Annotated in this window: 37 protein-coding genes and 1 tRNA gene; 23 read left to right on the top strand and 15 right to left on the bottom strand. The window is 67.9% G+C overall.

Translation table 11 applies throughout. The annotated features are described in order from the left end of the window. Positions 1-52: 52 nt before the first annotated feature. Positions 53-946, top strand: a complete 894-nt coding sequence (locus tag VNJ47_14000) for an alpha/beta hydrolase (protein HXG29948.1) — start codon at positions 53-55, stop codon at positions 944-946. Positions 947-1008: 62 nt separating this feature from the next. Here the strand turns inward: VNJ47_14000 and VNJ47_13995 are convergent, their stop codons facing one another. The 5 genes from VNJ47_13995 to hemA all read right to left on the bottom strand — a co-directional run bounded on the left by VNJ47_13995 (position 1009) and on the right by hemA (position 5562). Then, positions 1009-1428 (bottom strand): M67 family metallopeptidase, encoded by a 420-nt coding sequence (locus VNJ47_13995; protein ID HXG29947.1) that lies wholly within the window; start codon positions 1426-1428, stop codon positions 1009-1011. After that, on the bottom strand, positions 1425-2162 hold the full coding sequence (gene moeB, locus VNJ47_13990; protein ID HXG29946.1) for a molybdopterin-synthase adenylyltransferase MoeB: 738 nt from the start codon (positions 2160-2162) through the stop codon (positions 1425-1427). The genes VNJ47_13995 and moeB overlap by 4 nt, the downstream gene beginning before the upstream one ends. A gap of 123 nt (positions 2163-2285) precedes the next feature. Next, complete coding sequence (prmC, locus tag VNJ47_13985) at positions 2286-3116, bottom strand: peptide chain release factor N(5)-glutamine methyltransferase (GenBank protein ID HXG29945.1); 831 nt, start codon at positions 3114-3116, stop codon at positions 2286-2288. Positions 3117-3207: 91 nt separating this feature from the next. Beyond that, a complete protein-coding gene (gene prfA / locus VNJ47_13980; GenBank protein ID HXG29944.1) occupies positions 3208-4290 on the bottom strand; it encodes a peptide chain release factor 1 in 1083 nt (360 codons plus the stop codon). 9 nt (positions 4291-4299) lie between these two features. After that, positions 4300-5562, bottom strand: coding sequence for a glutamyl-tRNA reductase (gene hemA / locus VNJ47_13975; protein HXG29943.1), 1263 nt, complete (start codon positions 5560-5562; stop codon positions 4300-4302). Positions 5563-5760: 198 nt separating this feature from the next. Here hemA and VNJ47_13970 point away from each other — a divergent pair, with 198 nt between their 5' ends. The 8 genes from VNJ47_13970 to ychF all read left to right on the top strand — a co-directional run bounded on the left by VNJ47_13970 (position 5761) and on the right by ychF (position 12602). After that, positions 5761-7482, top strand: coding sequence for a tetratricopeptide repeat protein (locus VNJ47_13970; GenBank protein HXG29942.1), 1722 nt, complete (start codon positions 5761-5763; stop codon positions 7480-7482). After that, positions 7479-8075, top strand: coding sequence for a lipoprotein insertase outer membrane protein LolB (gene lolB, locus VNJ47_13965; protein ID HXG29941.1), 597 nt, complete (start codon positions 7479-7481; stop codon positions 8073-8075). Before VNJ47_13970 ends, lolB begins: the two co-directional genes overlap by 4 nt. Next, complete coding sequence (gene ispE / locus VNJ47_13960) at positions 8075-8944, top strand: 4-(cytidine 5'-diphospho)-2-C-methyl-D-erythritol kinase (GenBank protein ID HXG29940.1); 870 nt, start codon at positions 8075-8077, stop codon at positions 8942-8944. Before lolB ends, ispE begins: the two co-directional genes overlap by 1 nt. Positions 8945-8955: 11 nt before the next feature. After that, a tRNA-Gln gene (locus VNJ47_13955) sits at positions 8956-9030 on the top strand. 146 nt (positions 9031-9176) lie between these two features. Then, a complete protein-coding gene (locus tag VNJ47_13950) occupies positions 9177-10115 on the top strand; it encodes a ribose-phosphate diphosphokinase (GenBank protein ID HXG29939.1) in 939 nt (312 codons plus the stop codon). 96 nt (positions 10116-10211) lie between these two features. Continuing rightward, positions 10212-10910 carry a 50S ribosomal protein L25/general stress protein Ctc gene (locus tag VNJ47_13945; protein HXG29938.1) on the top strand — a complete coding sequence of 233 codons (699 nt, stop codon included), beginning with the start codon at positions 10212-10214 and terminating at the stop codon, positions 10908-10910. Between the two features lie 29 nt (positions 10911-10939). Further along, the gene (gene pth, locus VNJ47_13940) at positions 10940-11521 is read left to right on the top strand and encodes an aminoacyl-tRNA hydrolase (protein ID HXG29937.1); all 582 of its coding nucleotides are present in this window, start codon (positions 10940-10942) and stop codon (positions 11519-11521) included. Then, positions 11511-12602 (top strand): redox-regulated ATPase YchF, encoded by a 1092-nt coding sequence (gene ychF / locus VNJ47_13935; GenBank protein ID HXG29936.1) that lies wholly within the window; start codon positions 11511-11513, stop codon positions 12600-12602. The genes pth and ychF overlap by 11 nt, the downstream gene beginning before the upstream one ends. Positions 12603-12666: 64 nt before the next feature. Here ychF and VNJ47_13930 read toward each other — a convergent pair whose 3' ends face one another. Both VNJ47_13930 and VNJ47_13925 read right to left on the bottom strand, forming a co-directional pair. Beyond that, positions 12667-13509 (bottom strand): uroporphyrinogen-III synthase, encoded by an 843-nt coding sequence (locus VNJ47_13930; protein ID HXG29935.1) that lies wholly within the window; start codon positions 13507-13509, stop codon positions 12667-12669. Position 13510: 1 nt separating this feature from the next. Beyond that, positions 13511-14140: a YbhB/YbcL family Raf kinase inhibitor-like protein gene (locus VNJ47_13925; protein HXG29934.1), complete on the bottom strand. Its 630-nt coding sequence runs from the start codon at positions 14138-14140 to the stop codon at positions 13511-13513. Between the two features lie 123 nt (positions 14141-14263). Between VNJ47_13925 and VNJ47_13920 the strand changes: the two genes are divergently transcribed. From VNJ47_13920 to VNJ47_13910, 3 genes are read left to right on the top strand one after another with little or no spacing between them, the layout of a single operon-like run. Next, positions 14264-15508: a pyridoxal-phosphate dependent enzyme gene (locus VNJ47_13920; protein HXG29933.1), complete on the top strand. Its 1245-nt coding sequence runs from the start codon at positions 14264-14266 to the stop codon at positions 15506-15508. After that, positions 15501-16082, top strand: a complete 582-nt coding sequence (locus VNJ47_13915) for a DOMON-like domain-containing protein (GenBank protein ID HXG29932.1) — start codon at positions 15501-15503, stop codon at positions 16080-16082. The genes VNJ47_13920 and VNJ47_13915 overlap by 8 nt, the downstream gene beginning before the upstream one ends. Positions 16083-16141: 59 nt before the next feature. Continuing rightward, positions 16142-17344, top strand: coding sequence for a DUF1343 domain-containing protein (locus VNJ47_13910; protein ID HXG29931.1), 1203 nt, complete (start codon positions 16142-16144; stop codon positions 17342-17344). Here VNJ47_13910 and sohB read toward each other — a convergent pair. The 6 genes from sohB to VNJ47_13880 form a co-directional block, all read right to left on the bottom strand. Continuing rightward, positions 17341-18342 carry a protease SohB gene (gene sohB / locus VNJ47_13905; GenBank protein HXG29930.1) on the bottom strand — a complete coding sequence of 334 codons (1002 nt, stop codon included), beginning with the start codon at positions 18340-18342 and terminating at the stop codon, positions 17341-17343. The genes VNJ47_13910 and sohB overlap by 4 nt on opposite strands. Before the next feature lie 76 nt (positions 18343-18418). Further along, positions 18419-21538, bottom strand: coding sequence for an efflux RND transporter permease subunit (locus VNJ47_13900; GenBank protein ID HXG29929.1), 3120 nt, complete (start codon positions 21536-21538; stop codon positions 18419-18421). A gap of 24 nt (positions 21539-21562) precedes the next feature. Continuing rightward, positions 21563-22684: an efflux RND transporter periplasmic adaptor subunit gene (locus VNJ47_13895; GenBank protein ID HXG29928.1), complete on the bottom strand. Its 1122-nt coding sequence runs from the start codon at positions 22682-22684 to the stop codon at positions 21563-21565. A gap of 8 nt (positions 22685-22692) precedes the next feature. Then, on the bottom strand, positions 22693-23697 hold the full coding sequence (gene hemH, locus VNJ47_13890) for a ferrochelatase (protein HXG29927.1): 1005 nt from the start codon (positions 23695-23697) through the stop codon (positions 22693-22695). After that, complete coding sequence (locus tag VNJ47_13885) at positions 23694-25076, bottom strand: amino acid permease (protein ID HXG29926.1); 1383 nt, start codon at positions 25074-25076, stop codon at positions 23694-23696. Before VNJ47_13885 ends, hemH begins: the two co-directional genes overlap by 4 nt. Positions 25077-25115: 39 nt before the next feature. Further along, positions 25116-26402, bottom strand: coding sequence for an acetyl-CoA C-acetyltransferase (locus tag VNJ47_13880; protein HXG29925.1), 1287 nt, complete (start codon positions 26400-26402; stop codon positions 25116-25118). Positions 26403-26634: 232 nt separating this feature from the next. Between VNJ47_13880 and groES the strand changes: the two genes are divergently transcribed. The 9 genes from groES to VNJ47_13835 all read left to right on the top strand — a co-directional run bounded on the left by groES (position 26635) and on the right by VNJ47_13835 (position 37508). Beyond that, complete coding sequence (gene groES, locus VNJ47_13875) at positions 26635-26922, top strand: co-chaperone GroES (protein ID HXG29924.1); 288 nt, start codon at positions 26635-26637, stop codon at positions 26920-26922. A gap of 91 nt (positions 26923-27013) precedes the next feature. Beyond that, the gene (groL, locus tag VNJ47_13870; GenBank protein HXG29923.1) at positions 27014-28648 is read left to right on the top strand and encodes a chaperonin GroEL; all 1635 of its coding nucleotides are present in this window, start codon (positions 27014-27016) and stop codon (positions 28646-28648) included. Between the two features lie 70 nt (positions 28649-28718). Beyond that, a complete protein-coding gene (locus VNJ47_13865; protein ID HXG29922.1) occupies positions 28719-29882 on the top strand; it encodes a glycosyltransferase family 4 protein in 1164 nt (387 codons plus the stop codon). Further along, complete coding sequence (gene glnE, locus VNJ47_13860; GenBank protein HXG29921.1) at positions 29879-32761, top strand: bifunctional [glutamate--ammonia ligase]-adenylyl-L-tyrosine phosphorylase/[glutamate--ammonia-ligase] adenylyltransferase; 2883 nt, start codon at positions 29879-29881, stop codon at positions 32759-32761. Before VNJ47_13865 ends, glnE begins: the two co-directional genes overlap by 4 nt. Further along, positions 32761-33468 (top strand): hypothetical protein, encoded by a 708-nt coding sequence (locus VNJ47_13855; protein ID HXG29920.1) that lies wholly within the window; start codon positions 32761-32763, stop codon positions 33466-33468. Before glnE ends, VNJ47_13855 begins: the two co-directional genes overlap by 1 nt. Next, the gene (locus tag VNJ47_13850) at positions 33414-34514 is read left to right on the top strand and encodes a glycosyltransferase family 4 protein (GenBank protein ID HXG29919.1); all 1101 of its coding nucleotides are present in this window, start codon (positions 33414-33416) and stop codon (positions 34512-34514) included. The genes VNJ47_13855 and VNJ47_13850 overlap by 55 nt, the downstream gene beginning before the upstream one ends. A gap of 16 nt (positions 34515-34530) precedes the next feature. Next, complete coding sequence (gene rfaD / locus VNJ47_13845; protein HXG29918.1) at positions 34531-35481, top strand: ADP-glyceromanno-heptose 6-epimerase; 951 nt, start codon at positions 34531-34533, stop codon at positions 35479-35481. Between the two features lie 4 nt (positions 35482-35485). Continuing rightward, the gene (gene waaF, locus VNJ47_13840) at positions 35486-36490 is read left to right on the top strand and encodes a lipopolysaccharide heptosyltransferase II (protein ID HXG29917.1); all 1005 of its coding nucleotides are present in this window, start codon (positions 35486-35488) and stop codon (positions 36488-36490) included. Positions 36491-36584: 94 nt separating this feature from the next. Beyond that, the gene (locus VNJ47_13835; protein ID HXG29916.1) at positions 36585-37508 is read left to right on the top strand and encodes a branched-chain amino acid transaminase; all 924 of its coding nucleotides are present in this window, start codon (positions 36585-36587) and stop codon (positions 37506-37508) included. Here the strand turns inward: VNJ47_13835 and VNJ47_13830 are convergent. Next, on the bottom strand, positions 37505-38575 hold the full coding sequence (locus VNJ47_13830) for a glycosyltransferase family 9 protein (GenBank protein ID HXG29915.1): 1071 nt from the start codon (positions 38573-38575) through the stop codon (positions 37505-37507). The genes VNJ47_13835 and VNJ47_13830 overlap by 4 nt on opposite strands. Here VNJ47_13830 and VNJ47_13825 point away from each other — a divergent pair. Next, positions 38574-39302 (top strand): 3-deoxy-D-manno-octulosonic acid kinase, encoded by a 729-nt coding sequence (locus tag VNJ47_13825; GenBank protein ID HXG29914.1) that lies wholly within the window; start codon positions 38574-38576, stop codon positions 39300-39302. The genes VNJ47_13830 and VNJ47_13825 overlap by 2 nt on opposite strands. Here VNJ47_13825 and VNJ47_13820 read toward each other — a convergent pair. Then, a complete protein-coding gene (locus tag VNJ47_13820) occupies positions 39275-40357 on the bottom strand; it encodes a hypothetical protein (protein HXG29913.1) in 1083 nt (360 codons plus the stop codon). The genes VNJ47_13825 and VNJ47_13820 overlap by 28 nt on opposite strands. 80 nt (positions 40358-40437) lie before the next feature. Here VNJ47_13820 and hldE point away from each other — a divergent pair. Beyond that, positions 40438-41877 (top strand): bifunctional D-glycero-beta-D-manno-heptose-7-phosphate kinase/D-glycero-beta-D-manno-heptose 1-phosphate adenylyltransferase HldE (gene hldE / locus VNJ47_13815; GenBank protein ID HXG29912.1); only part of this gene is annotated, 1440 nt, incomplete at its 3' end.

Genomic DNA, 41877 nt, shown 5'->3' with positions numbered 1-41877 from the left:
AACCCGCCGTTGCGGGCTGTGGCATGGTATATGCGGAGAGTCGGGGGGTGTTATGGCGCAAACACATTTCGAAGCCTGGCATGCGATGGGGCGCCGCTGGCGGCACCGCGGCCACGAGATTTTCTACCGTGAGGAGGGCGCGGGCGATGCGATCCTGCTGATTCACGGTTTTCCCACGGCGTCCTGGGACTGGCGGCCGGTATGGGCGACGCTGGCCGCGCGTTACCGTCTGGTCGCGCCGGACATGATCGGTTTCGGCTTTTCCGCCAAGCCGAAGGACTACGACTACAGCATCCTGGACCAGGCCGACCTGTGCGAGGGCCTGCTGGCGTCGCTCGGCATCACGCAGGTGCATATACTGGCGCACGACTACGGCGACACGGTCGCGCAGGAGCTGCTGGCACGGCACAACGAGCGCGAACGCAGCGGCGCGGCGGGACTGCGGCTGCGCTCGGTCTGCTTCCTCAACGGTGGCCTGTTTCCCGAAACCCACCGTGCGCGGCTGGTGCAGAAGCTCTTGCTCACGCCGCTCGCGCCGCTGCTGGTACGCCTGATGGGCGAACGCAGCTTCGCGCGCAGCTTTTGCGCGATCTTCGGCCCGGCCACCCAGCCGAGTCCGGAGGCACTGCGGGAATTCTGGCAGCTGGTCAGCCGGGACGGCGGTCTCGAGGTGCTGCCGCGGCTGATCCGCTACATGCCCGAGCGCCGCCAGTACCGCGCGCGCTGGGTCGGCGCGCTGCAGGAAGCGAAGATTCCGCTGCGGGTGATCGACGGCGCGGTGGATCCGGTGTCCGGCCGGCACATGGTCGAGCGCTACCGCGAGCTGGTGCCGAACCCGGATACCGTGCTGCTGGAAAACATCGGCCACTATCCGCAGGTCGAGCACCCGCAAGGCGTGCTGGATGCGTATCTGCCTTTCGTTGCCGGGATCGCAGACGGCCGCTGAATCCCCGAAACGTCCTGAAGTTTTTGCCTGCAATACGCGAAAGCCCATGTGGGGAAGGCCAATCAGTCCGGGATGATTTTGACCGGCACCTCGGTCATGCCGCCGGCCACCGGCTTCCAGGCGCGCAGCTCGAGTACGCCCTTGGTGTTGAGCGAAACGATGAGGTGATAGGCCTCGGGGTAGGCGGTCAGCGCGCGGTCGCGCGCGGACGGCTCCGGCGGCGCGTACGGATGCGAGTGGTAGATGGCGAACAGCGTCTCGCCGCGCTCGCGGATCTCGCGCAGCGCGCGCACCTGGCCGGCGGCATCCATGTCGAACAGGTGCGCCGGGTCGCCGGCCACGTTGGCCACCGGGTAGCAGCGGCTCACGCTGCCGCCGATCGCACTGATCAGTCCGCAGACCTCGCTGTCCGGCGATGCCTGCGCCTGGTGGAACATCTGTTGCACCAGATTGCGCGGCAACAGGATTTTTCCGTCGTTCATGGGGTTTCCGAGCAGCCGGGACAGGCGGGGTCGCGCTTCAGTTTAAGCTCGCGGAAGCGGCTGCGCGCGGCATCGAACAGCAACAGGCGCCCGTCCAGCGTTTCCCCCAGGCCCAGCAGCAGCTTCACCGCCTCCAGCGCCTGCAGGCTGCCGATCACGCCCACCAGCGGACCCAGCACCCCGGCCTGCTCGCAGGACTCGGTCGCCTCGCCGGGCTCGTCGCGGTACAGGCACTGGTAGCAGGGCCCGCCGGGGCGGAACACCGCAACCTGGCCTTCGAGCCGGATCGCGGCGCCGGACACCAGCGGCTTGCGCGCGGCCACGCAGGCGCGGTTGAGCGCGTAGCGCGTGGGGAAGTTGTCGCTGCAGTCGAGCACGACATCGGCTTCGCTCACCAGCCGCGCCAGCAGTGCCGCGTCCAGACCGCTGTTGACGCTGGTGACGGCGACCTCCGGGTTGAGCGCGAGCAGGCTGTCACGCGCCGACTCGGCCTTGGGCCGGCCGATGTCGCCGTGCCGGTGCGCGATCTGACGCTGCAGGTTGGACAGCTCCACGCGGTCGCGGTCCACCAGCGTCAGCCGGCCCACGCCGGCGGCCGCGAGATACAGCGCGGCCGCCGAGCCGAGGCCGCCGACGCCGATCACCAGCGCATGCGAGTCGCGCAAGGCCTGCTGCCCGTGCGTATCCACCTGCGGCAGGATCATCTGCCGGGCATAGCGGCGCAGGTCGCTCATGTCGTGCACCGTTCAGTCAAGAAATGGACAGGATTCTCAGGATTCACAGGACAAATCCAATCCATGTTCAAGGCAATTGAACATCCTGTTAATCCCGTACATCCTGTCTATCCTGTCCCCTCTTCAATTCTTTCTGCCGAGGCTGACGCGCGGCAGGCCGGCGAGGTCGGGCAGGGTTTCGATGGCCGCGAAGCCGGCCGCCGCGAACAGGCCGCGCACGGCCGCGTCCTGCGCGGGACCGTGCTCGACCAGCAGCCAGCCGCCGGGCTCGAGATAGCCCGGTGCCTCGCGGATGATGAGGCGCAGCGCGTCGAGACCGTCGGGTCCGGCCGCCAGCGCCGCGCGTGGCTCGAAGCGCAGCGCCTCCAGGTGCGGGTCGTGCTCGGCGACATAGGGCGGGTTGGAGACGATCAGGTCGAAGCGCTGGCCTTCCAGCGCGGCGAACCATACGCTCTCGTGGAACACGACATTCGGGATGCCATGCAGGCGCTCGTTCTGGCGCGCCACCGCCAGGGCCGCGTCCGAGATGTCGGTGCCGACCACGTGCGCGCGCGGACGCTCGCGCGCCAGCGCCAGCGCGATGGCGCCGCTGCCGGTGCCCAGCTCGGCCACGCGTAGCGGTTTGTCGGCCGGCATGCGCGCCAGCGCGGCCTCGACCAGGGTCTCGGTTTCCGGGCGCGGGATCAGCACGTCGGGCGTGACCTTCAGTTCCAGCGACCAGAATTCCCGCACGCCGGTGAGATAGGCCACCGGCTCGCCCTGTGCACGACGCGTCACCAGCGCTTCGAAGGCCTGGCGCTGCGCCGGGCCGAGCGCGGTTTCGGGGTGGCTGAGCAGGAAGCTGCGCGGGCAGTCGAGCACGTGGCAGAGCAGGACCGAGGCATCCAGCTGCGGCGTTTCGGTGGTGCCCTGCAGGGTGCTGGCGGCGCGGGCGATGGCGTCGGACAGGTTCATGGCCGTCGGGTCCTGACTTGTAGGAGCGACTTTAGTCGCGATTTCCGGGTTTGTCGCGGCTGAGGCCGCTCCTACCCTTGACCCCTGTGGATCATTCACCGATCGCCGCCAGCTGCTCGGCCTGATGCTCGGCGATGAGCGGTCCGATGATGTCGTCCAGCGCGCCTTCCATCACGCTGTCCAGCTGGTACAGCGTCAGGTTGATGCGGTGGTCGGTGACGCGATTCTGCGGGAAATTGTAGGTGCGGATGCGCTCGGAGCGGTCGCCGGTGCCGACCTGCAGCTTGCGTGTCAGCGCCAGCTCGGCGTCCTGCTTGGCCTGCTGGCCCTCTCGGATGCGCGCCGCGAGCAGGCTCATGGCACGCGCGCGATTTTTGTGCTGTGAGCGTTCCTCCTGGCATTCGACCACGATACCGGTCGGCAGATGCGTGATGCGGATCGCCGAGTCGGTCTTGTTGACGTGCTGGCCGCCGGCACCGGAGGCGCGAAACGTATCGATCTTGAGTTCGGACGGGTTGATCTTCACGTCCTCGACCTGGTCCAGCTCGGGCAGGATCGCCACCGTACAGGTCGAGGTGTGGATGCGGCCCTGGGCCTCGGTCTTGGGTACGCGCTGCACGCGGTGCGCGCCGGATTCGAACTTGAGTCGCGAGAATGCACCCTGGCCTTGGATGCGCGCGATGATTTCCTTGTAGCCGCCGTGCTCGCCCGGGTTCTCGCTCAGGATCTCGACCTTCCAGCCGCGTGTGTCGGCGTAGCGTGCGTACATGCGGAACAGGTCGCCGGCGAAGATCGCCGCTTCGTCACCGCCGGCGGCGGCGCGGATCTCGAGGAAGATATTGGCCTCGTCGCGCGGATCGCGCGGCACCAGAAAGCCCTGCAGCTCGGCCTCCAGCCGCGCGCGTTCGGCCTTGAGCCGCGGCAGCTCTTCGGCCGCCATCGCCTGCATGGCCGGGTCCGGATCGGACTGCAGCGCCTCCGAGGCGGCGAGTTCTTCGCCGGTGCGGCGATACCGCGCGAACAACTCGGCCAGCGGCGCGAGCTGCGCGTACTCCTGCGAGAAACGCCGGAACCTGTCCTTGTCGGCGATGACTTCGGCCTCGGCCAGCTGGCGGCCCAGGTCCTCGTGACGCAGCACCAGCTCTTGCAGTTTGTCCAGCAGCGAGGGTTTCATGGCGCGGCATCAGTTGTCGTCGTCGCCCAGGTCGAACAGCCGGCGTGCGGCCTCCAGCAGCTTGCGTTGCTCTTCGGGACCCGCCTGGCGCAACCGCGCCGTGGGCGCATGTATCAGCTTGTTGGTGAGGGTGCCGGCGAGGAAGGCCAGCACCTCGTCCACCGGCCGGCCCTGGGCCAGCAGGCGCTGCGCGCGCGCCAGTACCTCGTCGCGCTCGCGCTCGGCGCGATGGCGCAGGCGGCTGATGGTGCCGGTGGCGGAACGCGAATGCATCCAGGCCATGAATTCCTCGGTGCGCTCGCTGATGATGACCTCGGCGGCTTCGGCCGCGGCCTGGCGCGAGCGCAGATTGTCCTCGATCACGCTGCGCAGGTCATCCACGGTGTACAAATAGGCGTCTTCCAGCTCGCCTGCCGCCGGATCGATGTCGCGCGGCACCGCCAGGTCCACCAGGAACATCGGCCGGCGCTTGCGCGCGCGCAGCGCCGCGCGCACCGCGTCCGCGCCCAGCACCAGCTGCTCGCTGGCGGTCGCGCTGATCACCATGTCGGCCTCGGCCAGGTGTTTGCCGATCTCCTCCAGCCGGATGGCGTAGCCGTGGTACTGGCTGGCCAGCAGCTGGGCGCGCTCTAGGCTGCGGTTGGCGAAGATCACGCGGCCCAGACCGTTGTCGTGCAGGTGGCGGGCGGCCAGCTCGATGGTGTCGCCGGCGCCGATCAGCATCGCGGTGCGCGCCCCGAAGTCGGCGAAGATCTGCTGCGCCAGCCGCACCGCGGCATAGGCCACCGATACCGGGTTCTCGCCGATGCGTGTGCTGGAGCGCACCAGCTTGGCCACCGAGAACGCGTGCTGGAACATGCGCGATAGCAAGGGCCCCGCAGTGTGCGCGTTGCGCGCCAGCCGGTAGGCGTGTTTCATCTGGCCCAGGATCTGCGGCTCGCCCAGGATCATGGAGTCCAGCCCGGCGGCCACGCGCAGGGTGTGGCGGACGCTGTCGCGGCCGCTGTGGGTGTACAGGTGTGGCAGCAGCCGCTCGGCGTCGAGCCGCCGCTGCCGGCACAGCCAGTCGCCCAGCGGCGGCGCCTGCTCGCCCTCGACCACGGCATAGATTTCGGTCCGGTTGCAGGTGGAGAGGATCGCACCTTCCTCGACCCCCGGCAGGGTGCGCAGCGCCTGCAGGCCTTGGGGCAGCTGCGGGTCGGTGAACGCCACCGCCTCGCGCAGGGCCAGCGGCGCGGTGGTGTGGTTCAGGCCGACGGTGAGCAGGCGCATGGATGCTGGGTGCTGCGGTGCGGGCGGCGGGGGCGGGGGCCGGGCTGTGCAAATTTTCAGCGATGCGCCTGCCGAACACAAGCAAGCCCACGCGGCCCAACTGGCCGCCCGGAAAAGCAATTTCGGGTTGCCATTGCTGGCTGTGGCACGGTCGGCGGAGTAAACTGCCGGACAGGTGCAGTTCCAGGTTCCGACATCGTGATTTGCCATCGGCTCAGCGTCGCGCTACTGCTGGCGCAGGCCTGCCTCGTCAGCGCTTGCGCGCAGTTTGCAGCCCCGCGTCCGGCACCGCCCGCAGCCGAATCGCCCCCAAGCGAGGTCGCGCCGCCGGCGGATCCGCAGGCCCGGCTCCAGTACCACGTGCTGGTGGCGGAACTGGCCGCGCACCGCAATCTGCCGGCGCAGGCGGCGCGCCATTACCTCGAGGCCGCGCAACTGGGGCGTGATCCGGAGCTGGCCGAGAACGCCACCCGCTACGCGCTGCTGGCGGGCGACGAGGAACAGGCCCTGCTGGGAGCACTGCGCTGGTCGAGCCTGGCGCCGGACGCGGTGCCGCCGCGCGAGCTGATCGCCCGCAACCACTTGCGCCAGGGGCGACTCGATGCGCTCTACGCCGAGTCCACCGCGATCATCGCGCGCCACCCGGCCGGCCGCGACGAGGGCTACCGCGAGGTCGCGCTGCTGCTGAGCAGCGATCCGGCCTTTGCCGACCCTGCGCTGGCGGTCATGCAGCGCCTGGTCAACGACGACCCGCAGCGCGCGGCTGCGCACTATGCCTACGGCTTGCTCGCGGTGCGGTTGGGGCGGCACGAACTAGGTATCCAGCAGGCCGATGTCGCTCTCGGGCTGGAGCGCGACTGGCCCGAAGCTTACCTGCTCAAGCTCGGTGCTCAGGTGCGTGCCGGCCTGCTGCCGGACGCACGCCGCACGCTGGAGCAGGCGCTGGCGCGGGTCTCCGACCCGGTGCTCCTGCGCCTGTCGTTTGCGCGCCTGCTGCTGGAAGCCGACCAGAACGAGGCCGCGGCCGACCAGTACCGCCAAGTGCTGCTGAGCGACGACAACAATCCCGACGCGCGTTATGCGCTGGCGCTGCTGGCCTTGCAGGGGCGCCAGCCGGACGTGGCCTATACTCACCTGCTGACGCTGTTCGAGTCAGGGCAGCGCCGCGATGATGCGGCCTGGTACCTGGGGCACATCGAAGAGCAGCGGGGCAACTGGCGCGAGGCGCACGACTGGTACGGCGCGGTGACCGGCGGCAACCGCGCGCTCGATGCGCTGCTGCGTCGTGGCTATACCCTCTACAAGTCCGAAGGCCTCGATCGGGCGATCGCCTATCTGGCCGGACTGCGCAAGCGCGGCCTCGAAATCGGGCCGCGGCTGTACGCCGCCGAAGCCGAGTTGTACTACGAGGATGGCCAGCCCGCGCGCGCCCTGCAGCGTTATTCAGAGGGTTTGCGCGAATTCCCGGCGGATTCCGACCTGCTCTACGGCACCGCCATGATGCACGCCGAGATGGGCGACATCCCCGCCGCCGAGCAGGTGCTGCGTGGTCTGCTGGCGAGCCAGCCGGACGATGCGCGCAGCCTCAATGCGCTGGGTTACCTGCTCACCAATCATTCGACGCGCTACCAGGAGGCCTTCCAGCTGATCGAGCGCGCGCTGCAGCTGACGCCGGACGACCCGGCCGTGATCGACAGCATGGGCTGGGCCTACTACCGGCTCGGCAATCTTGAAAAGGCCCTGGAACTGCTGCGCGAGGCCTTCAAGCGCGACCCCGACCCAGAGATCGCCGCGCACCTCGGTGAGGTGCTGTGGCAGCTCGGCCAGCGCGAGTCGGCCGAGGATGTGTGGCGTACCGCGCTGGCGGAGCATCCCGAGCACCGCGTGCTGCGCGAGACCGTCGACCGTCTGCGTCCATGAGGCCGCGCCCCGGCGCCGCGCTGCTGCTGGCGCTCGTCCTGCCGTTGGCCGGCTGCGCGGTCGTGCCGGCGCCGGCCACCTCCGCCTCGGCGCAGGCCTGGGCCCAGCGCCGCGACGAAATGAGCCGGCTCGAGCACTGGCTGCTGCAGGCGCGGATCGCCGCCGGGCGCATCGGCTGGAGCGGCAACCTGCACTGGCGCCAGAGCGCTGGGCACTTCGACATCCGCGTCTCCGGGCCGCTGGGCAGCGGCGCCGTGCAGGCGCGCGGCCATCTCGGCGAGGTCGAGATCCGCACCGCGCGCGAGACCGTGGTCACGCGCGAGCCGGAGGCACTGCTGCAGCAATCGCTCGGTTGGAGCCTGCCGCTGGAGCGGCTGCGTTACTGGGCACTTGGCCTGCCCTACCCGGACACGCCGGCTACCGTGATCTACGACAGCGTCGGCCGCCTGCAGGTGCTGGAGCAGGATGGCTGGCGGCTGGAATACGCCGAGTACGGCTTCTACCAGCACTACGAGCTGCCGCGGCGTTTCACGCTCGATAACGGCGACGATCACTTCCGGGTCGTCGTGGATGCCTGGAGCGAGATCGGCTGATGGCTGCGTCCCGGGTCGGCGCCTTCAGCGCGGATGCGGCCTGGCCGGCGCCGGCCAAGCTCAACCTGTTCCTGCACGTCACCGGCCGGCGCGCCGATGGCTACCATACGCTGCAGACGGTATTCCAGTTCCTCGAGCACGGTGACAGCCTCGGCTTCGAGCTGCGCAGCGATGCCCGCGTGCGCCGTGTGAGCGGGCCGGCAGCGCTGGACGCCGAGTCCGATCTCGTCGTACGCGCCGCGCGCCTGCTGCAGCAGGCCGGCGGCGTGCGGCAGGGCGCGGACATCCACTTGGACAAGCGCCTGCCGCTGGGCAGCGGCCTGGGCGGCGGCAGCTCCGATGCCGCCACTACGCTGGTCGCGCTCAATCGCCTGTGGGGGCTCGACTGGCCGCCGGCGCGGCTGGCCGAGCTGGGCCTGCAGCTGGGCGCCGACGTGCCGGTTTTCGTGCATGGGCACGCCGCCTGGGCCGAAGGGGTGGGCGAACTGCTCACCCCGGTGGAACTGCCGGCGCCGTTCTATCTGGTGATCACGCCGGCCTGCCAGGTGAGCACCGCCGAGATCTTCAATGCGCCTGAATTGAAAAGGAATTCCACCCCCATTAAAATGCCGCAGTTTCTGTCCGGAATGGCGCGCAACGATTGCTGGCCTGTGGTCCGCGAGCGGTATCCGCAAGTGGCACAGGCCTTTGATTTTCTTGCGGAACATGCGCAGGCGCGGCTGACCGGCACGGGCGCTTCGGTGTTCGCCGCCTTCGCCAGCCGCGCGGCGGCGCGTGCGGTCCAGGACCGGGTGCCGCAGGGCTGGCAGAGTTTCGTGGCGCGCGGGCTCAACCGTTCGCCGCTGCTGGCGCGGGCAGGGTGGGGCTGAGAGTGACGACTTGGGGCGTAGCCAAGTGGTAAGGCAGCGGGTTTTGATCCCGCCATTCCTAGGTTCGAATCCTAGCGCCCCAGCCAAAATTTACCGCGTAGCGGGAAATTTTGCCCCGGCGAAAGCCGGGGCCCAGCGACTTTCGCGGAGCAAAGGCACTGGATTCCGGCTTGGGCCGGAGACAGATAGAACGTGATTCGGGCTCTGGGGAGCTGAGATGGCCGACGGCAGGTTGATGATCTTCACGGGCAACGCCAATCCGGCGCTGGCCCAGGACATCGCCGCGCACCTGCGCACGCCGCTGGGCAAGGCCAGCGTCGGGCGCTTCAGCGACGGCGAGGTCATGGTGGAGATCGAGGAGAACGTCCGCGGCCGCGACGTGTTCGTGATCCAGTCCACCTGCGCGCCGACCAACGACAACGTGATGGAACTGCTGATGATGATCGACGCGTTGCGGCGCTCGTCGGCGGGACGCATCACCGCGGTCATCCCATACTTCGGCTATGGCCGCCAAGACCGTCGCACGCGCTCGGCGCGCGTGCCGATCTCGGCCAAGGTGGTAGCGAGCATGCTGCAGGCCGTGGGCACCAACCGCGTGCTGACCGTGGATCTGCACGCCGACCAGATCCAGGGTTTCTTCGACATCCCGGTGGACAACGTGTATGCCTCGCCCATTCTTCTGGGCGAGATCTGGCGGCAGAAGAGGGACCCGCTGATCGTCGTGTCGCCGGACGTGGGCGGCGTGGTCCGCGCCCGGGCGCTGGCCAAGCTGCTCGACGACGCCGAGCTGGCGATCATTGACAAGCGCCGGCCGCGCGCGAACGAGGCCAAGATCATGAACATTATCGGCGATGTGGTCGGCAAGCACTGTGTACTGATCGACGACATGGTGGATACCGCCGGCACCCTGGGCCAGGCGGCGGACGCCTTGAAGGACGAGGGCGCGCTGTCGGTGCGCGCCTATGTGACGCACCCGGTGCTGTCGGGCAAGGCGGTGGAGAACATCGGCAAGTCCAAGCTGGACGAGCTGATCGTCACCGACACCATCCCGCTGCGCGCGGACGCCAGGGGCTGCCCCAAGATCCGGCAGCTCAAGATTTCATCCATGCTGGCGGAGACCATCCGCCGCGTGAGCAACGAGGAATCCGTCAGTTCGCTGTACGTCGATTAGGCGCACGGCAGGCTGATACGAGACGCGGCGGGAGCCGCAACGCCGGAATCTGGTCGCGGAGGCCGGCGGTGATGTTGACCAACTGGAGTACACGACATGAGCAACGACTTCGTTTTGAACGCCGAAGTCCGCGCGCTGCAGGGCAAGGGTGCGAGCCGCCGCCTGCGTCGCGAGGGCAAGGTGCCGGCCATCCTCTACGGTGGCCACAAGGATCCGGTGACGCTGGCCATCGGCGCGCATGAGCTGAGCAACCGCCTCAAGAACGAGGCCTTCTACTCGCACATCCTCACGCTGAAGATCGGTGACCAGGAAGAATCCGCGGTGCTGAAGGACCTGCAGCGCCACCCGGCCAAGCCGGTCATCCTGCACATGGACCTGCAGCGCGTGGTGGCCGACGAGGAGCTGCGCATGCACGTTCCGCTGCACTTCAAGGGCGAGGACATCGCCCCGGGCGTCAAGCAGGGTGGCGGCGTGGTGCAGCACCATCTGGTGGACGTCGAGGTGCTATGCCTGCCCAGGCACCTGCCGGAGTACATCGAGGTGGACGTCTCGGCCATGCAGCTGAACGATTCCATCCACCTGTCGCATCTGAAGCTCCCGGAGGGCGTCAAGCTGGTTGCCCTGCAGCACGGCGACGACCAGGCGGTGGTGTCGGTGCAGATCCCGCGCGTCATCGAGGAGCCGGTCGCGGAGGCGCCGGCGTCCGCCGAGGTGCCGACCGTGGGCGAAGAGGCCAAGGCGGCCGCCGAGGCCGAGAAAGCGGGCGAGAAGAAGGACGAGAAGGGCGGCAAGTAAGCCGCCTTTCGCTCGCGGCCTGAACCGGCATGGCGTTGCGTGCGATCGTGGGGCTGGGCAATCCCGGCCCCGAACACGCCGCCGACCGGCACAACGCGGGCTTCTGGTTCGTGGACGCGCTCGCGCGCAGCGGGCGCGTCACTTTTCATGCTGAGCGCAAGTTCAGCGGCGAGCTGGCCCGGCTGGCGCTGGCCGGACAAGACCTGCTGCTGCTCAAGCCCGCCACCTACATGAACCGCAGCGGCCAGGCCGTGCAGGCGCTGATGGCCTTCTACAAGCTCGCGCCGGACGAACTGCTGGTGGTGCACGACGAACTTGACCTGCCGCCGGGCACGGCGCGGCTCAAGCGCGGCGGCGGGCACGGCGGGCACAACGGTCTGCGCAGCCTGCACGAGCACATCGGCCCGGACTATGCCCGCCTGCGCATCGGCATCGGCCATCCGGGACACAAGGACCGCGTGCACGACTACGTGCTCAGCCGGCCTACGTCCGAGCAGCAGCGGGCCATGGAACACGCACTGGCGCGGGCCCGGGACGCGCTGACCGTGCTGCTGAGCGACGGCTGGGACAAGGCGACACAACGACTGCACACGGAAGCCAATGGGAATTAAATGCGGCATCGTGGGCTTGCCGAACGTCGGCAAGTCCACGCTCTTCAACGCGCTCACACAGGCCGGTATCCCGGCCGAGAACTACCCCTTCTGCACCATCGATCCGAACGTCGGCGTGGTGCCCGTGCCCGACCCGCGGCTCGCCGTGCTGGCGCAGATCGTCAAGCCGGAGAAGGTCGTGCCCGCCACGGTTGAATTCGTGGACATCGCCGGCCTGGTCGCCGGCGCCTCCAGGGGCGAGGGGCTGGGCAACCAGTTCCTGTCGCATATCCGCGAGACCGACGCGATCGCTCATGTGGTGCGCTGCTTCGCCAACGACGACGTGATCCACGTCGCGGGCAGTGTGGACCCGCTGCGTGACATCGAGATCATCAACACCGAGTTGGCATTGGCCGACCTCGAGACCGTCAGCCGCGCGCTGGAGCGCGCGGTCAAGGCCGCCAAGACCGGCGACAAGGAGGCGCTGGCGCGCAAGGCCCTGCTGGAGCCCATGCAGGCGCTGCTCAACGAAGGCAAGCCGGCGCGCGCGCTGGGACTGTCCGCCGAGCAGCGCAAGGTCCTGCGCGATCTCAACCTCATCACCGTCAAGCCGACGCTGTACGTCGCCAACGTGGACGAGCGCGGTTTCGATGACAACCCTTTGCTGGAGCGTGTGCGCCAGTTCGCCGCGGTGGAAGGCTCGGAGGTGGTGGCGGTATGCGCGGCGATCGAGGGCGAGATCGCCCAGCTCGACGACGCCGACAAGGCGGCGTTCCTCGAGGACTTGGGCCTCGCCGAGCCGGGCCTCAACCGCGTGATCCGCGCCGCCTACAAGCTGCTGGGGCTGGAGACCTATTTCACCGCCGGGGTGAAGGAAGTGCGCGCCTGGACGGTCAAGGCGGGTTCCACCGCCCCGCAGGCCGCCGGCGTCATCCACAGCGACTTCGAAAAGGGTTTCATCCGGGCCGAGGTCGTCGCCTACGACGATTTCGTGAAGTACCGCGGCGAGGCGGGTGCCAAGGAGGCCGGTCGCTGGCGGCTGGAAGGCAAGGATTACGTCGTGCAGGAAGGCGATGTGATGCACTTCCGCTTCAACGTCTGACGGATGTGAACATGGAGTCGGGCAGGATTGGCAGCGCGAGGACGACCGTCAGGACCAGGGGCAGTCAAGTTCGGCCGCCCGCCGGGCCCAGCCGTGCCGCCAGTTCGTTGACCAGGGGCTTGAGGAAGTAGCTGTCGGCCGGCATCAAGTCCACGCGCACGCCAGCCTCGCGCAACTGCTGCGCCACCACTGGGCCGACCGCCGCCACCGTGGTCCCCTCGAAACCTGCTCGCAACTGCGCTTCCAGGGCGTTGGCACGGGCCACGTCGAACAACCGCCGGACCTGCGGCTGACTGGTGAAGGCGATGGCGTCCACCGCGCCGGCCGCGAGCTGCGCGATCAGGTCGCACACGCGCGCATCGTCGCTGGCGTTGGCATAAACGTAAGGCGCAACGGGAAAGACACGGGCGCCGGCGGTCTGCAGGAAATCCAGCAGCCTGCGGTTGGGATCCGTGCCGTAGAGCTGCACGCCGACACACCGTCCACGCAGGTCCAGCGGTTGCAGGTCGCGGATGATGCCCTCGGTGGTGGGTTCGCTCGCGGCGAGGTCGGGTTTCAGGCCGATGTCGCGCAGCGCCCGCGCGGGCTTGGGCCCGCGCGTGATCTTGCGCAGGCCGGTGAGCGCCTGCACGAAGGCTTCGCGCCGGCCGGCGCGCGCGGCGAAGCCGAGCAGACGGCGCAGGCCTTCGCCTGTGAGCAGGACGAGATCGTCGAATTCGCCGGCGATGCAGCGCTCGATCCAGGCCTGGACGGGCGCCGCGTCGGGTGCGTCATGGATGCCGACCAGCGGGCAGCGCAGTGTGCGTGCACCGCGGCGCTCTAGCATGTCGGCGAACAGGTCGAGCTCGCGCGTCTCGGGCAGCGCGATCAGCCGGCCGGTGAGTTTTTCCTCGAGCGTACCCGCCACATCAAAGCTTCACGGCCGGGTTCAGGGTATACAGGCCCGTGAGGCTGGCCTCGGCCAGCACATGCCCCTGGATCGCGGCCAGCACCTGCTGGGCCGTGAACTCGCCTTCCACCGGGCAGCGCGCGAGGTCGGTGGCATAGACCGTGAAGCGGTAGCGGTGCGGAATGGCGTCGTTCCAGGGCGGGCAGGGGCCATCGTAGCCGTGATAGACGCCCTCCATCGCCGCATCGCCCTTGAACCAGCCGGTGTAGTCGTTGACGCCCTGGCGGCTGCCGGACGGTCCGGGCGGATGCTTCTTGCCGTGCGCGTGCACACCGTGACTGCAGCTGCCGGCGGCGATCTCGGTCACGTTGGCGGGGATGTCCACCATGACCCAGTGGAAGAAATTGCCGCGGGGCAGGCTGGCCGGCACCGTGCGGCCTTCCCGGTTGACGTCATCGGGGCGCGTCGGCGCATCCGGGTCGACGCAAATCAGCACGAAGCTTTTCGTACCCGTCGGCGCACCGGTCCAGGCCAGGTGCGGGTTGTGGTTGTCGGCGAGCTTGACGTGACTGGCCGGGTCCGGCACGCAGAACGCATACTTGCCGGGCATGGGCTGGTTGTCCCTGAAACTGTCGCTGCGAAGCTGCATGGCGACCTCCATGTGTTGAGAACGCAAAAACTCTACCAGATCGCCTGCGTGTGCCGAAGTCTTCTCGGATCAATTCTGGCGTGCTGTTTGACCGAGCGCCGGGCCGCGCACTAGGCTCGCGGCGTGGATCCTTCCGGCATACCCGACACCCCGCCATCCGGGCTGACCCGCCGGCGTTTGCTCGCCGCCGGTGCCGGCGCGCTCGGCGGCGCGGCACTGGCTGCTGCGGCGGGGGTGGGTTACACCGTCTACCGCGTCAACCAGGTCGGCCGCTACCCATCGGATCGGCTGCTGACGCTGCATGCTGGGCGATCGAATGCGCTGTTCGAGCGCTTTCCCGCTCTCTACGGCCGCCTGCCGTGGCGGCCGCTGGCGACACTGCCAACGCCGGTCGAGGCCTGGCCGGCGCCGCCCGGCATGCGGCGCGGCACGCTGTACGTCAAGCGCGATGACCTGACCGCGCCGCTCTACGGCGGCAACAAGATCAGGAAACTGGAACACCTGCTGGCCGAGGCCGCGCTGCGCGAGGCCAGGTCGCTGGTCACGATCGGCGGCATCGGCTCCAACCAGGCGCTGGCCACGGCCTTGCACGGCCGCGCCCTGGGCTTCGCGGTGGAGCTGTCGCTGTTCGACCACCCGGTGACCGCGCAAGTCAGGGCCAACCTGCTGGGCGAGGTCGAGGCCGGTGCGCAGATCAAGCATGCACCGGGCATCGCCGGCTGCCTGCTCAATGCGCGCCGCGCCTTCGCGGCGCGGGCGCAGGCCGGCGAGCGGCCGTATTTCATCTCGGTCGGCGGCAGCACGCGCCTGGGCAACGCCGGCTTCGTGACAGCCGGGCTCGAGCTGGCGGCGCAGCTGCGGGCCGGCGCGCTGCCGGTGCCCGACGCGATCTTCATCGCCGCCGGCAGCTGCGGCACCGCCGCCGGCCTCATCGCCGGGCTGCAGCTGGCGGGGCTGCCGTCCCGCGTGTTCGCGGTGCGCACGGCCGAGCCGCTGTTCGCGAACCGGGCCGTCGTTACCGCCTATGCCGCCGACGTGCTGCGCTATCTGCGCAGCCTGGATCCCGCGGTGCCGGAGGCGAAGCTGGCGGACGATGCGTTCGAGCTGGTCGGCGATTACCTCGGCCCGGCTTATGCCGCACCGACGCCCGCGGCACGCGCGGCCGTGGACTGGGCCGCGGCGCGTCTGCCGCTGGAGACGACCTATACCGGTAAGGCGCTGGCTGCCTGCCTCGACTACTGCGCCGGCCCGGGCCGCGACCGCAATGTGCTGTTCTGGAACACCTTCAACTCGCGGCCCTTCGCCCGCGCGGCCAGCCCGGCGCGCCTGCCGGCGTCGCTGCAGGCCCTGTTCGCCGAACATGGTTGAGTCCCCAGCCGGCGGCAGCAAGACCAGTTTGGCGCTGCGCGCCCATCCGTCCACGCCCGCGCCGAGGGGGACCGCGCTGGCGTTCGAGTTGCAGCGGATGGACGACGGCGGGTTGCAGCTGCGTTATCGCCTGCGCGGCGATCTCAGCGCGCTCGTGCTGCCGGCACCGTCCGTACCGTGCCGTGCCGACGGGCTGTGGCGGCACAGCTGCTTCGAGCTGTTCGTCCGCGCCGCCGGCCAGGATGCCTATACGGAATTCAACTTCGCGCCCTCGGGCGCGTGGGCACTGTACCGCTTTCGCGCCTACCGCCAGCCGGAGATCCTGGCCGCGGACCCAGCGGCGCCTGCGATCTCGGTGCGGCGCGATGCCCAAGTGTATGAACTGAGTGCGCGCCTGGAGCTGGCCACGCTGCCGGCGGCGGCCGTCCTGCGGCTCGCCGTTTCGGCGGTGATCGAGGCGGCGGACGGCGGGCTGTCGTACTGGGCGCTGGCGCATCCCGCGGACCGGCCCGACTTTCATCACCCGGACGGTTTCACGCTGACGCTGCCGATGGACGGCGCGCCGCGAAACTGACTAGGCTAGAACACCTCTCTCAATCCCGCTCGCGCGGGCACGACGGAAACATCACTTCCATGAAGTTCGGACTCGACCGCCTGCTGGAAGACGCGGCCCTGCGCAAGCCTCTGTCCGGCCGACGTGTGGCGCTGTTGGCGCACCCGGCCTCGGTCACCCCCGATCTGACGCATGCGCTGGACGCGCTGGCTGCGGCCGGCATCAGGCTCAGCGCGGCCTTCGGCCCGCAGCACGGCCTGCGCGGCGACAAGCAGGACAACATGATTGAGTCGCCGGACTTCTACGATCCGGTGCATGGCATCCCCGTGTTCAGCTTGTACGGGGCGGTGCGGCAGCCGACCGCGGCGATGCTGGACAGCTTCGATCTGCTGCTGGTGGATTTGCAGGACCTCGGCTGCCGCATCTACACCTTTATCACCACGCTGCGCTACGTGCTGGAGGCAGCGGCGCAGCACGGCAAGGTGGTCTGGGTGCTGGATCGACCCAATCCCGTCGGCCGGCCGGTCGAGGGTCTGACGCTGCGCGCTGGCTGGGAAAGCTTCGTCGGTGCCGGTCCCATGCCCATGCGCCACGGCCTGACGCTGGGTGAATTGGGGTACTGGTTCATCCGCCAGCTCAGGCTCGACGTGGACTATCGCGTGATCGAAATGCAGGGCTGGCAGCCGGACGCCACGCCGGGCCATGGCTGGCCGCTGGGCGAGCGCAGCTGGGTCAACCCGAGCCCGAATGCGCCCAACCTGTGGATGGCGCGCTGCTACGCCGGCACGGTGATGCTGGAGGGTACGACCCTGTCCGAGGGGCGCGGCACGACGCGCCCGCTGGAGCTGTTCGGCGCACCGGACCTCGATGCACGCGCCCTGCTGAAGGAGATGCGGGCGTTGGCGCCGCACTGGCTGCGTGGCTGCAGCCTGCGCGAATGCTGGTTCGAGCCGACCTTCCACAAGCATGTCGGCAAGTTGTGCGCCGGTGTGCAAATCCATGTGGAGGACGGCCGCTACGAACACGCGGCGTTCCGGCCGTGGCGGCTGCAGGCGCTGGCCTTCAAGGCGCTCCGGCGCCTGCGTCCGGACTACCCGCTGTGGCGCGACTTCCCCTACGAGTACGAGCACGAGCGCCTGGCCATCGATCTCATCAACGGCAGTGAGCTGCTGCGCCAGTGGGTGGACGATCCCGCGGCGGCACCGGGCGATTTGGAGGCGCTCGCGTCGGCCGACGAGGCGGCCTGGCTGGAAGTACGCCAGGATCTGCTGTTGTATCGCTAGCTCGAGAGCGTCTTGATCGCTGTGCGGATGCTGTGCGCCAGGCGCTCGGGCAGCGCCTGGCGGCGCTTGAACCTCACCTCGAAGATGTCCTTGTCCTTGCTGGCGGCCAGCAGGTAGTCGTCACTGGTCTGGATCGCGTCCACCAGCCGGTACTCGAGCGCGCGGCTGCCGTACCAGTGCTCGCCGGTGGCGACCTGCGCGATGTCGAGCTGCGGGCGGTTGTCGGTGACGAAGCCCTTGAACAGCGCATGCGCCTCTTCCAGCTCCTCGCGGAACTTGGCGCGCGCGGCCTCGGTGTTCTCGCCGAACAGCGTCAGCGTGCGCTTGTATTCGCCCGCCGTGTGCAGCTCGAAGTCGACGTTGTGTTCTTTCAGGAAGCGGTTGAAGTTGGGCAGCTGCGCCACCACGCCGATCGAGCCGATCACGGCGAAGGGCGCGGCGATGATACGATCCGCGACACAGGCCATCATATAGCCGCCGCTGGCGGCGACCTTGTCCACCGCCGCGGTCAGGCGGATGCCGGCCTGGCGCAGGCGACGGAGCTGCGAGGCGGCCAGCCCGTAGCCGTGCACCATGCCGCCGCTGCTTTCCAGGCGCAGCAGCACTTCGTCCTGCGGGCGCGCCACCTGCACTACGGCGCTCACTTCCTCGCGCAGGTTGTCCACCGCCGAGGCGCGGATGTCGCCGTCGAAGTCGAGCACGAAAACCCGCGGGCGCGGCGCCTTGCCGAGCTTGGCGGCCTTGGCGCGCTGCTTGTGCTCCGCCTTGCGCTGCTTGGCGTGCGCCTTGCGCTCGGGCGGGCTCAGCAGCTCGTGGAACAGCACCTCCGCCAGGTTCTCGAAGCGGCGGTTGAGGTTCTTGACCTCGAGATGCTCGGTGGCGAACTCGCGCGCATGGCGGAAGGCGTTGACCAGCAGGCCGATGATCAGCGCGATCGCGATGACGATCGTGACGGTCTTGGCCAGGAACAGGCCGTATTGCAGGAAGTACTCGAGCACGGGATCCACTCCGGACAGTGGGGCGGCGCGGCGCGCAGCCCCCGGGCAGGGCGGGATTCTAGCATTCGTGTCCGCTTCAGGTACCCGCGGATTCGCGGTGCGGCGCCGTCGCCGCAAGCCGGCCCTCGCGCGCCTCGTACAGGCCGAGCAGCGCAGGCACCAGCACCAGCACCAGCAGGGTGGCGATGGCCAGACCGAAGCAGATCGACACCGCCAGCGGGATCAGGAACTGCGCCTGGGTCGAGGTTTCCGCCACCAGCGGGCTCAGGCCGGCGATGGTGGTGACCGAGGTGAGGATCATCGCGCGCAGTCGCAGGCAGGAAGCGTCCTCCAGCGCCTGCCGCACCGGCACGCCCTGCTCGCGCAGCTCCTTGTAGAAGGACACCAGGATGATGGAATTGTTGACCACGATACCGGCCAGGCCGAACAGCCCGAACAGCGACACCACGGTCAGGTCGATGCCCATGACCCAGTGCCCGAACACCGCGCCGGCCAGCCCCAGCGGGATGATCGCCATCACCGGCAGCGGCCAGACATAGGAGCCGAAGATCCAGGCCAGCACGACGTAGATGAGCACCAGGCCGACCCAGGCGCCCAGCTTCATGTCGCCCAGCGTTTCGGCCTGGTCCTCGGCGCGGCCCTCGTACAGCACCTCGACGTGGTACTTGTCCACCAGCCGCGGCAGCACCTCGCGATCGATCTGCGCGATCAGTTCGTTGGCGTTGCTGGTGGTCTCGTCCACGTCGCCCGACACCTTGATCGCCAGCTTGCCGTCGCGGTGGCGCAGCGTCTCGAAGCCGCGCCGCGGCTCGATCACGGCCACGCTGGACAGTGGCACCGTGGCGCCGCCGGGCAGGACGATCGGCAGCGTGTCCAGGCTGGCCAGCGTGCGTCGCTGCGCCTCGGGCAGGATCACGCGCACCTCGATCTCGTCGCCGAGGTCCTGGAAAACCTGCACCAGTTCGCCGTCATAGGCGGCGCGCAGCTGGCGCCCGACCTCGCTCACCGTCAGGCCCAGCGCCTCGCCCTGCGGGGTGAGGCGGTAGACCAGCTGCTCGCGGCCATAGGGCGTGTCGTCGGCGACGGCATGGATGCCCGGATAGCCGCGCAGCGCGGCGGCCAGCTCCTCGGCCGCGGCCTTGAGCAGGTGGATGTCGTCGCCGCGCAGGCGCAGCTCGATATCACGTCCCGGTGGGCCGCCGGTCGGCGAGTACACCTCGAAGTTCTCGACGCCGGGCGGCAGGCGGATGCGCTTCTGCCATTCGCTGATGAAGCGGGGATTGCGCACCTGGCGCGCGTCGGGCGGCAGCAGCTCCAGCCGTAGGGAGCCGTAGCGGTCGCCGTAGCGGTTGAAGGCGCCGTCGTCCACCGGGGCGCGGCCGCGTTCGGTCAGCGCCGAGACCACCAGACCGCCGCCCAGCGCCGCGTCGGTCGCGTAGAGGCTGCGTTCCAGCTCGTCCAGGAACGTGTCCACGCGCTCGACCGGCGTGCCCGCGGCGAAGGTGACGTTGGCGAAGATCACCGAATTCTCGGGCGTGGGGAAGAACTGGAACTTGACGCGGCCGGTGGACAGCAGCGTCAGCACCAGCATCACCACCGCCACGGCGATGGCGACGGTGGCGCCGCGGTTGGCAATGGCCCAGCGCACCAGGCGGCGGAAGCGCTGCTCACGAAAGCGGTCGAAGCCCTCGTCGATGACGCGGCGCAGGCCGGTCGGCGCGGCGTGGCGGATCTTCACGAAGCTGCGGTGCAGGTGCGCCGGCAGCACCAGGAAGCACTCCAGCAGCGAGGCGATGATCACGCAGATCACGACCTGCGGGATCGAGATCATGACCGTGCCGATGATGCCGCCGACCAGCGTCAGCGGCAGGAACGCGGCCATGGTGGTGAGCGAGGAGGCCAGCACCGGCCAGAACATGCGCCGCGCGCCACCCTCGGCCGCGCGCATCGGGTCCTCCCCGCCCTGGTAGTGGGCCAGCGCATCCTCGCCAACGACGATGGCGTCGTCGTCGATGATACCGAGGGTCAGGATCAGCGCGAACAGGCTGACCATGTTGATGCTGCCGCCGAACAGATACATCACCGCCAGCGTCGCCAGCAGCGCGCTGGGAATGCCCCAGGCCACCCAGAAGGCGACGCGCGCGTTGAGCGTCAGGAACAGGATGACGATGATGAAGACCAGGCCCTGCACGCCGTTGCCGAGCAGCATGTCGATGCGTTCCTTGATCAGGGTCCACTGCTCGTTGTACACGATCAGCTCGACGCCCTGCGGCAGCTGCGGCCGCGTGTCCGCCAGCCAGGCATTGAGGATGTTGGCGGCGTCCAGTGTGTTCTCGGTCTTACCGCGCCAGAGCGTAATCTCCACCGCCGGCTTGCCCTGGTAGCGCGTGATCACCTCGCCGCTGCGCGGGCGGCGCTCGATCTCGGCCAGGTCGCCGAGCCGCAGCACCTGGGTGCCGTCGCGGTTGGTGATGCGCAGGCTGGCGAAATCGCCGGGCGCACGACGCTGCTCGAGCCCGCGCAGCTGGCGGCCGACGTCGCCGCCGCCGACCTCGCCGGCCGGCAGGTCGAGGCTGCGCGCGTCGATCTGCGCGGCGATCTGGTGCAGGGGCAGGCCGAGGTCGGCCAGGGTTTCGGCCGGGATCTGGATCGCGATCTCTTCCTCGGGCAGGCCGGACAGCTCGACCTTGGTGATGCCGCGCTGCAGCAGCTCGCGCTCCATCTGCTTGGCCAGCAGGCGCAGTTCCTCGCGCGTCTTGTTGCCGGCCAGCAGCACGCGCGCGATCAGTTCCTTGTTTTCCAGCACGATGATCTCGGGATCCTCGGCCGTGGCCGGCAGTCCACGCACCCGGCCCATGACCTCGTTGACCTCGCTCAGCGCGGCGCTGAGGTCGGTGCCCTGGTGGTACTCGATGAAGATCGAGGACATGCCCTGGGCCGAGACCGAGGTGACGCGGCGCACGTCGTCGAGGTCGCGCAGCTCGGGTTCGATGACGTTGGTGATGCCCTGCTCGATGTCCTCGGCGGTGGCGCCGCGCCAGGCCACGTTGATGTTGATGTAGTCGATGCTGAAGGTGGGGAAGAACTGTGTGTTGAGCTGTGTCACGGCGGCGATACCGGACAGGATCATCAGCACCATCAGCAGATCGGCCGCGACCGGGTGGTGGGTGAAGAATCCGATCGGGTCGCGGCGCATCGGCGGTTCCAGCTCGAGGCGGGCTCAGTCCTGCGGACTGACCTTGAGGCCGTCCACCGCCAGCGGCAGCTGGGTGGTGATCAGACGCATGCCGTCCTGCAGCGCCGGGCTGCGCACCAGCACGCGCGGCCGCTCACCGGGCGCGCGGTATTCGCCGATGCGCTCAACCGTGATGCCGCGCATGCGCTCGCCCTCGGCGACATAGACGCGGTTGTTCTGGTACAGCGCCTCGAAGGGCACCGCGGCCACCGCCGGCTCGGGCGGCAGCAGCAGGGTGATCTCGAGCGTGCGGCCCGGCTCGAGTTCGGGCCGCGGCGGGTCCAGGCGGAAGAAGCCGTCCACGTTGCTGCTGCCGCGTGCTTCGCCCGACAGCCGCAGCAGCAGCGCCGGCGCCTCTTCGCCGTCCAGCATCACCCGCGCCGGCAGCCGGCCGGCGGCAGCCAGCGCCTGCCGCAGTCGCGGCAAATAGGCGGCGGGCATCGGTGCGCGCAGCTCCAGGCGCACCGGGTCGTACAGGCTGACCAGGGGCTGGCCCGGGGTCACGCGGTCGCCGACCGCCACCGCGACCCGCGTGACGCGGCCGTCGAAGGGCGCGACGACGCGTGTGCGCTCGAGCGCGAGGCGCGCGGCGGCCAGGCTCTGCTCGCGACCGGCGACCGCCAGTGCGCGCTGCTCGACGGCCTGGCGCGCGGCGTCCACGTCCGCCTGCGAGGCCAACCCGTCGCGGTACAGCTGCTCGGCGCGGGCCAGATCCTTGCGCGCCAGCGCCAGCAGCTCGCGCTCATGCCGCAGGGCGGCCTCGTCGCCGCGCACGCGGATGGCGGGCTCGTCGTCGTCCATTCGCACCAGCAGCTGGCCCTTGCGTACGCTGTCGCCCTCCAGCACGCGTACCTCCTCGACGTCGGCCGCGATGTTGCTGCCCATGTCGGCGGCGGCGGGCGATTCGACCCGGCCGTAGAGCTGCAGGCTGGGCGCGAGTTCGCGCAGCTGGATCGTTTCGGTGGAGACCGGCCAGACCTTCTCCGCCACCACGGTGGCCGGCGGCGGGCTGCGCGTGTACCAGAGCAGCAGCGCCAGCGCGAATGCGCCCAGCAGGATCAGGAGGGGAAGGCGGCGCCGGAGCGGCTCGGGAATGCGGGGCGGCACGCCCACGATCATACCCCAGCGTCGCCGCCGGCAGCATCGCACCCGTCCCGCAGGTGGCGCCGGGCCAGCGCCGCCAGGGCGCGGATGTGCGCCTCGTCGTCGTTCAGCGCGGGGATGTAGCGCAACGCGCCGCCGCCTTTGGCGCGGAACAGTTCCGCATAGCGCAGGCGGATCTCCTCCAGCGTCTCCAGGCAGTCGGCGGAGAATCCTGGTGCGATCACGTCCAGTGTCTTGATTCCAGCCTCCGCCAGATCTTCGATCTGGTGGTCGGTATAGGGCTGCAGCCAGGGCGCCCGGCCCACGCGGCTTTGGAAGCCCAGGGTCCAGTCGTCCGGTTTCAGGTCCAGTGCCCGTGCCAACAGCCGCGCGGTGATGTGACAGCGGCCATGATAGGGGTCGCCCGCGCGCGCGTACTGCTGGGGAATGCCGTGGAAGGACAACAGCAGCTTGTCGCCGCGGCCGTGGGCGGCCCAGTGGCGGCGCACGCTGTCGGCCAGCGCGGCGATGTAGCCGGGATCGTCGTGGTAGTCCATGACGAAGCGCAGCTCCGGCAGGGCGCGTTCGCGCCGCAGCGCGTCAGCCACGGCATCGAATACCGAAGCGGTGGTGGTGGCGGAGTACTGCGGATACAGCGGCAGCACCAGCACGCGCGCCGCGCCGGCGGCGCGCAGGGCGCGCAGGCCTTGCGCGATCGATGGCTGGCCGTAGCGCATACCCAGCTGCACCGGCACGCCGACGGCCGCTTCCAGCGCCGCCGCCTGGCGCCGCGAGATCGCCAGCAGCGGCGAACCCTCGGCGGTCCAGATGGCGCGGTAGGCGTGTACCAGCCGGCGCGGCCGGAACGGCAGGATGAAGAGGTACAGGATCGGGCACCACAGCCAGCGCGTCAGCTCGACCACGCGCCGGTCGTGCAGGAACTCGCGCAGGAAGGCGCGGATGGCGCCGGCGGTCGGTGCCGCCGGCGTGCCGAGATTGACCAGCAGGATGCCGGTGTCGGGCACGCGGCTGCTCACGTCGAGCTGGGCACCTTTTCGAGCAGACTGTTGCGCCGCGAATAAACGAAGTAGATGACGAGTCCGATCAGCATCCAGACCATGAAGCGCAGCCAAGTCACGACGGGCAGGCTGTACATCAAGTAGCCGCAGAACAGGATGCCGAGCATCGGGATCACCGGACCGAACGGCACTTTGAACGGGCGCGGCAGATCGGGATGGGTGTGGCGCAGGAGGATCACGCCGGCGCAGACCAGCACGAAGGCGGCCAGCGTGCCCATGTTGACCAGCTCGGCGAGGGCATGGATCGGGGTGAGTCCGGCGGTGAGCGCCATCACCACGCCGCTGACGAGGATGATGCGCACCGGTGTGTGCGTGTTGTGGTTCACCGCCGAAAACACCGACGGCAGCAGGCCGTCGCGCGACATGGCGAGAAACACGCGCGTGAGCCCGTAGTAGAGCACCAGCATCACCGTCGTCAAGCCGGCGATCGCGCCGGCAGTGACGAGCGCGAGGCCCCACTGGTAGCCGAGCGCCTTGAGCGCGTCGGCCATCGGCGAGGCCGTGTCGAGCGTCGCGTACGGCACGACGCCGGTCAGCAGCGCCGACACGATGATGTACAGCAACGTGCAGATGCCGAGACTGCCGAGGATGCCGATGGGCAGGTCACGACGCGGCTTGACGCATTCCTCGGCGGCGGTCGAAACCGCGTCGAAGCCGATGTAGGCGAAGAAGATGATGGCGGCGCCGTGCATCACACCCTCCCAGCCGAAGGGCATGAAGGGCGTCCAGTTCTGGGGGTTCACGTGCTGCGAGGCCAGCGCGATGAAGATGCCCAGCGTGCCGAGCTTGATGAGCACGATGGCATTGTTGAAACGTGCGCTTTGCTTGACGCCGATGGCAAGCAGGATGGCGAGCGCCATGACGATGCCGACCGCCGGCAGGTTGATGAGACCGCCATCGGCCGGGCACTTGAGCAGGGTCTCCGGTAGCGGCAGGCCGATGAGCTCCAGCCCACGGCCGAAGTAGCGTGACCAGCCGACGGCGACGGTCGCGGTCGAGAGCAGGTATTCGAGGATCAGATCCCAGCCGATGATCCAAGCGATGAACTCGCCGAGCGAGGCGTAGGCGTAACCGTAGGCGCTGCCACAGCCGCCATAGCTCGAGGCGAGCTCCGCGTACGAGAGCGCCGCGAACGCGCAGGCTAAGCCGGATACGACGAAGGCCAGCACGATGGCGGGCCCGGTAGTGGTCGCCGCCGTGATGCCGGTGAGCACGAAGATGCCGGTGCCGATGATGCAGCCGATGCCGAGCAGCGTGAGGTCCCAGGCGTTCAGCACGCGGCGCAGGTCGCTCGGGTTGTGATCGGCATTGAGTGGCTTGGTGCGGAACAGGCTCATCGTGTCTCCCTATCGTGCGTGTCGTCCGACGGAATCCGGTCAGCGCTCCAGGATGGCGGTCACGCCCTGGCCGCCGGCGGCGCAGATCGAGATCAGGCCGCGGCCCGAGCCCTTCTGGTGCAGCAGCTTGGCCAGGGTCGGCACGATGCGCCCGCCGGTGGCGGCGAAGGGATGGCCGACGGCCAGTGAGCTGCCTTTGACGTTGAGCTTGCTGCGGTCGATCGAACCCAGTGGCTTGGGCAGGCCCAGTCGGTCGCGGCAGAAGGTTTCCGACTCCCAGGCCTTGAGCGTGCATAGCACCTGGCCAGCGAAGGCCTCGTGGATCTCGTAGTAGTCGAAGTCCTGCAGTGTCAGTCCATGGCGCGACAGCAGGCGCGGCACCGCATAGGCCGGCGCCATCAGCAGGCCTTCCTTCTTGCCGACGAAGTCCACGGCCGCGGTTTCGCCGTCCACCAGATAAGCCAGCACCGGCAGGTTGTGCCGCTTGGCCCATTCCTCGGACGCCAGCAGCACGGCCGAGGCGCCGTCGGTCAGCGGCGTGGAATTGCCGGCGGTCAGCGTGCCCTGGCCGCTCTTTTTGTCGAAAGCCGGCTTGAGCGTGGCCAGTTTCTCCAGTGTGGTGTCGGCGCGCAGGTTGTTGTCGCGCTCGACGCCGTTGAAGGGGACGACGAGATCATCGAAGAAACCTTCCTCATAGGCTTTGGCGGCCTTCATGTGGCTTTCATAGGCCAGCCGGTCCTGCTCCTCGCGGCTGATTTTCCATTCCTTGACCATCAGTTCGCAGCTTTCGCCCATCGACAGACCGGTTCTGGGCTCGGCCACGCCGGGTATGAGCGGGATCAGGTCCTTGGGCCGAAACTTGAGGAAGGCCTTGAGCCGGTCGGCCGCGGTCTTGCCGCGGTTGGCTTCGAGCAAGATCTTGCGCAGCCCCTCGCTGACGCCGATCGGCGCGTCGGAGGTGGTGTCCACGCCGCCGGCGATGCCGGCCTCGATCTGGCCCAGCGCGATCTTGTTGGCGATCAGCAGTGTGGCCTCCAGCCCGGTGCCGCAGGCCATCTGCAGGTCGCAGGCCGGGGTTTCCGGCGCCAGCCCGGAGGACAGCACCGACTCGCGGCACAGGTTGAAATCGCGCGAGTGCTTGAGCACCGCGCCGGCCGCGACTTGTCCCAGGCGTTCACCCTGCAGCTTGTACCGCTTGACCAGGGCGCTGAACGCGCTGGTCAGCATGTCCTTGTTGCTCAGGGTGGCGTAGGCGGTGTTGGAGCGGCAGAAGGGGATGCGTGCGCCGCCGAGAATGGCGACCTTGCGCAAACTAGGCTGTTTCATGGGCAAAAACTCCTGGCGAAAGATCGTGAACAAGCGTTCCGGGCCGGCGCGGGCGGCCCAGAATGACAAATCGGGTCGGGTACGGCAATCGGACCCTTGACTCTGGATAACTCGCGGCTATTATTAGCACTCACCAAAGGCGAGTGCTAATAGACTGCCGGGTGGGCGGCCGGCTCTTCAAGAATGCCGCCCATGTAGAAAAATACCATATTTTTCAAGGAGTCACTAACCCATGAAGATTCGTCCCCTGCATGATCGCGTGATCGTGAAGCGCCTGGAGGCCGAAACCAAGACGGCCGGCGGCATCGTGATCCCGGATACCGCAGCCGAGAAGCCGATCCGCGGTGAAGTGATGGCGGTCGGCAACGGCAAAATCCTGGAGGACGGCAAGGTTCGTCCCCTGGATGTCAAGGTCGGCGACAAGGTGCTGTTCGGCAAGTACTCGGGCACCGAGGTCAAGCTCGATGGTCAGGAACTGGTCGTGATGCGCGAAGAAGACATCATGGCCATCCTGACCTGAAGCACCGCGGACCTCAGAGAGGCACTGGATTCCGGTCTTTGCCGGGATGACAGAACCCCACCAAACGAATTCAGACGAGAGGACATAGAACATGGCTGCCAAAGACGTACGATTCGGTGACGACGCACGCCAGCGCCTGCTGCACGGCGTCAACATCCTGGCCAACGCGGTCAAGGTCACCCTGGGCCCGAAGGGCCGCAACGTGGTGCTGGAGAAGAGCTTCGGCGCCCCGACCGTGACCAAGGACGGCGTGTCCGTGGCCAAGGAGATCGAGCTCAAGGACAAGTTCGAGAACATGGGCGCGCAGATGGTGAAGGAGGTCGCGAGCAAGACCTCCGACGTGGCCGGTGACGGCACCACCACCGCGACCGTGCTGGCGCAGGCGATCCTGAAGGAAGGCATGAAGGCAGTCGCCGCCGGCATGAACCCGATGGACCTCAAGCGCGGCATCGACAAGGCCGTGGTTGCAGCGGTCGAGGAGCTCAAGAAGCTTTCCAAGCCCTGTGACGACAACAAGGCCATCGCCCAGGTCGGCACGATCTCGGCCAACTCTGACGAGGCCATCGGCAACATCATCGCCGAGGCCATGCAGAAGGTCGGCAAAGAAGGCGTGATCACGGTCGAGGACGGCTCGGGCCTGGAGAACGAGCTGGACGTGGTCGAGGGCATGCAGTTCGACCGCGGCTACCTGTCGCCGTACTTCATCAACAACCAGCAGAGCATGAGCGTCGAGCTGGAAAACCCGCTGATCCTGCTGCACGACAAGAAGATCTCCAACATCCGCGAGATGCTGCCGATCCTCGAGGGCGTGGCCAAGGCTAGCCGTCCGCTGCTGATCGTGGCCGAGGACGTCGAGGGCGAGGCGCTGGCGACTCTAGTGGTCAACACCATCCGCGGTATCGTCAAGGTCTGCGCGGTCAAGGCGCCGGGCTTCGGTGACCGCCGCAAGGCCATGCTCGAGGACATCGCCGTGCTGACCGGCGGCAAGGTCATCTCCGAGGAGCTGGGCATGAGCCTGGAGAAGGCCACGCTGGCCGACCTTGGCCAGGCCAAGAAGGTGCAGGTGGACAAGGAGAACACCACCATCATCGACGGCGCCGGCGACTCCAAGAAGATCGAGGCGCGCATCAAGGCGATCCGCCAGCAGATCGAGGAAGCCACCAGCGACTACGACAAGGAGAAGCTGCAGGAGCGCGTGGCCAAGCTGGCCGGCGGCGTGGCGGTGATCAAGGTCGGCGCCGCGACCGAGACCGAGATGAAGGAAAAGAAGGCCCGCGTCGAGGACGCCCTGCACGCCACGCGAGCGGCGGTGGAAGAGGGCGTGGTGCCGGGCGGCGGCGTGGCCCTGATCCGCGCGCTGCAGGCGATCGAGAAGCTCAAGGGCGACAACGAGGACCAGGACGCCGGCATCCGCATCGCCAAGCGCGCCATGGAAGCCCCGCTGCGCGAGATCGTCAGCAATGCCGGCGCCGAGGCCTCTGTGGTGCTGAACAAGGTGGCCTCCGAGAAGGGCAACTTCGGCTACAACGCCGCCACCGGCGAGTTCGGCGACATGGTCAAGATGGGCATCCTGGACCCGACCAAGGTCACCCGTTCCGCGCTGCAAAACGCGGCCTCCATCGCCGGCCTGATGCTCACCACCGAGGCCATGGTGGCCGAGCTGCCGAAGAAGGAAGAGGCCCCGATGCCGGGCGGCGGCATGGGCGGCATGGGCGACATGATGTAATCGCCATATTCTCACAGGTCGAGCACAAAGGCCCCGGCAACGGGGCCTTTGTCTTTGCTAGAGTGCTGTCATGCGTATTTGTTTGACCCATATGCGCCATGCCCATAGCGGAGGCACCGAGCGCTATCTCAACTACTTGGCCCAATACCTGTGCGAGCGTGGTCACGAGGTGACCATTGTGTGTCGCAGTCATCGGGAATCTCCGCATCCGCGCGCACGTTTCGTTGTGCTCCATAACTTCGCCCTGGGACCAGGGTGGCGGCGCTGGGCATTCGCGCGCGCCGTAGAACGTTATGTGCGTAAGCATGGCAATGAATACGACGTAGTGTTTGGCTTGGGACGTACCTGGAGTCAGGACATAGTGCGTATGGGTGGCGGCTGTTACCAGACCCAGCTTGATGCCATGAGCGACTTCGTTGGCGCGGCGAGTTCCCGCCCGACCCAGCTGCGGTTCAAAGATCGAGTAGCACTGGCAATCGAGCAACGCTGTTTCGCGGCTGGTGCTTACCGCCGGATAATTACCAATGCGGCCATGGTGAAGCGTGACGTAATGCAGCGATATGGGGTGCCGGAAGCCGCTATCGAAGTCATCTACAATGGCGTTGACCTTGAGCGTTTCCATCCCCGGCATCGTGATGGACGGGGGGCGGTGATCAGACGCGAGGCAGGCTTTGCGCCCGATCATGTGGTGTTTCTTTTCCTTGGCAGTGGATTCCCACGCAAGGGTCTGGACCTGCTGCTCGAGGCTTTCCCGTTCGTGACTGCGACCCATCCACACGCACGATTACTGGTAGTGGGTAGGGACTCCGGTCAGCCACGCTACGAAGCGCGTGCACGGGCTCTGGGCATCGCTAATGAAGTGCGTTTTCTGGGTGCACGAACTGATCCAGAGGCATGTTACGGCGCAGCCGACGTTTATGTCCTGCCCACACGCTATGATCCGTTTGCCAACGCCACGATCGAGGCGCTGGCTTCAGGCATGCCCGTAGTTACTACCGATAGCAACGGGGGCAGCGAACTGATCGAATCTGATGTACAAGGCAGCGTATTCTCGCTCTCGGATGGTCGCGAGAAGCTGGTGCAGGCATTACGTACATGGTGCGACGCTGGCCGAATCCAGCAAGCCTCGATTGCGGCGCGCAGGCTGGCTGAGCGCCATGGGATCGAATCGAAGATGCAAGCCACACTTGATCTACTGCAAGCAGTTGCCGCGGAAAAGCGGCATACCGGATGAGTTCTGATCCGATCGCCGGCCTGCCTCCACTGCTCAAAACACGGGTCGGCCAGCAGTGGCAATCCTGGATACGAAACGGACATGTCCAGTTGCCAGAATCGCTGTGTTCGAGCTTGTTCACGGTTTGGGCTGCTAGCCCTTTTGTTGCACAGTCTTGCCTGCGCGATCCGCTTTTACTGGAGGAGCTGGCCCAGGGCGGAGATCTGCTAAGAGCCTACAGGCCCGGAGAGCTCAGCTATCGGCTGCATGCGGATCAGCAGTCTGCGGCCACATTGCCCGAACTGATGCGCGTGCTGCGCAAGCGGCGCAATCGCGAGCTGGTGCGCATCGCCTGGCGCGATCTGGCGGGCTGGGCCAGCCTGCCGGAGACACTGGCCGAGCTGTCGGACCTGGCCGATGCCTGCGTGGAAGCCGCGCTGGTCTGGCTGGAACGCGATTTCAGTGCGCGGCACGGCCTGCTGCGCGGCACCGATGCCGCTGCACGCCTCATCGTGCTCGGCATGGGCAAGCTGGGGGGGAGGGAGCTGAATTTCTCGTCGGATATCGATCTGATCCTGGCCTACGATGCGGACGGCGTCAGTGACGGACCGCACCCGCTGGAGCACGAGGAATACTGTCGCCGCCTGGCGCAGGCCATGGTACGGGCGCTGAGCGAGCCGACGGCGGACGGTTTTGTTTACCGCGTGGACACACTACTGCGCCCGTTCGGAAAGAGCGGCCCGCTGGTCATGCATGTGGACGCAATGGAGCAGTATTACCAGACGCACGGACGCGAGTGGGAGCGCTATGCGCTGATCAAGGCCCGTCCGGTCGCCGGCGATCGTGCGGCGGGCGATCGGTTACTGGAGACGCTGCGGCCGTTCGTCTACCGGCGTTACCTGGATTTCGGCGCCTTCGAGTCGCTGCGCGAAATGAAGAGCCTGATCGAGCAGCAGCTGCACCGTAACGGCTACAAAGACAACATCAAGCTCGGCGCCGGCGGCATCCGCGAAGTCGAATTCATCGCCCAGGCCTTCCAGCTGATCCGCGGCGGTCAGGACCGTGCCCTGCAGCAGCGTAGCCTCATGCTGACCCTCGACGTATTGGAGCAGGAGGGTTTGTTGCCGGCCTATGCCGTGCGCAGCCTGCGCGAGGCATACATTTTTCTGCGGCGTACCGAGAACCGCCTGCAGGCCTGGCAGGATCAGCAAACCCATGACTTGCCTGCGGACGCGGAACGCCGCGCCGCACTGGCCTTTGCCATGGGGTTTGCGGACTGGCCGGCCTTCCTGGCCGAACTGGACCGGCACCGTGCGCGTGTCCACCAGCAGTTCGAGCAGGTGTTCGCCGCCCCGCAGGCACGCGCTGCGGATGAAGCGGCAGTGGCGCAGGTTGCCGCCATCTGGGAGGAAACGGTCGATGACGCAGAGGCCCTGCGTCTGTTGAGTGCGCAGGGGTTACCGCAGGCGACCGCCAGCCTCGAATTCCTGCACCAGCTGCGTCGCAGCGCCGTCTACCGTGGCCTCGGTGAGCAAGGGCGGCGACGCTTCAGCCAGCTGCTTCCGCTGCTGTTCGGGGCCGTGCGCGGCTGCGAGCAGCCCGAATCGGCCCTGCTGCGCGTGTTGCAGGTGATCGAGGCCGTGGCCGGACGTACCACTTACCTGGCACTGCTGGTGGAAAGCCCCATGGCGCTGTCGCAGCTGGTGGCGCTGTGTGCGGCCAGCCCCTGGATCACGCAGCAGATTCGACGCCATCCGTTGCTGCTGGACGAGCTGCTGGATCCGCGCATCCTGTACCGGCCGGCGCCGCGCGCCGAACTGGAGCGGGAACTTGCGGAAGCAGCCCAGGCCCTCAGCCTGGACGATCTGGAATCGCAGATGGACCTGCTGCGGCGTTTCAAGCAGTCGTGGGTACTGCGCGTGGCCGCTGCGGATGTCAGTGGCGCCATGCCGCTGATGATCGTCAGCGACCATCTCACCGACATCGCCGAGATCATCGTGCAGCATGCTCTGCGCCTGGCCTGGCAGCAGATGAGGGCGCGGCACGGGCGCCCACTGCGCGAGGACGGCTCCGAGGCCGGCTTTGCGGTGATTGCCTTCGGCAAGCTGGGCGGCATCGAGCTGGGGTACGGTTCCGATCTCGATCTGGTTTTCGTGCACGACGGCATCGAAGGACAGGCGACGGACGGTGTAAAGCCGCTCGATCATGGCGCCTTCTTCACCCGCCTGGGCCAGAAGCTCATCCATATACTGAGCGCGCAGATGCCGAGTGGCGTGGCTTACGCGGTGGACATGCAGTTGCGCCCCAGTGGTAGCTCCGGCCTGCTGGTCACGAGCCTGGACGGATACCGCCGCTACCAGCTGGAAAAGGCCTGGACCTGGGAACATCAGGCCCTGGTACGTGCCCGCCCCATCGCCGGCAACGCCAGGGTCGGCGAGGCCTTCGATGCCCTGCGGCGCGAGGTGCTGTGCCAGCCGCGCGTGGCCGGTAAGCTGCGGGAGGAGATCCGGGCCATGCGAGAAAAGATGTACGAGAAGCTCGGCGACCACAGCTCGGGCTGCTTCGACCTCAAGCACGGTCGCGGCGGTATCACGGACATCGAGTTTATGGTGCAATACGCCGTCCTGCGCGATGCCGCACGACGGCCAGAGCTGGTGCAGTACACCGACAACATCCGGCAGATCGACGCCCTGTATGCCGCCGGGGCGCTGTCCCCCGCGGAGGCGACGCTGCTTGCTGACGCCTATCGCGCCTACCGGAAGCGCGTGCACGCACTGACTCTGCAGGAGCTGCCGGCGGTGGTCGCGGATACTGAATTCGGCGAATATCGTGCCGGCGTGCGGTCGCTTTGGCAGTGCTTGCTGGGGACGACGTCGGACAATCTGGAGAACAACCTGTAATGAACGCCAAACTGAAGAGACATTTCTTTTACTGGGTGCTCCCGACCTCGGTCATTCTGACGTACGTCCTGATGTATTTCTCTGGTACCCCTGTACTACAGAGCATTATTGCCCCTGCCTTCAACCGTGAATTGGGTCTTCTGGAAAGCACCCAGCACCTCTTGCTGGTTGCCGTGATCGTGATGGCAGCGCTGGGGCTGCGTCGTGCGGAAGTGCCGATCGAACGCTTGGGGTACGGGCTTGCGACAGGGCTGGCCGTTTTTCAGCTGCTCGAAGAGCTGAACTACGGCTACCATTACCTCAACGCACTTGGGCTCGTCACGGAGACTGGTGGTGTCCGGTGGAATATACACAACCGCGGCATCTCGACCCCGATGAAGACCGCAGGCGACCTGGTCCTGTTTTTTTATTTCTTCTTGCTGCCACTGTGCGTGCGTCCGGACGGGCCGGCCTGGCTGCGTTTTCTGTCACCGCCGCGTTTGTTGGCGCTAACGGTGCTTTGTTCCGTCGCGGTATCCAAGTTCGCGCATCAGCTCAATGAGCATGCCGAGCTGTCCAACCACGTGCTGGAGAGTGGTGTTTCAGAATTCAGGGAGACGTTTATCTATTATGTGGTGCTGATTTATATCAGGGAGTTAGTCACCAACCGGAGATGGCCGGGCTGGAAAGGAGAGCGCGGCTCCCCCTTCAAGGATCAGTCGGCCTGAAAGTCAGGTGCGAGGTGAGGGTGTGTCATGTCAATTTCGCAAAAGGCTACCGCGGTGGCGAGCGCCAGACCGAGCTGCTGATCCGGGAGCTGGCGGCACGCAGTGTCAGGCAAAGCGCCATCGTGCGCGCGGGCGATGAGCTGGCCCGTCGCCTGGACGGCATGCCCGGGCTCGAGCTGCGGCCCATCGCCAGCCCTTTCATCCTGCATGTACGGCTGGGGCGAGGCTGGCTGCTGCATGCGCATGAATCCAGGGCCGCCCATTTTGCGCATGCCTGCCATCTCGTCACCGGCGCACGCTACATCGTTACCCGGCGCGTGGATAACGCCCCCAGTCCGAGCGTGCTGACGCGACGCATGTACCGGCACGCCGCAGCGGTGGTGGCGATCTCGACGGCCATCCGCAGGATCCTGCAGGCATACGAGCCTGCATTGGCACCACGGGTGATCCCCAGTGCGCAGGCACGCCTGACTGCGGATCCCGAGGCGGTACGGGGCATCCGTGCGCGCTGGCCGGGCAGGTTCCTGGTCGGACACATCGGGGCGTTGGATAACTCGCAGAAAGGCCAGCTGTACCTGATCCGGGCGGCGCGGCGGCTGGTCGCGAGCCATCCGCAGTTGCAGTTCGTGCTGCTGGGCGACGGCAAGGACGAGGCCTGGCTGAAGCGGGAGGCTGGCGATCTGCCGAACGTCAGCTTTGAGGGGTATGTGTGCAATGTCGGTGACTGGCTCGACGCCTTCGATCTGTTCGCGTTCCCCTCGTTGCACGAGGGGCTGGGCTCGACGTTGCTGGATGCCATGAGTTTCGGGCTGCCTATCGTGGCAACGCGCGTAGACGGCATCCCTGAGATCGTGCACGACGGCCAGAATGGCCTGCTGGTCCCGCCGGCGGACGAGATTGCGCTGTCACAGGCGATCCTCAGGCTGGCAGAAGACTCGGCTCTGCGCGAGCGTCTGGGCGCATCGGGCCGGCGGATTGCGGCAGACTATACGCCCGAGCGCATGGCGGAGCGTTATCTGGCGCTTTACCGGGAAATGGCCTCATGATGGAAAGAGGTTCCACATGATCATCGTCACCGGCGCGGCCGGGTTCATCGGCAGCAATCTCGTAGAGGGCCTCAACCGGCGTGGCCTGCGGGATGTCATTGCCGTGGACAACCTGACCGATGGCACCAAGTTCCGTAACCTGGCCGACCTGCATATCGCCGACTATCTCGACATGGACGACTTCCTGCGCCATGTGGAGGCCAATCACGACTTCGGCAAGGTCCGCGCCGTATTCCACCAGGGGGCCTGCTCGACCACCACCGAGTGGGACGGCCGCTTCATGCTACGGGTGAACTTCGAGTACACCAAGAAGCTGTTCCACTATTGCCAGGCTCGCCGCATCCCGCTGATCTACGCCTCCTCGGCCTCGGTGTACGGGGCCGGGCCGAACTACGCCGAGGATCCGGAGCGCGAGCAGCCGCTCAACGTCTACGGCTACTCGAAATTCCTGTTCGACCAGTACCTGCGCGCACGCCTGCCGTACCTGAAGAGCCAGGTGGTGGGCCTGCGCTATTTCAACGTCTACGGCCCGCGCGAGCAGCACAAGGGCCACATGGCCAGCGTGGCCTTCCATTTCGACCGGCAGATCCGCGACAGCGGCGAGTGCCGGCTGTTCGAGGGCTCGAGCGGTTACGCGGACGGCGAGCAGCGGCGCGACTTCATTTACGTCGGCGACGCGGTCAGGGTCAACCTGTGGTTCCTCGATCATCCCGAGCGCTCCGGTATCTTCAACTGCGGCACCGGCCGCAGCCAGAGCTTCAACGACGTGGCGCGGGCGGTGATCGCCTGGCATGGCCGCGGCCGCATCCGTTACATCCCCTTTCCGGACAACCTCAAGGACAGCTACCAGAGCTTCACCCAGGCCGACCTCAAGCAGCTGCGGGCCGCGGGCTGCGATGTCGATTTTCGTACGGTGGAGGAGGGCGTAAAGGCCTATCTCGACGCCCTGCATGGCGCCAAAGCCTGATCCCATGGCGCAGAAGATTCTGGTCGTCGGCCCGTCCTGGGTCGGCGACATGGTCATGGCGCAGAGCCTGTTCATCACGCTGCGCCGACAGGCGCCCGATTGCCTGATCGACGTGCTGGCGCCGGGCTGGTCGCTGCCGCTGATCGCGCGCATGCCGGAGGTGCGTCGCGGCATCGAGTGGCCGGTGGCGCACGGCGAGTTCGGGCTGGGCAAGCTGCGCCGCCTGGGACTCGCCCTGCGTGCGGAGCACTACGACCGCGCCATCGTGCTGCCGCGCAAGCTGAAGGCCGCACTGGCGCCCTGGTTTGCGCGCATCCCGCGCCGCACCGGCTATCGCGGCGAGCTGCGCTTCGGCCTCATCAACGACCCGCGCCCGCTCGATACCGCCCGGCTGCGGCAGACCGTGCAGCGCTTCGTGGCGCTCGGCCTCGAGCGGCCGCCCGCCGCGGCGCCCGACATCCCGCCGCCACGCCTGCGTGTAGACGAGGACAACCGCGCGCGCCTGCTGCGCGAGCTGGGCCTGGACCTGGGCCGGCCCGTGGTGGCGCTCATGCCTGGCGCCGAGTACGGTCCCGCCAAGCAGTGGCCGCCGGCGTATTTCGCACAGCTGGCCGCCCGCCTCGTCGCCGCCGGCCGCCAGGTCTGGATCCTGGGCTCGGCCAAGGAGGCGGCGCTGGGCGACAGCATCCGCGCAGGCAACGAGCGGGTAATGAACCTGTGCGGCCGCACCCGGCTGGCGGACACGGTTGATCTTCTGTCCCTGTGCGTCCGCGCGGTGACCAACGATTCCGGCCTGATGCACGTGGCCGCCGCCGCCGGCACGCCGCTGGTCGCGATCTACGGCTCCTCCACGCCCGACTACACCCCGCCGCTGACGCCTGCCGCCGACGTCCTCTACCTGCGGCTGGACTGCAGCCCCTGCTTCGAGCGCACCTGCCCGCTGGGGCACTACCACTGCCTGCGCCGCATCGGCGTGGACCGAGTGCTGCAGCTTGCGACGCGCGACTGACTGCACCGCGGAATTGTGGTGAAATATGCGGCTTGTTTGCGGCGCTCCGGCCGCGTTCCCGGCCGGTGCCACCACAGCTACTCAGGGTGTTCCCATGACCTCGTTTGCCGATCGTGATGGCTTCATCTGGCTGGATGGCCAGCTCCTGCCCTGGCGCGAGGCCAAGGTCCACGTCCTCACCCACACCCTGCATTACGGCATGGGCTGCTTCGAGGGCGTGCGCGCCTACGAAACCCCCAAGGGCACGGCCATCTTCCGCCTGCAGGACCACACCCGGCGGCTGTTCAACTCGGCCAAGATCCTCGGCCTGCAGATCCCGTACACGCCGGACGAGCTCAACGACGCGCAGCGGCGGGTGGTGCGCGAGAACCGGCTGCCGTCCTGCTATATCCGGCCGATGGTGTTCCTCGGCTCGGAGGGCATGGGCCTGCATGCCAAGGGCCTGGCGGTGCACGTGATGGTGGCGGCCTGGCCCTGGGGCAGTTACCTGGGCGATGAACAGCTGGAGAAGGGCCTGCGCGTGAAGACTTCCAGCTTCCAGCGCCACCACGTGAACGTGACCCTGTGCCGGGCGAAGGCCAACGGCAACTACCTCAACTCGATGATGGCGGTGAACGAGGTGAGCCGCGACGGCTACGACGAGGCGCTGATGCTCGATGTGGAGGGCTACGTGGCCGAGGGCAGCGCCGAAAACATCTTCATCGTGCGCGACGGCCGGCTGTACACGCCGGACCTCACCTCCGCGCTGGACGGCATCACCCGCCGTACGGTGATGGAACTGGCGGCCGAGATGGGCATCCCCTGCACCGAGAAGCGCATCACGCGCGACGAGGTGTACATGGCGGACGAGGCGTTCTTTACAGGCACGGCCGCCGAGGTGGTTCCGATCCGCGAGCTGGACAACCGCGCCATCGGCAGCGGCACGCGCGGGCCGGTGACGCAGCGGATCCAGAGCCGCTACCTCGATCTGGTGCGTGGCCGCGGCAGCGACCATGCGGATTGGCTGACACTGGTTTAGCGCGCGGCTGTTTCCGCCAGCACTCGGTCCAGCATCGCGGTCACATCGTCCACCATGATCAGTTCCATCGCGCGCGGGTCGCGCACGCGCTGCCCCCAGCGCGCTTCCTCGACCGACAGCCCGCAGTCATCGCGCAGGGCCTCCGGGTACTTGTTGACGGTCCAGTGCCGGTCATAAGGGCCGGTGCGGCCCGGATTGGAGGAGGCGTACAGTCCGATCACCGGCGTGCCGACGGCGGTAGCCATGTGCGCCGGGCCGGAGTCGGGTGTGACGATCGCCGTCGCGCGCGCGAGCAGCGCCAGCAGTTGCTTGAGACTGGTCTTCCCGATGAGGCTGGTGACCGGCCCGCGCGTCAGGGCGCTGATGTCGCGGCCGTACTGCTGCTCGATCTCGGTGTTGCTGCCGGTGAGCAGGACCTGCAACCCGCGGCCCAGCGCGTGCTCGGCGACCGCGGCGTAGCGGTCCGCGGACCAGTTGCGGAAGTTGCGCAGGCGGCTGCTGGAGCAGGGGCTGATCAGCAGCGCCGGCCGCCCGTCCGGGATCAGCGCCTGCGCGAAGTCGCGGTCCGCCGCGGACAGCGGGATGTCCCAGCGCAGCACGCGTTCGCGAACGCCGAGCGCTTCGGCGAAGCCGAACAGCCCGTCCATCACGTGCTCGTGCCGGCGTGCCGCGATGCGGTGGGTCGAGAACAGCCACTGGAACTCGCGCGCGCGGGCACGGTCGAAGCCCAAACGGATATCCGCCGCGATCATGCGGCTGATCAGGTTGGCGCGCAGCGAGGCGTGCATCATCAGCAGCACGTCGAAGTGGCGCCCGCGCAGCCGATCCCGTAAGCTCGCCATGCCCCGACGGCCGCCCTTCTTGTCATGCACGATGAACTCGATGTCCGGGATGTCCCCGACCAACGCCGCCTCGGTCCTGCCGATCACCCAGGTAATGGCGGTCCGGGGCCAGGCGTGCTGCAGCGTACGCACCACCGGCAGCGTGTGGCACACATCGCCGATGGCGGACAGGCGCAGCACGCACAGCGAGCGCGGCGGTTGTGACAGCGGCAGCGACTGAATCATGAGGCCCGAGTACCGGCGCGACGGCGCCACCGCCATCGTATATGACGCGGACCGCCTTGACCACGCCGACAGCGCGCATTTCGAGCCCGCCTACTGGGCCGGACGCGGCGCGCTGGTGGGCGAGGCGGCGGGCGGGCGCGGCACCACGCTGTTCGTGCAGCAGGGCGCGGAGCAGTGGGCGTTGCGGCACTACCGCCGCGGCGGCTTCGCCGCACGGCTGGTGACCGACCGCTACCTCTGGCTGGGGCTCGAGCGCACGCGCGCCTGGCGCGAGTGGCACCTGATGGCGGAGCTGCACCGGCGCGGGTTGCCGGTGCCGGCGCCGGTGGCGGCGCGCGTCGTGCGCGAGGGTGTCAGCTACTCCGCCGACCTCATCACGCGGCGCCTGCCGGGCGTCGAGCAGCTGACCCAGCGGTTGCAGGCCCAGGCCCTGCCGGACCGCGACTGGCGGCGGCTGGGCGGCATGCTGCGCCGTTTCCACGACGCGGGCCTGGACCACGCCGACCTCAACGCGGACAACATCCTGCTGTCGGCGTGCAATGATTTCTGGCTGATCGATTTCGACCAGGCCCGCCTGCGCGCGCCCGGCCGCTGGCGCGAGGGCAACCTGCTGCGGCTGGAGCGCTCGCTGAAGAAACGCCAGGCGAACTCTCCGCAGTTCTTCTGGACCGGCCTGAACTGGTCCGCGCTGCGCGCCGGCTACGAGTCCCCGCCCGCGGGCGGCTGATCGACGCGCACCGGGCGCGGGCGCTCGTAGTAGTGCCGCGGGAAGCGGCGATGCGCCCAGGCGTACTGTTCCGGATGCTTGCGGATCTCGCCCTCCAGCCAGCGGTTGTAGCGCTCGAGGTAGTGCAGCAGCGTGGCGTCCGGCCCGCCGGGCTGTTCCTCGATCAGGAACGGCCCCTCGCAATGCCATTTCGGGTTGCCCTGCGCGTCGTACACCAGCGTCCCGAACACCAGCGGAATCCTGTTGTCCACGGCGTACTTGAGTGCGCCGACCTGCATGGGCGCGCCCGGTACGCCCATGAAGGTCATCGGCACGCCGCCGCGGCGGGTGTACTGGTCACAGGCGAAGAACAGTCCGTAGTTCTGCCTCCAAAGCTCGACGATCTCCGCGCGCAGGCTGGCGCGCGGCGCTTTCACGCGCGCGCCGTTCACCAGGTCGTGCCGCGTGGCGGGTGTTTCGATCAGGCTGATGCCATAGGCCAGCCGCTTGCGGCCCATGTGGCGGTCGAACCAGGCGTTGCTGAAGCCCTTGTAGATGCCATAGCACTGGAAGCCGCTGACCGCCACCGCGCGCGCCGTCAGATCGATATTGCCGAGGTGGCTGGTGACGAAGCCATAGCCGCGGCCGAGCCGGCGCGCCGCCTCGATGGGCTGCGCGCCCTCGCGGCCAATGCTGGCCAGCAGCTTCTCCGGCGGCCAGTAGATGAAGTCGTAGAACGAGTCCAGCACCGCGCGCAGGTAATGCCGGAACATGCCCAGCACGATGCGGCGTTTCTCGGCCTCGCTCAGGCGGTCGCCGTACACCAGATCCAGGTTGATCAGCGATACGCGCCGCCGGCGCGGCGACAGCCAGTAGGCGAGGGTGCCGAGGCCCTGGATCAGCAGCCAGCGCAGCGGCCGGCCGCCGACGCGCATCAGCAGGCCGAACAGCGCCACCAGCCCGTCGAGCAGGTCCATCACCAGGCGGCCGAGCCGCGTGTCATGGCGGTGCTGGAAGCTGGCCCAGCCGGCCACGTCGGCGGGCGGAATCAGCGGGTGGCGGTTTGGTTGGGGCACGGTCATCGTCCTGATGAGGCTCCCGCGTAATTTTACAGATTTCCCCGTATCATTCCGGAATCTGGCAGGGGCTGATCGCAATGCAGAGCATTCCTTCCTTCGAGGGCGTACGCGTGCTGGTGGCCGGCGACGTGATGCTGGACCGCTACTGGCACGGGCCGACCGGCCGCATTTCGCCCGAGGCGCCGGTGCCGGTGGTGCGCATCCAGGACATCGAGGAGCGCGCCGGCGGCGCCGCCAACGTGGCGCTCAATATCGCCGCCGTCGGCGCCTCGGCCACGCTGCTGGGCGTGGTGGGGCGCGACGAGGCCGCCGGCCGGCTGACCGACCAGCTGGGCCAGGCCGGGGTGCGCTGCGACTTCGAGCGCAGCGCCACGCATCCGACCATCACCAAGCTGCGCGTGCTCAGCCGCAACCAGCAGCTGATCCGACTCGACTTCGAGGAGCCGCTGGGCCAGGCCGGCGCCTACCGCCAGGCGGATCTGCTGCGCCGCTACGAGGCGGCGCTGGCGCAGTGCCAGGTGGTGGTGTTGTCGGACTACGGCAAGGGCACATTGGTGTCGGCGCCCGAGATGATCCGGCTGGCGCGCGCCGCCGGGCGGCCGGTGCTGATCGATCCCAAGGGCCGTGATTTCGGCAAGTACCGCGGCGCAACCCTGCTGACGCCCAACCTGTCCGAGCTGGAGGCGGTCGTCGGCGCCTGCCCTGATGAAGCGGCCATCGTGGCCAAGGGCGAGCGGCTGCGTGCCGAGCTCGAACTGGAAGCGCTGCTGGTCACGCGCAGCGAGCATGGCATGACCCTGCTGCGCGCCGGTCAGCCGGCGCTGCACCTGCCGGCCGAGGCGCGCGAGGTGTACGACGTCACCGGCGCCGGCGACACCGTGATCGCACTGCTGGGCGCGGGGCTGGCCGCCGGCCAGGACCTGCCGCATGCCGCGCGCCTGGCCAATATCGGCGCCGGCATCGTGGTCGGCAAGCTCGGCACCGCCACGGTCAGCGTGGCCGAATTGCGCCGCGCCATCCGCAACCTGCACCAGAACGACGGCGGGGTAGTGGACGAGGAAACGCTGCTCGAGCGCGTGGCCGAGGCGCGCGCGCACGGCGAAACCGTGGTCATGACCAACGGCTGCTTCGACATCATCCATCCGGGCCACGTGCGCTACCTGGAGGCGGCGCGTAAGCTCGGCGACTGCCTGATCGTGGCGGTCAACGACGACGATTCCGTGCGCCGGCTCAAGGGGCCGTCGCGGCCGGTGAACCCGCTGGCGCATCGCATGCAGGTGCTGGCGGCGCTCAAGCCGGTCGACTGGGTGGTGGCTTTCGGCGAGGACACGCCGGCACGGCTGATCGGACGCGTGCTGCCAGACATCCTGGTCAAGGGCGGCGACTACCGTGCCGAGGACGTGGCCGGCTACGAGGCCGTGACCCGCAATGGTGGCCAGGTCAGGATCTTGGATTTCCACGCCGGCTACTCCACGACCGCGATTCTGGAAAAGGCCGCCGCAGAAGTCGCCCCGCAG

It is taken from the genome of Nevskiales bacterium (assembly GCA_035574475.1).
Lineage (GTDB): Bacteria > Pseudomonadota > Gammaproteobacteria > Nevskiales > DATLYR01 > DATLYR01.
Note: the sequence above shows the minus strand (reverse complement) of the source record. Positions and strands in the feature narration are given on the sequence as shown.

Coding starts and splice junctions, on each gene's coding strand:
- VNJ47_13825 (HXG29914.1), top strand. CDS start 38,574: ATGAGGCCCGAGTACCGGCGCGACGGCGCCACCGCCATCGTATATGAC.
- prmC (HXG29945.1), bottom strand. CDS start 3,116: ATGAACCTGTCCGACGCCATCGCCCGCGCCGCCAGCACCCTGCAGGGC.
- VNJ47_13855 (HXG29920.1), top strand. CDS start 32,761: ATGAACGCCAAACTGAAGAGACATTTCTTTTACTGGGTGCTCCCGACC.
- ispE (HXG29940.1), top strand. CDS start 8,075: ATGGCTGCGTCCCGGGTCGGCGCCTTCAGCGCGGATGCGGCCTGGCCG.
- ychF (HXG29936.1), top strand. CDS start 11,511: ATGGGAATTAAATGCGGCATCGTGGGCTTGCCGAACGTCGGCAAGTCC.
- lolB (HXG29941.1), top strand. CDS start 7,479: ATGAGGCCGCGCCCCGGCGCCGCGCTGCTGCTGGCGCTCGTCCTGCCG.
- VNJ47_13835 (HXG29916.1), top strand. CDS start 36,585: ATGACCTCGTTTGCCGATCGTGATGGCTTCATCTGGCTGGATGGCCAG.
- VNJ47_13900 (HXG29929.1), bottom strand. CDS start 21,538: ATGCGCCGCGACCCGATCGGATTCTTCACCCACCACCCGGTCGCGGCC.
- VNJ47_13880 (HXG29925.1), bottom strand. CDS start 26,402: ATGAAACAGCCTAGTTTGCGCAAGGTCGCCATTCTCGGCGGCGCACGC.
- VNJ47_13850 (HXG29919.1), top strand. CDS start 33,414: ATGGCCGGGCTGGAAAGGAGAGCGCGGCTCCCCCTTCAAGGATCAGTC.
- hemA (HXG29943.1), bottom strand. CDS start 5,562: ATGCGCCTGCTCACCGTCGGCCTGAACCACACCACCGCGCCGCTGGCC.
- moeB (HXG29946.1), bottom strand. CDS start 2,162: ATGAGCGACCTGCGCCGCTATGCCCGGCAGATGATCCTGCCGCAGGTG.
- groL (HXG29923.1), top strand. CDS start 27,014: ATGGCTGCCAAAGACGTACGATTCGGTGACGACGCACGCCAGCGCCTG.
- VNJ47_14000 (HXG29948.1), top strand. CDS start 53: ATGGCGCAAACACATTTCGAAGCCTGGCATGCGATGGGGCGCCGCTGG.
- prfA (HXG29944.1), bottom strand. CDS start 4,290: ATGAAACCCTCGCTGCTGGACAAACTGCAAGAGCTGGTGCTGCGTCAC.
- VNJ47_13995 (HXG29947.1), bottom strand. CDS start 1,428: ATGAACGACGGAAAAATCCTGTTGCCGCGCAATCTGGTGCAACAGATG.
- VNJ47_13925 (HXG29934.1), bottom strand. CDS start 14,140: ATGCAGCTTCGCAGCGACAGTTTCAGGGACAACCAGCCCATGCCCGGC.
- glnE (HXG29921.1), top strand. CDS start 29,879: ATGAGTTCTGATCCGATCGCCGGCCTGCCTCCACTGCTCAAAACACGG.
- VNJ47_13910 (HXG29931.1), top strand. CDS start 16,142: ATGAAGTTCGGACTCGACCGCCTGCTGGAAGACGCGGCCCTGCGCAAG.
- VNJ47_13945 (HXG29938.1), top strand. CDS start 10,212: ATGAGCAACGACTTCGTTTTGAACGCCGAAGTCCGCGCGCTGCAGGGC.
- pth (HXG29937.1), top strand. CDS start 10,940: ATGGCGTTGCGTGCGATCGTGGGGCTGGGCAATCCCGGCCCCGAACAC.
- waaF (HXG29917.1), top strand. CDS start 35,486: ATGGCGCAGAAGATTCTGGTCGTCGGCCCGTCCTGGGTCGGCGACATG.
- groES (HXG29924.1), top strand. CDS start 26,635: ATGAAGATTCGTCCCCTGCATGATCGCGTGATCGTGAAGCGCCTGGAG.
- VNJ47_13830 (HXG29915.1), bottom strand. CDS start 38,575: ATGATTCAGTCGCTGCCGCTGTCACAACCGCCGCGCTCGCTGTGCGTG.
- rfaD (HXG29918.1), top strand. CDS start 34,531: ATGATCATCGTCACCGGCGCGGCCGGGTTCATCGGCAGCAATCTCGTA.
- VNJ47_13865 (HXG29922.1), top strand. CDS start 28,719: ATGCGTATTTGTTTGACCCATATGCGCCATGCCCATAGCGGAGGCACC.
- VNJ47_13885 (HXG29926.1), bottom strand. CDS start 25,076: ATGAGCCTGTTCCGCACCAAGCCACTCAATGCCGATCACAACCCGAGC.
- VNJ47_13915 (HXG29932.1), top strand. CDS start 15,501: ATGGTTGAGTCCCCAGCCGGCGGCAGCAAGACCAGTTTGGCGCTGCGC.